Genomic DNA, 55,843 nt, shown 5'->3' with positions numbered 1-55,843 from the left:
TCGGAGAGTCTGACAGGCAGATCCGGGATGCCGAAACAGGGCACGGTCAGTGGCGGCGGAGTAAATTCGCCATCCTCTTCAAACAGGACGGCGGCGGCTCCCTGAGCCACCGCCTGTTCGATGAAACGTCTGCCATCCACCTGGTGGCCACGAATGGCTATGAAGAGGCAACCAGGTCCGACTCGCCGACTGTCCAGCTGGATGTCGGTGAGGGGAAGCGCCGGGGCAGAGAGGCCGAGGGGCTGCAGCAATGAATCAAGTGCGCGGTGCAACATGGGAGGCCTCCGTATGGGCAGAAATGCAGGCGTTCACACCGCGACACAACATGGGATGCGCCCCGAAACAGATGAAAGCCAGAGGCTGATTAAGTGCGCGGTGCAAGAGGTGCCTCCGTACGGGCAAGCTTGGGTGGAACGGCCGTGGGGATGGCATCGGGACGAATGTTGAACAGCTGCAGCACGCCCCCCATGGCCTCGGCGAACGGCGGTGTCGCGACGGCGCCACCGTAGTAGGCGCTGCCCTTGGGCTCGTTGATCACCACCACCATGACGAAACGGGGGTTGCTGGCCGGGGCGAAACCGGCAAACCAGGCCATGTAGTCCTTGCCGTAGCCACCCGCGACCGCGACCTTGGCGGTACCGCTCTTGCCGCCGACCCGGTAACCCGGGATCTGCGCCTTCGGAATGGCGTTGCTGACCACGTACTCCAGCGCCTGCAACATGGCGGTGGCATTGTTGTGGTCGATGACCTGCTCACCCTTGGGCGGGGTGGTCACCTTGATGATGGAGAGCGGCACCCGCTTGCCCTTGTTGGCCAAAGTGGCGTAGGCGGAAGCCAGCTGCAGCGGGGTGACCCGCAGGCCGTAGCCGAACGACAGGGTCGCCCGCTCGATGTCGGACCAGCGGCGACGCTGGGGCAGCATGCCGCTGCTCTCGCCCATCAGGCCACTGCCGGTGTCCATGCCAAAGCCGACCATGCTGAGGGTGTTGATCATCTCCTGCGCCGGCATCCGCAGCGCGATGCGCGACATGCCGATGTTGGAGGAGTAGCGCAGGATGTCGTACAGGTTGGTCGCCTTGTGAATACTCACATCGCGGATCTGCTTGGCCCCGATAAACAGCGGTCCGCCCTGGATGGTGTCCTTCCAGCTGGTCACGCCCGCCTGCAGGGCACTGAGCAGGATCAAAGGTTTGACGGTCGAACCCGGCTCGTAGGTATCGGTCACCACCCTGTTGCGTACCCGGAAACTCTGGTACTGACCGCGGTTGTTCGGGTTGTAGGAGGGGGTATTGACCATGGCGAGCACTTCGCCGGTCTTCACGTCCAGCATCACCATGGAGCCGGAGGTGGCCTTGTTCTCGTCGGTGGCCCGCTTGAGCGCGCGATAGGCCAGTGCCTGCACCCGCTGATCGATGCTCAGTTGCAGATCGTTGGCGTTCTTGCCTTCCTTGACCAGTCCGAGCCGTTCGATGACCCGGCCCTGCCTGTCCTTGCGCACCCGCATCTCGCCGGGGGTCGCGGTCAGCCACTCGTTGTAGCTGCGCTCTATCCCCTCGATCCCGCTGCCGTCGATGTTGGTCACCCCCACCAGGTGGGAGCTGATCTCGCCGGTCGGATAGAAACGACGCGCCTCCGGCCGCAGGTAGATGCCGCCGAGCTTGAGACCCTTGATGTATTCCGCCACCGCCGGGGTCACCTGGCGTTGCAGATAGACGAAGCGCTTGCTCGGATTGGAAATACGGTGCTTGAGAGTGTTGATGTCGAGTTTGAGCACCGCAGAGAGCGCCAGCCAGGCGCGCTCGTTATGGATGGCACCGGACTCGTGCACCGTCTTGGGATCGGCCCAGACCGCCTCCACCGGCACCGACACCGCCAGCTGTTCGCCGTTGCGATCGGTGATCATGCCGCGCACGGCCTGGGTGGAGGTGGTGCGCAGGGAACGCATGTCCCCTTCCTGACGCAGGCGATCGGGATCGATCACCTGGATCCAGGCCAGCCGCAGGATCAGGCCCGCGAAGGCGATACCGATAAAAAATATCAGCGTGCGAAAACGCCACGGGTAGAGTGACGGGGCTTTAGCCTTGGCTTTGTCCTTTGTCGATGCCTTGGGGGCGACCTTGCGTGTCATGGTTGGGTTATTACCTTCTCGGTGGTCACCAGCGGGCGAGCCATCTGCAATTTATCCATGGCCAGACTCGCTACCCGGGAGTGCTCTGCCAGGGTACCTTGCTCCAGCAGCAGGTGCCGCCACTCGATGTTGAGCCGATCCTCTTCCGCCATCAGATCGTTCTGCTTGGCGGTCAAACCGCGGGTCATGTTGGTCACCAGGATCACCGCAAAGGCGGTGATCAGCACAGCGACGACCAACACAATCTGCAGCTTGTGACGCCAGAGATCGCCGACGATCTCTTTGGACAGATGGACGCGCACCTCGCTCATGATCAGTCCGCCAGACGCTGGGCGACCCGCAGCACCGAGCTGCGGGAACGACTGTTTTCGGTGACTTCATGCTCGGAAGGCTTGAGGGCCTTGCCGATCGATTTCAATTTGCGGCCGCCGGCGAGCTGGGCTTCGGTCAACGGGATGCCACGCGGCACCTCGGGTCCCTTCTCGTGCTTGCGGATGAAGTGTTTGACCAGGCGGTCTTCCAGCGAGTGGAAGCTGATGACGGAGAGCCGTCCTTCGGGGGCCAGCGCCTGCAGGGCTCCGTCCAGCGCGGTTTCGATCTCGTCCAGCTCGCTGTTGATGTAGATGCGGATGGCCTGGAAACTGCGGGTGGCGGCGTGCTTGCCCTTCTCCTTGCTCGGGTTGACCCGGGCAATCATCTCCGCCAGCTGGCGGGTGCGAACATAGGGCTCGGTGACGCGATCGTGGACGATGGCGCGGGCGATCTTCTTGGCGAAACGCTCTTCACCGAAGGTCTTCAAGACCCAGGCGATATCGTCCACATCGGCCTTGGCCAGCCACTGGGCGGCACTCTGACCGCTGGTCGGATCCATCCGCATGTCGAGCGGACCGTCCTTCATGAAGCTGAAGCCACGCTCGGCATCGTCGAGCTGGGGGGAGGAAACCCCGAGATCCAGCAGGAAGCCATCAACCTTGCCCAGCAAGCCACGCGCATCCAGATAGGAGGTGATGCCGGAGAAAGGGCCGTGCACGATTTCGAAACGGGGATCCTGGATCTTGGCGGCTTCGGCGATGGCCTGCGGATCCCGGTCGATGGCGATCAGCCGGCCGTTCGGGCCAAGGTGCTGGAGAATGAGACGAGAGTGACCACCCCGGCCAAAGGTACCGTCGACGTAGATGCCGTCCGGCTTGATGGCCAGCCCTTCAACGGCTTCGTGCAACAGCACTGTGATGTGTTCAGCGGCTTGGGTCATTTATAGAGAAAAATCCTGTAGTCGTGGTGAGCTTGCCCAGTCATCCTCGGGCAGGCCCTGAATGTCGTCATTGATCTGTTGTTGCCAGCGGGCTTCATCCCACAGCTCAAACTTGTTGAGCTGGCCCACCAGCATGATTTTCTTGTCCAATCCGGCATGGCTGCGCAGCGGCTGGCTGAGCAGCAGACGGCCATTGCCGTCCAGTTCACACTCCACGGCATTACCGAGCAACAGGCGCTGCAGGCGGCGTTCTGCCGGCTGGGTGCTGGAAAGCGTCTTGAGCTTGCGCTCTATCTCTTCCCATTCGTTCAGGGGATAAAGCAGCAGACAGGGGTGAGCGATGTCGATGGTGCAGACCAGCTGGCCGTCGCATTCGTCGCGCAGCCAATCTCGATATTTGGTCGGAATCGCCAATCGCCCTTTGCTGTCCAGGCTGATGGCGTGAGCGCCACGCAACAAATTGCAGTCCCCGAAGGTGAGTTAAGGGGGCAGATTGCCCCATAAAACCACTTTGATCCACTTTTCCCCACCTTGAAGTTTAAGGACGTGCTGAGGGCTTTTCAAGCAAGGATCTCGGGCATGGGGAACATATTGACGCAGCGTTGGGACACTACCGATTAAATGAGTTGATTTTCCACGAGTTATTTCTGATAGCCACAGAGCGATTAATTGAAATCAATTAAAAAATAAACAAGGTGGAAGGACCATCGAATACTCCCGGACGCCTCAATACGACCATTTCTGATGCCGAAACTATGCACGCTTCGGCCGTAATATCATGATTTTAAAAGCAACCTGGTTGCATCATCCTCAGAGTACCCAGATATCTTGCACTCACATGCAGCATATTTTTCCGGTAATAAAAAAGAGCCTCGCGATAAATCGCAAGGCTCTTCAGGAATAGGTCGGAGTCGGCCTGTAAGCCGGGTTCTGTTCCGGGTTGCCCCGGTAGCAATCATTCCTCTAGGCCAGCAATCGCTCACTGGCTCAAGCAACCTACCCGCCCCCCAACGCGGGCCGCGCCAATAGGGGCCTATTTGGTCTTGCTTCGGGTGGAGTTTACCGTGCCACGAACTGTTGCCAGTCGCGCGGTGCGCTCTTACCGCACCCTTTCACCCTTACCTGATCCCTTGCGGGCCATCGGCGGTTTGCTCTCTGTTGCACTGGTCGTAGGCTCACGCCTCCCAGGCGTTACCTGGCACCCTGCCCTATGAAGCCCGGACTTTCCTCCCCTCCGCCCGTCTGTCCCGAGGGACACAACGACGAAGCAGCGATTGCCCAGCCGACTCCGGGCGCGGATTATAGCCTTGTCCACAGCCCCGGGTAAACCGACAATTGCCGTTTACGTCCATTCAGGGTGCTGACGGCTACATTTCGATAGAGAGTTACACCAGTTTTTATACATCCAGCAGCCTATCTCACTGCTACAACGTCGATTCTCCGCGCCTTTATACGACTCAGTAATGCTCGAGGCCATATTTGTAGAGCGCATTCTTCTTCGCCCCGTGGATCTCGGCGGTGAGGGCGGCGGCTTTCTTCAGCGGCAGCTCGGCCACCAGCAGCCCCAGGGTGCGCAGCGCCTCGGCAGGCAGCTCTTCATCGATCTTGCTGGCTCCGGCCACCACCAGCACGATTTCGCCACGGCAGCGGTTATCGTCCTCGCCGAGCCAGATCAGCATCTCGGAGGCGGGCAGACCGTGAATGGACTCGAAGGTCTTGGTCAGCTCACGGCACACCACCACCTGGCGCTCTCCCAGGATGCGGGCGATTGCTTCCACCGTGTCCTGCACCCGACGCGGGGATTCGTAGAACACCAGGGAACGGGTGTCTTCGATGACGGCCTGCAGCCTGTCGTCGCGCCCCTTGGCCTTCGCCGGCAAGAATCCCTCGAAGGCGAAACGGTCGGTGGGCAGGCCGGCGGCGGAGAGTGCGGTAATGGCGGCGCAAGGGCCCGGCAACGGCACCACCTTGACCCCGGCTTCGCGACAGCGGGTGACCAAGTGATAACCGGGGTCGCTGATGAGGGGGGTGCCCGCATCCGACACCAGGGCCACGCTCTTGCCTTCCTTGATCCGGCCTATCAACACATCGGCCTTCTGCTGCTCGTTGTGATCGTGCAAGGCGAAGGTCGGTACCGAGATCTGGTAGTGGCTGAGCAGGATACCGGTATGACGCGTATCCTCGGCGGCCACCAGATCGACGCTGCGTAAAATGTTCAATGCACGCTGGGTGATATCCGCCAGATTACCGATGGGAGTGGGGACTATATACAGGGTTGGGATGTCACTCATGGGATCTCCGAGTGTCCCGACAATTGTGTCGCCATATTGGCCCGTTTACACTATGGGGAACTTCAACACTGGTCGGGGAATGAACTTGAACCGGGTTACAAAGCAGCTAAGTGTATCACGACTCTTCGGCATCCTACTCGCGGCAGTACTGCTCGCCGCCTGTGCGTCGGAGCCCAATCCATCTTCCGGGCAGCCGGGCATGCCATCGGCGTTCTCGGATCTGACCAAGAATGCCCAGTGGTATCTGGAGCAGGTCGACCCTGCCAAACCGGCCGAAGCCTTCACCTGGCAGGTGATGGCGGCGCGCAGCTACCTGGCGCTCGGCCAGGCCAAACCGGCCGCGGCACTCTATCAGCAACTGCAGAAGCAGGGTCAGAGCCCGGTACAGCAGGCGCAGTTGCAACTGTTGCAAGCACACCTGTTGCTGGCCCAGGGCAATGCCAATCAGGCGCTGATCCTGCTGGAGGGCAAGCCCGAGGTGGCACTCGATGCCGATACCCAGAAGGACTGGTATCGCCAGCGCGTGGTGCTGCAGCTCAATATCAATAACCAGTTCGGGGCTGCCAAGTCGCTGATCCTGCTGGAACCCTACCTGGCCCAGAATGAGCTGTCGACCAACCACCAGCAGATCTGGTCGCTGCTCAAAAGCATGACACCGTCCACCCTGCAGGCACTGGAAGAGGCCCCGGCCCCCGACGTGACCACCGGCTGGCTGCGACTGGCCGCGCTGGTGAACGAATTTGGCGCCCAGCCCAGCCAACTCGCGCGCCAACTCGCGGGTTGGAAGCAAACCTTCCCGAACCACCCCGCCCAGACCGACATGCCAGCCGGTCTGGGTGACTTGGCCGCCAGCGACGCAGGCTCGCTGCAGCAGGTGGCCGTCTTCCTGCCCCTCTCCGGTAACCTGGAGGCGCAGGGCGCGGCCATTCGCAACGGCATGCTGATGTCCTACAAGGAGAATCAGGGGCAATTCACCCTGAACTTCTACGACACCCAGAGCAAGGCGATGGGGGAGCTCTACAAACAGGCGATCCAGGAGGGGGCCAACATGATCATCGGCCCGCTGCTCAAGGACAGGGTCGAGGAGCTGCTCAAGTCCAATCCGACCGTGCCGGTGCTGGCCCTCAATGAGCTGGACAAGCCCATCGTCAACGACAACACCTACTACTTCTCCCTCTCCGCCGCCGCCGACGCGAGCCAGGCCGCCCAGTACCTCTATGGTCAGGGCTATCGCAAGCCGCTACTGATCGCGGCGCAAGGCCGCATTGGTTACAGCAGCATCAAGGCGTTCGAACAAGCCTGGGCTGGCGTCAGCCAGGAGAAACCCGTGGTCGCCACCTTCGGGGCACGCAACGAGGTGCAGGGCATGGTCAAGAACGCCCTGAGCGGTCGTTCCACCGCCCGGGCAGGAGAAATCGTCCAGCTCTCCGAAGCCGCCCCTCGCAGCATCGACGCCGTCTATGTGGTCGCCAACAGCCTGGAGACCCGGATGATCAAGCCCTACGTGGACATCTCGGTCAATCCCATGGGCAGCCTGCCCATCTACAGCAGCTCGCGAGGCTATGACAGCGGGGCCACCGAAGTTGCCGCCGAGCTCAACGGCATGCATATTGCCGACATGCCGCTGCTGCTGGGTGGCTACGAGAAAGAGCGGGAGCAGATAGCCCTGCTCTGGCCACAGACCCAGGGTGACCTGCTGCGTCTGTTTGCCCTCGGCTACGATGCGGTCAGCCTGGCCGGCAACCTGCAGCAGATGCGCAAGGTCAACGCCATGCAGCAACCGGGCATGAGCGGGCAGCTGAGCGTGGATCCCCATGGCAACATAGTGCGCATGCTGGATTGGGCCGTCTACCAGGATGGCAAGCTGGTCAGCGACAGCGCCCTGCCCCAGCCAGAGAGCAGCCCTCATGAAGAAGCTACTGACCAGACTGCACCAGCAGTGGTTGAACCTGTTGCCATCGGCAACGATGAGCAAGGGACAGCACTTTGAGCAAGTAGCTGAACGCTGGTTGCAGGCCCGTGGCCTGCAACCCGTGCTTCGCAACTATCGCTGCCGGGGGGGGGAAATCGATCTCATCATGCGCCAGGGGGAGACTCTGGTGTTTGTCGAAGTCCGATATCGTGCCCACACCAGCCATGGTGGGGCCGCCGCCTCGGTCACCCGGCGCAAACAGCACAAGATCGTGCTGGCCGCCCGCCACTATTTCAAGCAACATGCCATCAACGAGGCCAGTCAGGCCTGCCGATTCGATGTGATCGCGTTCGAGGGCGACCAGCCAGACTGGATCCAGAACGCATTTTAAGAGGACTCCATGACTGATCCCATCAAAGAGAATTACACCGAAAGCATCCAGACCAAGATAGCCGCTGCCGAGGCGCTGCCGGAGGCCATCCACACCGCGGCCCAGATGCTGACCATCTGCCTGCTCAATGGCCACAAGGTGATGGCCTGCGGCAACGGTCCTTCCTCGGCCTTGGCTCAGCTGTTCATTTCCGAACTGGTGAACTGCTACGAGACGCCGCGCCCCTCCCTGCCGGGGCTGGCACTCACCCCCGATATGGCAACCATCAGTGCCATCGCCACCGATCACGGCTTCGAAGAGGTGTATTCCAAACAGATCAGAGCTCTTGGTCAGCCCGGCGACATCCTGGTCGTCATCACCACCACCGGCAACAGCCGCAGCCTGATCAAGGCCGCCGAAGCCGCACTCTCCCGTGACATGACCATCATAGTGCTCGGCGGTGGTGATGGCGGCGAGATCGCCGGCCTGCTCGGTCCCAATGATGTGGAAGTCCGGGTGCCGTCGGCCCGTCGCCCTCGCATTCTGGAGGTGAACTTGTTGACCCTGCACTGCCTCTGTGATCTCATCGACCAGACACTTTTCCCGCAACAGGAAGATTGAAACCATGAACAAGCATATTCTCGTACTTGGCCTGCTCGCCGGTTCTCTGCTGCTGCAAGGCTGCGCCGCCGTCGTGGTCGGTGGTGCCGCCGGTACCGCCAAGGCGACCGGCGATCGCCGCACCCTGGGCGCCCAATGGGACGATCAGGCCATCGAGCTGAAGGCGGCCAATCTGCTGGCGGACAACAAGCAGCTGAATGCGGCCAGCAAGGTCAGTGTCTACAGTAACAACGGCCGCGTCCTGCTGGTCGGTCAGACGCCGTCCGATGCTTACAAGCAGGAGGCGGGCAAGATCGTGGGCCGCATCGAAGGGGTGCGTCATGTCTACAATGAGCTGCGGATCGGCAAACCGGTGAGCATTGGCGTGCGCAGCAACGACTCCTGGATCACCTCCAAGGTACGGGCCGACATGCTGGGCACCAAAGACTTCGACAGCACCAAGGTCAAGGTGGTGACCGAGAATGGCGAGGTGTTCCTCATCGGTCTGGTCACTCGCAAGGAAGGGGATCAGGCGGTCGAAATCGCCCGCCACGTCAGCGGCGTGAAGCAGGTGATCAAGGCCTTCGAGTTTGCCCAAAACTAAGCCGGCGAGGATCAAATAAAAAACGCAGCCAGTTGGCTGCGTTTTTTATTTGATGACTTTCAGGGTCGGCCGACCGCTTGGGCGCGGTGGTTCCGGCTCTGGCTCGGCGGGCGCCTCGGCCTGCTCCAGCCAGAGATCATAACCCGGCTCGGGCGGGAACAGGGTTCCCACACCATTCTCCCGGGCATGGATGGCCAGAATGGCCGCCATGGGGATATAGACCTGCTGCGACACACCACCGAAACGGGCGCTGAAGCTGACAGCCTCATTGTCCATGTGAAACTGGCCTACGGCCCGGGGTGCTATGTTCAGGACGATCTGGCCATCCTGCACGAACTGCATCGGCACCATCACATGGGGAATATTGACGTTGACCACCAGATGGGGGGTCAGTTCGTTATCCAGCAGCCAGTCGAAGAACGCCCGCAACAGATACGGGCGACTGGGTGTCATGGTCGGTTCCATACTCATACGCTGGCACGGATCTCGCGCTCGGCTTCGGTCAGGGAAGCCTGGAAAGATTCACGCTCGAACAGACGTACCATGTAAGCCTTCAGCTCCTTGGCACCACGACCGGTGAAGTCGATGCCGAGGCTCGGCAGACGCCACAGCAGCGGGGCCATGTAACAGTCGACCAGACCGAACTCTTCGCTCATGAAGTACGGCATCTCGCCGAAGATCGGCGCAATGGCCAGCAGGTTGTCACGCAGCTCGCTACGAGCGGCCTCGACGTCAGTGCCCGCCATGATCTTGTCGGCCAGGGAGTACCAGTCCAGCTCGATGCGATGCATCATCAGACGGCTGTTGCCGCGAGCCACCGGATAGACCGGCATCAGGGGCGGGTGCGGGAAGCGCTCGTCCAGATATTCCATGATGATGCGCGAGGTGTACAGCGCCAGCTCGCGATCCACCAGGGTCGGTACAGTGTTGTACGGGTTCAGCTCGGCCAGCTCATCCGGCAGGTTGCTCGGATCAACCTGGCAGATATCTACGCTAACACCCTTCTCCGCCAGGACAATACGCACCTGATGGCTGAACATATCGTTGGCACCGGAAAACAGCGTCATTACCGAACGCTTATTGGCAGCTACAGCCATTGAACCCTCCCGTCATTAAAAAGCAGAAACGGCAATGAAGCATTTCGAACCTCATTGCCGTGCGTCATATTACCCTGATCTGGTCGCTTAGTGAACGTCGCGCCAGAATTCCTTCTTCAACAGCACAGTGAAGATGAAGAAGATAACGATGAATCCGAGTACCCAGAAGCCCATGCGTTCGCGCTCCTGCTGTACCGGCTCAGCCGAGTAGACCAAGAAGTTTACCAGATCCAGTACCGTCTGATCATACTCTTCGTTGTTCATTTCACCGTTGCCGTCAGATTTGATGCCGACAACCTGCTGCACCGACTGCCCATCGACCTCGTGAGTTGCAAACTCGGCGCGGGGCGTTCCCTGCAGCGGCTCCAGCACATGGGGCATGCCCACGGACGGGAATACCGCATTGTTCACTCCGAACGGACGGGTCTCATCCACGTAGAAGGAACGCAGATAGGTGTAGATCCAGTTCGCACCACGCACCCGTGCCACCAGAGTCAGATCCGGCGGCGGTGCACCGAACCAGCGCGCCGCGTCTTTCTCGGACATGGCGCTCTTCATCAGATCGCCGATCTTGGCGCCGGTGAAGACCAGGTTCTCCCGCATCAGCTCCTCCGGGATGCCGATATCGGCGGCGACCCGGTTGTAGCGCTGGTACTGGGTGGAGTGGCAACCCGCACAGTAGTTCATAAAGGTGGTGGCGCCACGCTGCAAGGAGACCTTGTCGTTCAGATCGTACTCCGCCTTGTCGAGCGGAAAAGCATTGCCGGAGGCGAAGGCCAGGCTGGGCAACAGGGCCAGCACTGCAAATATTATTCTTTTCATTTGAATGTCACCCTCTCCGGCAGCGGCTTGGTATTTTCATTCTTGCTGTAGAAGAACAGCAGGACGAAGAACCCGAAATACCCCAGTGAACAGATCTGCGCGAGCAGGGTCAGCGTCGGGGTCGATGGCAGCACGCCCAGCACACCCAAGATGACGAAGCAGACCACGAACTGAGCGATGTTCAGCTTGTGCAGGGTGCTGCGATAGCGCACGGAGCGTACCTTGCAGCGATCCAGCCAGGGCAACAGGAACAACACTACGATGGACAGGCCCATCATGATGACGCCAAGCAGCTTGTCCGGCACCGCCCGCAAGATGGCGTAGAAAGGAGTGAAGTACCAGACCGGGGCAATGTGCTCCGGGGTCTTCAGGCCGTTCGCCACCTCGAAGTTCGGCTTCTCGAGGAAGTAGCCCCACATGTCCGGCTTGAAGAAGATGATGGCGCAGAACAGGAACAGGAAGCCCGCCACCCCAATCATGTCCTTGACCGTGAAGTAAGGGTGGAACGCCACCGCATCCAGCGGCCAGCCTTTCTCGTCCTTGTGCTTCTTGATGTCGATGCCGTCCGGGTTGTTGGAACCCACCTCGTGCAACGCCAGGATGTGCATGGCCACCAGCATCACCAGCACCAGCGGCAGCGCGATGACATGCAGCGCGAAGAAGCGGTTCAGGGTAGCGCCGGAGATGACATAGTCACCCCGGATCCACAGGGTCAGATCGTCACCGATGACCGGGATGGCGCCAAACAGCGAGATGATGACCTGGGCACCCCAGAACGACATCTGTCCCCAGGGCAGCAGGTAGCCCATGAAGGCTTCCGCCATCAGCACCAGGAAGATCAGCATGCCGAAGATCCACAGCAACTCACGCGGCTTCTGGTAAGAGCCGTAGATCATGCCGCGGAACATGTGCAGATAGACCACGACAAAGAAGGCGGAGGCACCGGTGGAGTGCATGTAGCGTAGCAGCCAGCCGTAATCCACATCCCGCATGATGTATTCCACGGAAGCAAAAGCACCCTCCGCCGACGGGTTGTAGTTCATGGTCAGCCAGATGCCGGTGATGATCTGGTTGACCAGCACCAGCATGGCGAGGGAACCAAAAAAGTACCAGAAATTCAGATTCTTGGGGGCCGGATACTTGGCCATGTGGTCGTTGTACATGGCCGTGAGCGGGAAACGATCATCAACCCAGCCCAGCAGTTTGGTAAACATGGTCAGGCCTCCTTGCCATCGGCACCGACCAGAATGGTGGTGTCGCTAAGAAATTGATATGGCGGAATGACCAGATTCAGCGGTGCAGGTACACCCTGGAACACTCGACCAGCCATGTCGAACTTGGAGCCATGACACGGGCAGAAGAAGCCGGACGTGACTCCCTGCACCTGCTCACCGAAGCTGTCTGGCAGATAAGAAGGAGAACAACCCAGATGAGTACAAATACCGACGGCGACGAAGATCTCCGGCTTGATGGATCTGTAACCGTTGTGGGCGTAATCCGGCTGCTGTGGCTCATCGGAGGCAGGATCGCGCAACTTGGCATCGTGTGTTGCCAGGGCATCCAGCGTCTGCTTGGTGCGTTTCACCACCCAGACCGGCTTGCCGCGCCACTCGACGCGAATGAGCTGACCCGGCTCCAACTTGCTGATGTCCACTTCTACCGGAGCCCCTGCCGCTTTGGCTTTGGCACTCGGGTTCCATGACTTTATAAACGGCACTGCGGTAAAAGCAGCTCCTACTCCGCCAACGGCAACCGTTGACCAGGTAAGAAATCTGCGGCGACCGGTATCAACTGGCGCATTGCTCATCCAAAAACTCTCCCATGTGGACTCCGCTCATTCTTATAGTGTCCCCGTTTCCTATCTCCTCTCCCCATGACAACTGCTGCGGAAGCGGAGTGGCAATTGACACAGAAAGACCATGGAAATTTTAAAGAAAAGATAACAATTTGACAAGAAAGAGAAGCGAGGGGCAAAAACAATAAATACACAATTTTTTGTCTTTTGTGACGCGTGGTTAGCATTGGGGTATGTAATGTTACCAATAAAAAAAGCCTGGCAGTTGCCAGGCTTTTTTGACACTCGTGAGAGTGCGTACCAAAAGCGAATTAACGCTTGGAGTACTGCGGACGCTTACGTGCTTTGTGCAGACCGACTTTCTTACGCTCAACCTTACGGGCATCGCGAGTAACAAAGCCAGCTTTACGCAGTTCGCCACGCAGGGTCTCGTCGTACTGCATCAGAGCACGAGTGATACCGTGACGGATCGCACCAGCTTGACCGGAGATGCCGCCACCGTTAACGGTGATGTACAGATCCAGTTTCTCGGTCATCTCAACCAGTTCCAGCGGCTGACGAACTACCATGCGGGCAGTCGGACGGCCGAAGTATTGCTCCAGGGAGCGCTGGTTGATTACGATTTTACCGCTACCCGCTTTGATAAAGACGCGAGCAGTGGAGCTTTTGCGACGGCCGGTACCGTAGTATTGATTTTCTGCCATGTTGCCAGTTCCCGTTAGATATCCAGTACTTGAGGTTGCTGAGCAGCATGAGCGTGCTCTGCGCCTGCGTAAACTTTCAGCTTACGGAACATGGCACGGCCCAGCGGACCCTTCGGCAGCATGCCCTTGACGGCAGCTTCGATTACCATTTCCGGCTTACGCTGAATCAGCTTGTCAAAGCTGATGGACTTGATACCACCCGGGAAACCGGAGTGAGCGTGGTACATTTTGTCGGTAAATTTCTTACCGGTTACGTGTACCTTCTCAGCGTTTACAACGATGATGTAATCACCGGTGTCAACGTGCGGAGTGTATTCAGCTTTGTGCTTACCACGCAGACGAGCAGCGATCTCGGTTGCGATACGACCCAGAGTTTTACCTTCTGCGTCCACAATGTACCAGTCACGTTTTACGGTTTCTGGCTTGGCAACGAAAGTTTTCATTAAGTTAAACCCAATTACCTGTTACAGACCCAATTGCTTATGGGGGCTCTCCCACAAACAACAAACGATGGCCTACCTGTACCCCTTCGAATACAAGTAAAGCTTAAAGTGTTGCTGTCTTATCGACAGCTGTAACGTGGGCCGGGCGATTATAAGTGAAGTTGCCTTAAATATCACCTGCTAATTTCACTGCCATGAAGCTAGCAAATGTCGCCCGGCCCTACCTGCCGCAGATGCCCATCCGACTGGCAGGCTCGGGTATTGTGACTAAGGAAGGTGTACTCTGGCAAGGTATTCGTGCGATTGCATCTCCTGGAGCCGCGAAAGACAGCGCTTGAATTCGAAATTCAGCAGGCCGTTTCCGTAGAGCTCGACCATGGGCACCGCCGCCGACAGGATGAGTTTGACGTGCCGCTCGTAAAACTCATCCACCATGGCGATGAAACGGCGAGCGGCATCATCCGTCCCCGTCCCCATCGGCTGCACATTGGCCAGCAACACGGTATGAAACTCCCGGGCCAGCTCGATGTAGTCGCTTTGCGAACGCGGGGTACAGCAGAGTTGATCGAACTCCATATAAAGTACCCCCTCGCCCATCCCCAGCACGCTCAACTGGCGATGATTGACCTCCAGCATGGCCGCATTGATCTGTGCCGAGCCGCTCAACTGTCCGAAATAACGATCGAGATTGCACCTGGCCTGCTCATCCAGCGGGAAGTGGTAGATCTCCGCCTGCTCCAGGGTGCGCAGCCGGTAGTCAACGCCACCGTCCACGTTCAGTATCTCGCAGTGGCGCTCGATCAATTCGATGGCCGGCAGGAACCGTGCTCGTTGCAGACCGTTGCGATAAAGCTCCTTGGGCGGGATGTTGGAGGTCGCCACCAGCACCACGCCGTGACCAAACAGTGCCTGGAACAGGGTACCCAGCAACATGGCATCGGTGATGTCGGAGACGAAAAATTCGTCGAAACAGATCACATCGGTTTCGCCGGCCAGCTTGCTGGCGATGAGTTTGAGCGGGTCGGGCTGACCGGTCAGCGCCTGTAGTTCTGCATGGATCCGGTGCATGAAGCGGTGGAAATGGATGCGCAACTTTCGCGTCCCCGGCAGACTCTCGAAAAAAGTATCCATCAGCCAGGTCTTGCCTCTGCCCACTCCGCCCCACATATAGAGACCGAGGACGGGAGCGGCGGGCTTGGGCTTTTGCAACCAGCCGAGCAAGCCACGGGATCTGGTCGGAGTCGGGCTGGCGCACAAATCCTGATAGAGTCTCTCCAGGCGGGCCACGGCCATCGCCTGAGCCGGGTCGGCCAAAAAGCCGGGACGCTGCAAATCCTGCTGATATTTTTGCTGCGGGGTCATCCTGTAAACCGCCTCCAAGTCCCTGAATGAAGGACAAAATAGTATCACGCTCTCGGGGTGCACGGTATAGTGCCCACGAGGCATCGCGGCCAATTCGGCCGTCTCAACACTCATCGAATTAGCTGTAACAAGGAGCATCTATGACTCTGTTAAACGGGATCCTGCTGGCGGTCGTCGCCCTCATCATCGGCGTTGTGGTCGGTCGTTTCACTGTCCGCAGCCGGGATGCCGGGCGCCTGGAACAGGAGCTGAAGAAGGCTCACAAGGAGCTGGAAAGCTATCAGGGCCAGATCACCACCCACTTTGCCGACAGCGCCGCCTTGATGGAGCAGTTGGCCGATCAATATCAGACCCTGTACCGCCACATGGCCGAGCAGAGCAAGTTCCTGGCCAAAGTACAGGAGCCGTTGTTCCGCGAGCCCCAGCCTGACGAGGTCAACGATGCCTCCGCCAACGAAGAACCGGGTCTGCCACCCCGTGACTACGCCGGGGCTTCCGGGCTGCTCAAGCAACCCAGCTAGTCCCTGGTGGAACTAATTACGCCTTATCGTGGTCAGACCTTGACGATTGCAATGCAACTTTTTCTGGGAGCTGTTTCTCATATGCGTAAATCTCTTTCTGTGTTCAGTGTATTAGCCCTCAGTGTCGGTATCGCCCTGTCCGCAGCGCCAGCACAAGCTGCCCTGCCGCTGTTGGCGAACAACCAGGAGATGCCGAGCCTGGCCCCCGTCCTCGAGCAGGTCACCCCTGCCGTGGTCAATATCTCCGTCTCTGGCAAGAAGATCACCCGCCAGCGTCTGCCGGAACAATTCCGCTTCTTCTTCGGCCCCAACATGCCTGACGAGCAGGTGAGCGAGCAGCCCTTCCAGGCGCTGGGCTCCGGCGTCATCATCGATGCCAAGAAGGGCTATGTGATCACCAATGCCCACGTGGTCCACGAGGCGGACGAGATCAAGGTCAATCTGAAGGACGGTCGTGAGTACGCAGCCAAGAAGATCGGCGAAGACAAGCAGTCCGATATCGCCCTGCTGCAGATCAAGGCCGAGGACCTGGTGCAAATCAAGTTCGCCGACTCCGACGACCTGAGAGTCGGTGACTACGCCCTGGCCATCGGCAACCCCTTCGGTCTGGGTCAGACCGTGACCTCGGGTATCGTCAGTGCTCTGGGTCGCAGCGGCCTCAACATCGAGAACCTGGAGAACTTCATCCAGACCGATGCGGCCATCAACTCGGGCAACTCCGGCGGCGCCCTGCTCAATCTGCGCGGTGAGCTGATCGGCATCAACACCGCCATCCTGGGTCCGAACGGTGGCAACATCGGCATCGGCTTCGCCATTCCGTCCAACATGGTGCGAGACCTGTCCGATCAGATCGTCAAGTACGGCGAGGTACGCCGTGGCCAGTTGGGGATCACCGGCACCGAGCTGACCACCGACATCGCCAAGTCCTTCGGCTACAACAAGAAGGACGGTGCCTTCGTCAACCAGGTCATGCCTGATTCCGCCGCCGACAAGGCCGGCATCAAGGCGGGCGACATCATCATCAGCATCGATGGCAAGCCCATCCGCTCGTTCGGTGAGTTGCGCGCCAAGATTGCGACCATGGGTGCCGACAAGCAGGTTGCCCTTGGCCTCATCCGTGATGGCAAGGAGCAGACCGTCAAGGTCACTCTGAAGAAGGCCGATGACAGCGAGATCCTCGCCAGCGCCCTGCATCCGGCACTGGAAGGGGCCAAGCTCAGCACCACCACAGAGCCGGTGACCGGCGTGGCCGTGTCCGATATCGATCCGCGCTCCCCTGCCGCCGCCTCCGGCCTGCAGAAGGGTGACATCATCATCGGGGTCAACCGCCTGCGCATCAACTCTCTGGGAGAGCTGACCAAGGCATTGAAAGACAAGCCGGAGGTGCTGGCGCTGAACATCCAGCGTGGCGACTCCTCGCTCTATTTGGTGATACGTTAAGTCCCTCACACCCGCGGCAACCGCCGCGGGTGATTTTTATCCACCGATAATGTTATTCTCTGCGCGCAGCATGTACGGATGAGAATGACATGAAAATCCCACCTTTGATCAGTTACTTGGGCAAGTCTGTCGGCTTTGGCCTCACCGTCGCCGCGCTCCTGTTGCTGCTGTTCCCCAATTTTCGGGGTGGCGCCCCCCTGCCGGGCCTCATCACCAATGCCCGTGAGCTGAGTTTCTCCTACGCCGCCCATCGCGCCGGCCCCGCCGTCGTCAATATCTACACCCGCAGCTTCGCCGGCAATCGCGGCGAGAAGGCCGAACTCAGGCCGCAAGGGCTGGGCTCCGGGGTCATCATGAACCAGCGCGGCCACGTGCTGACCAACTACCACGTCATTGCCGACGCGGATCAGATCATCGTCGCACTGCAAGATGGCCGGGTTTTCAGCGCCGAGCTGGTCGGCACCGACAAGCTGACCGATCTCGCGGTGCTCTACATCGAATCGGACAACCTGCCGGTGATCCCGCAGGATCCTGACCGCTTGCCGGACGTGGGGGACGTGGTGCTCGCCATCGGCAACCCCTACAACGTCGGCCAGACCATCACCCAGGGCATCATCAGCGCCACCGGACGCATCGGTCTCTCCAGCATGGGACCGGACAGCAACGGCCGGCAGGATCTGCTGCAGACCGATGCCGCCATCAACGAGGGCAACTCGGGCGGCGCCCTGGTCAACGGCCGCGGCGATCTGGTGGGCATCAACACCGCCGCCTATCACCTCAACGGCAATCAGGAGAGCTACGGCATCAGCTTCGCCATCCCCTACAAGCTGGCCAAACGCATCATGGACGAGCTGATCGCCAACGGCCGGGTCATTCGCGGCTACCTCGGCATCTCCAGCGTCGAGATCAACCCCATAGTCGCGCGCATGATGAACTTAGGCGATCTGCAGGGCCTGGTGGTGGAGAGTCTGGATCCCGACGGACCGGCCAGCAAGGCGGGCCTCAAGCGCGGAGATGTGCTGCTCAAGGTCAATGGCGAAGCCATCAGCGGCGTGCGCTCCGTCATGGACAAGATCGTCGAGAGCCGCCCCGGCACCAAGCTGCGCATCTCGGTGATCCGCAACGGCAAACCGCTGGAGGTCGAGGTCGTCATCGAGGAAGACGTGCGCTATCAGAACCTGCCAGCCAGCAGCTCGGCCTCCCCCAGCTAACCATATTTCCCGTTTCACAACGAGGGGCACCAGGGTGTCCCTCGTTGCTATTTACCTTTCCGTTATCGCCCCGTCCGTGAGCTGATTCACAGTTTCGCCCCTCAAACCAAGCCTCACTCTGCCCACCAAAATATGGCCCCGATCACACTCGATCAGCCTCTAGCAGCCCTCTTTGGACCTCCGCCCCCCCAAAATGGCGGGATTAAACAGGTCTTTGCCTGGAATTTCCGCTTCGAATCGGAAAAAGGCTGCCTCCTCCACACCGCGCCATCGCCTTAGGGTAGTCACATCCCTTCTGCCAGCCTTGGAGAGCAGACCTTGAATACCGACACTCATGACAGTGCCCTGACCCCGGACAGCCCCGCCTTGCAACGCAAGACGGAGCTCACCCTGGCACGGATCTACCACCTGCTGGCTGATCAGGGCATCCGTCCCAACGAGGTGCAGCAACAGATGCTGGCCTCCCACGTCAAAGCCATGGTGTGGCGCTCCCATAGCGGTGAATCCCTGCCGGAGGTCGATCTCAGCCTGTTCGATGAGATCTCCCCCCTCTCCCTGCGACTGGCCGAACAGGTCGTCGCCTGGCTGGACAAGCTGGCCCACGAAGAGGCCCACCTGTTGTCGGTCCATTTCGAAGTGGCCAAAGAAAATGAACTCAGCTCGGTGCTGGGCCTTTAACCCAAGGAGATACCCCAATGTCAGTTATCAAACTCGTGATCGGAGACAGGCTCGGCAAGGGCCAGAAAGTGGGTGCCGGGGCAGAAGCCGCCGGCGCCAGCGTGACCGTGATCCCCGGCATGGCCGCCGACATGAAGCTCGGTGATGTGATGAACAAGGAGCAGGCGGATCTCGGCATCTCCTTCTGCGGCAGCGGCGGCGCCGGCGCCATCACCGCCCAGACCAAGTACGGCTACAAGTGCCGCTACGGCATGCGCTCCGTCGAAGAGGGCGTGACCGCCATCAACGACGGCTGCGTGGTGCTCGGCTTTGGCTTCATGGACAAGGAAGAGCTCGGCCAGAAGCTGGTCGAAGCCTTCGCCAAGAAGCACGGTCGCGCCTGATGAACGAACACTTCACCACCCAGGTCATCGTCAACGGCAAGGGGGCGACTCGCCAGCAGGCGTTCGCTGCCGCCCTCAGCCAGGTGCAACCCAGCCTGCTCAAGGACAACCCGCGCGTGATGCTGCGGATCGAACCGGTCGAGGTCGCGGTGCTCAAGGCCGAGGAGTCGGTCCGGGTGGAGAAGTTCCTGTTCTTCTTCCTGCCGCGCCAACGCCGCGAATTCCGCGTCCAGCTGGAAATCACGGTCAAAGTCACCAGCCTGGATGCCGACAAAGTGGCTTTCAGCCTTGTCTAACACCACAAAAGGACATGTTGGATGTTTCTAATCATATTTCTCAAGTCACTCATCATCGGCGGCCTGGTCGGCGTCGGAGTGGGGGTCGGGGCGGCACGGATGTTCCACGCCCCGACCGTGCAGGGCATGGGGGCTTTCCGCACCCTGGGGGAGCTCAACTCCTGCGAGGGGGATCCCGCCTCCCACTTCTCCTTCGGTCTTGGCTTCTTCTTCAATGCCTGGGCCTCCACCGTGGCGGCAGGCGCCTTCACTCAGGATGTGGATCACCGCATCATCCCCCACTGGGCCACGGCTGCGCTGCTGGTCAAGAACCGGGACATCACCAGTACCCTGCATGACCCCAAGAAGATGGCCATCGCCGGCGGCATCATAGGCGCCATCGTGGTTGCCTTCTTGAACAGCACGGCCGCCGCCGTCCCCGCCGCCCTGCAGGTCACCGCCGTCAAGGTGCTGGTGCCTGCCGCCAACCTCTTGGTCAACACCGTCATGCCGGTGATCTTCTGGCTGGCCGCCATCGAGGCGGGCAAGAAGTCCGGCTTCTGGGCCACCATCTTCGGCGGTCTGGCGCAGCTCATCATGGGCAACGCCGTACCGGGTCTGGTGCTCGGCATCCTGATCGGCAAGGGCGTGGAAGAGAGCGGCTGGAACCATGTCACCAAGGTGATGATGGCGGCCATCGTCCTGCTGTTCGTGCTGAGCGGATTCTTCCGCGGCTTCGACATGAAACTGATCGAGTCCTTCCACCTGGGGATCCCCCTGTGGCTGGAAAATGTCCATAACCTGATGAGCGGCAAATAAAGGACCCCGACATGGATGAGAAACTGAAAAACAACTTCTGGTACGCGGACTGGTCCTTCCCCATCTTCGTCGGCCTGCTGTCGGCCGGGGTCTTTGCCGGAACCCATATGTTTTACCTGTACGGCGTCGGAGCCTTCAACGAGGTGGCCTTCGTCGCCATGCTGAAAGCCGGCATGGACACCGGTGCCTACGGTGCGGTCGCGGCCTTCGGTGCCAGCTTCCTGTTTGCCCGCATCATCGAGGGCTCCCTGGTGGGGATCCTGGACATCGGCGGCGCCATCCAGACCGGCGTCGGCCTGGGCGTGCCTGCCCTGCTGCTGGGTGCCGGCATCATCTATCCGGTAGAGAACTTTGGCGCCTCCCTGGTCACCGGCATGGGGATTGGTCTGGCCATCGGCTATGTGATCATCCTGGCGCGCAAGTTCACCATCAACCAGAGCAATTCCACCTACGGGGCGGACGTGATGATGGGCGCTGGCAACAGCTCGGGCCGCTTCCTCGGCCCCTTGATCATCCTCTCCGCCATGGGGGCCTCCATCCCCATCGGGCTGGGTTCCCTGCTGGGTGCGCTGCTGTTCTACATCTGGAACAAGCCCATCACCGGTGGCGCCATCCTGGGTGCCATGCTGCTCGGCACCTTCTTCCCGGTCGCCCTGGCTTAACCAAATGCCGCCCCGCGGGGCGGCATTTAAGAACCTGTTTGCGATCTGTCGCGAGAGGTCGTCAGCAAGGTGAAGAGCAGCACAGGAACCGGAGTTTATAGACATAAATGAGGATTCCGAGCAGCACATGAGCCTTGATCACGGCCTCGCAGTAAGAACGCAAGCAGGTTCCAAGAGGGATATCAGCATGTACGACATCATCATCAGAGCGGGGCGCCAGGGAAATGGCGAGCTCATCGACATCGCCATTCTGGACGGCAAGATAGCGGCCCTCGGCCAACTGCCAGCAGCATCAGCGGCGAAGCAAACCCTTACTCTAGCGGGTGAGATCGGGGTGAGTGCCGGCTGGATTGACAGCCACACCCACTGCTATCCCGCCTCCCCCATTTATAACGATGAACCGGACAAGGTGGGCGTGGAATCCGGCGTCACCACTGTCATCGATGCAGGCAGCACGGGCGCCGACGACGTGGATGCGTTCCAGCGGCTGGCCGCCGACTGCAAGACCCGGGTGCACGCCCTGCTCAACATCTCCCGCATCGGCCTGTTGCGCCAGAATGAGCTGGCCAATCCTGCCGACATCGATCCTGCGCTGGCCCAGGCGGCCATCCGCCGCCATCCCCACTTTATCGTCGGCATCAAGGCACGCATGAGTGGCAGCGTGGTGGGGGAGAACGGTCTGCAACCGCTGCGCATGGCCAAGCAGATCCAGCGCGATAACGGCAAGCTGCCGCTGATGGTGCACGTGGGCAACACCCCACCGGATCTGGATGAGATCGTCGCCCTGCTGGGGGACGGCGATCTGCTGACCCACTGCTTCAACGGCAAACCGAACCGCATCCTGACTCCGGCCGGTGAGCTGCGCGTCGCGGTGCGCGAGGCGCTGCAACGGGGTCTACGGCTCGACATCGGCCACGGCGGGGCCAGCTTCAGCTTCGAGGTGGCAGAACTCGCCATCCGCCAGGGGATCCTGCCCCACACCATCAGCTCGGACATCTACTGCAAGAACCGCATCAAGGGACCGGTCTACAGCCTGGCCCATGTGATGTCCAAGTTTCTCGTCATCGGCATGACGCTGGAGCAGGTGCTCGCCTGCGTCACCCACCAGGCCGCCGATGCGCTGCGCCTGACCGGCAAGGGACGGCTCGAGGTAGGGGCCGACGCCGATCTGACCTTGTTCGAACTGGCCTCTGGCCCGGCCCTGTTTATGGATACCGAAACCCAGTCGCGTCGCGGCGACCGGCAACTGCGTCCCCTCGCCGCCCTGGTGGGCGGCGACCTGGTTCTGACTCACTATGGGAAATCACACCATGTCTTCTGTCTATGAGAAATATCAGCTCAAACCGGTGATCAACGCCTCCGGCCGCATGACCCTGCTCGGCGTCTCCACCCCGGAGCAGGAGGTGGTTGACGCGGTCAACTTCGGCCTCGGTCACTACTTCGAGGTCAAGGATCTGATCAACAAGACCGGCGCCTACTTGGCCAACTTGCTTGAGGTAGAAGATGCGGTAGTGGTCTCCTGCGCCAGCGCCGGGATCGCCCAGTCGGTGGCCGCCGTGATAGTGCGCGGCGACCCCTACCGGCTGGAGCAATTGCACGCCCACGGTCACGCGGTGCCGACCGAAGTCGTGCTGCCCAAGGGCCACAACGTGAACTTCGGCGCCCCGGTCGGCACCATGGTCAACCTGGGGGGCGGCAAGGTGGTGGAAGCTGGCTATGCCAACGAGTGCTCCCCCGCCCAGTTGGCCGCCGCCATCACCCCCAATACCGCCGCCATCCTCTACATCAAGTCCCACCACTGCGTGCAGAAGAGCATTCTGTCGGTGGCCCAGGCCGCCGAGGTCGCCAGGGCTCATCAGTTGCCGCTGATCGTCGATGCGGCCGCGGAAGAAGACTTGCGCCTCTACTACCAGATGGGGGCGGATCTGGTCATCTACAGCGGTGCCAAGGCCATCGAAGGGCCCACCAGCGGGCTGGTGCTCGGCAAGCGCCAATATGTGGAGTGGGTCAAGCAGCAGTCAGGCGGTATCGGCCGCGCCATGAAGGTGGGCAAGGAGGGGATCCTCGGCCTGACCCATGCCATCGAGCGTTACCTGGAGAAAGAGAAGGAGAGCGGCGCCGCCATGGTGGCCAAGATGACCCCCTTCATCGAGCGGCTCAACCAGTTGCCGGGTGTCAGCGCCAGGGTGGTGTGGGACAGCGCCGGCCGTGACATCGCCCGTACCGACATCGCCTTCGACCACCAGCAGCTCGGCATCAGCACAGTACAGGTAGTGGCTCGGTTGCAACAGGGCAACCCCGCCATCTACTGCCGTGGCTACAAGGCCAACGAAGGCCACATCGAGATCGACGTGCGCAGCGTCAGTCCGGCCCAGCTCGATCAGATCCATGCCGCCATTGCCCAGATCATTCAGGAGAACCGTTGATGTCCCTTACTCCCAACTACTATCGCAACCGTGTCTGTCTCAACGTGCTGGCTGGGTCCAGGCAAAACGCCGTCGACATTTATGAGGCGGCCGAAGGCCACGTGCTGGTCGGCGTACTCTCCAAGAACTACCCGGACGTACCCTCCGCCGTCGCCGACATGCGCGAATACGCCGCCTTGATCGACAATGCCCTCTCCATCGGCTTGGGTGCCGGCGATCCCAGACAGTCCGCCATGGTGGCCGAGCTGGCCCGCCAACTGCAGCCCCAGCATGTCAATCAGGTGTTCACCGGGGTCGGTGCCAGCCGGGCGCTGCTCGGCCAGCCAGAGACGCTGGTCAATGGCCTGATCTCGCCGACCGGCACTCCCGGCATGGTGAAGATCTCCACCGGCCCGCTTAGCGCCGGGCAAACGGATGGCATAGTGCCCATCGATACCGCCATCGCCCTGCTGAAAGACATGGGCGGCAGCTCGGTCAAGTTCTTCCCCATGGGAGGCCTCGCCTGCCGTGACGAGTATCAGGCGGTGGCCGAGGCCTGTGCCCGTCACGGCTTCTGGCTGGAGCCCACCGGCGGCATCGACCTCGACAACGTCGAAGAGATTGTCCGCATCGCGCTGGCGGCCGGCGTCGAGAAGGTGATTCCCCACGTCTACAGCTCCATCATCGACAGTGGCAGCGGCCTGACCCGCCCCGCGGATGTGCGAACCCTGCTCAATGTGGTGAAACGGCTGCTGGCATAACATCAAGCGCGGCACCGGTCCGATCACTGACCGGTGCCTGGCTTGTTGATGATCAGCTTGTTAACATCGGTCCCTTCTCTCGCGACAGGAGTCACGTTTCGTCCATGCTCAAGCTGCCCCACCCCAGACTCCATCAACTGCTGACCCAGCTCCATGCCGAGCCCCTGCCACAGGAGGAGCTGGCCCGTCGCCTCAACGTCTCCACCCGCACGGTGCGCACCGATGTGGCGACCCTGAACGAGCTGATTGCCACCCATGGCGGCCACCTGATCCATCAGCGTGGCAGCGGCTACCAGCTCAAGATCTACAATCAGGGGCTGTTCGACGCGTTGCTGGCGGCTCAGGAGCAGGAGAGCAGCCTGCCGCGCACCAGCCGTGAGCGGGTGCTGCACCTGCAGCTCCTGCTGCTCAGCGCCGAACAGGGGATCAAGCTCGAAGCGCTGGCGGATACCTGGTATCTGAGCCGGGCGGCGCTGCAGGGGGACATGGCACAGGTACGGGAGCGGCTCGCCCACTTCGGGCTCAATATCGACAGCAAGCCACGCCTCGGCATGCGCATCCAGGGCGAGGAGACCGCCATCCGCGCCTGCCTCACCCATCTGCTCTATCGGGAGCAGACACGCAACAACCCGTTGCAGGGCCTGCTGCCGAACCTCTGCCCCAGCAAGACGCTGGAGGTTGTCGGCAATCGCATCCATGCCCAACTCGGTCGCCACCAGTTGCGGCTGGCCGACGAGAGCCTGCAGCAGCTCACCCTCTACTGCGCCGTCACCCTGTTGAGGCAGGCGGCCGGTCATGAGTTGCTGCAGTTCAGCGATGAGGATCTCACCGCGCCCTTGGCTGCGGTGGCGCGCGACGTCTATGCCGAGCTGCCGACCCTGACCGCTCCGAGCGAGCAGGAGGTAGCTTGTCTCGCTATCCAGATCCAGGCGCGCCTCATCGCCGACACCCCGCACCTCAGCGCGACCATGACCGCCGAGAGCGCCCAGCTGGTCGAGCACCTGCTGGATTACATCCACCAGCACTATCCCTACGATCTGCGCCACGACGGCCAGCTGCGCGCCGATCTGCTGACCCATATCAGCGCCATGCTGCTGCGGATCAAATACCAGGTCGGCAGCCACAATCCGCTGGCGGATCACATCAAGCAGTACTACCCCCTCGCCTACGACATCACCCTGGCCGCCCTCTCGGAGTGGATCAAACAGACCCCCTACCACCTGACCCACCACGAGATCGGCTACCTGGTGATCCATATCGGGGTCGGGCTGGAGCGCCACCATGACATCGGCTACAGTCGCCGGCCCCAGGCGCTGCTGTTGTGCGATGCCGGCAATGCCACCTTCCGGGTGCTGGAGGCGCGCATCAGGCGCGAATATCCCCAGCTGCAGCTGACCAGCCTGGAGTCGGTGCGGGATTACGAGGGTCTGGTGCGGATCGTGCAGGACTTCGTCATCAGCACGGTCAAGGTCAGCGAGAAGAACGTCCCCGTGGTGCAGATGGCCCCCTTCCCGACCCAGTACCAGCTGGAACAGCTCGGCAAACTGGTGCTGATCGACCGCACCCGTCCCTATCTGCTGGACAAGTATTTCGACGCCGACCACTTCATGGTGGTCAAGGAACCGCTCAGTCAGGCACAGCTGTTTACCCGCATCTGCGATCAGCTGGAGGCCGAGGATCTGGTGGAGAGCGGATTCAGGAGCTCATTGCATGAGCGGGAACGCATCGTCTCCACCATGCTGGGGGACGGCATCGCCCTGCCCCACGCCCTCGGTCTGCTGGCGCGCCGTACCCTGGTCTATACGGTGCTGGCGCCACAGGGCATCGACTGGGGCAACGGCGAGACCGCCACCCTCATCTTCGTGCTGGCCATCGCCAAGGCCGACTACGAGGAGGCGATGGGGCTCTACGATCTGTTCCTGGCGTTGATGAACGAAAAAGCCAGCAGAAATCTGCTGGCTTGTCGGGATTTTGCCACTTTCAAGGGGCTGGCACGCACCGGATCATGAGGGTAGCCGGAGCGGGGCTCACTCCTCGTTGAAGCCCGAGGTGAACAGCGCCACCACGGCGGCCAGGGCCTCTGCTTCTTCCGGCCCCTCCACCTGGACTTCCACCTGCTTGCCCTGGGCGGAGTCCAGCATCAGCAGGCCGATCACGCTGTCCGCGTCGGCCTCCACCCCGTCCTCGTTGCGCAGCAGCACATGGGCGTCGAAGCCCTGTACCAGCTCGAACAGCATCATGGCCGGTCTGGCATGAATACCCAGCTTGTTTTTGACTTCTACCGAGGCGGAAACTGTCATCTGAGCATCCTGTTGGTCTATCAGACTTGCGGTGAACGTTTGTCCAGCGTGCGGTGACGGATCTGCACGTTCTTGCCAAGCAGACGGAACGCGCTGGCCAGCCGCTCGGCGACAAACACCGAGCGGTGCTGGCCACCGGTACAACCGATGCCAACGGTCACATAGCTGCGATTGTTGCGCTCCAACTGGGGCAACCAGGTCGCCAGCATGTTCTCGATCTGCTGGGTGAACAGCATCACATCCGGCTGGTTGGACAGGTAGTTGGCGACCGGCTCATCCTGGCCGGTGAACGGCTTGAGTTCGGGGATCCAGTGCGGGTTCGGCAGGAAGCGGGCATCGAACACGAAGTCGGCATCTTTGGGAATGCCGTACTTGAAGCCAAACGACTCGAACACCAGCACCAGCTCGTTCTCTTTCTTGCCGAGCACCCGGGTCTTGATGAGCTCGCTCAGGTCGTGAATGCTGAGACTGGTGGTGTCAATACGCAGATCGGCGGTGGAGGAGAGCGGTGCCAGCAGATGGGTCTCCTCACGGATCGCCTCATCCAGTGACAGCTTGTTGCGCGACAAGGGGTGCAACCGGCGGCTCTCCCCATAGCGCTTGAGCAGGGTCGTGTTGTCGGCATCGAAGAAGAAGCTGGAGAACTCCACCCGCCCCTCGTTGCGTACTTGAGCCAGCAGGTTGTCCAGTCTGTCAGGCTGGCTGGGCAAGTTGCGTACGTCTATGCTGACCGCCAGCTTGTCATACTGACTCTCGACCGAGACGATCAGCTGGGGTAGCAGATTCACCGGCAGGTTGTCCACGCAGTAATACCCCAGATCCTCCAGCACCCTCAGGGCGACGGTCTTGCCGGAGCCCGAGCGGCCGCTTACCACTATTAACTGCATCTTGTCCCCTCACGCCAACTTGGCTATGTCGTGCCCGGCATCAGGCCGAGGTCATGATCTGATAGAGCTCTTCATCGCTGGTCGCCTGGCGCAACTGGCGGCAGACCGCCTTGTCGCCCAGCTTGGATGCCATCAGGGAAAGGGTCTTGAGGTGCTGCTTGCACTCGCTTTCCGGCACCAGCAATGCAAACAGCAGGTCAACCGGTTGATTGTCGATGGAATCGAAAGGGATGGATTCGGAGAAGGTCATCAACACGGCAGTCGGCGCAAAGGCGTCGTCGATCCGGCCGTGGGGAATGGCAATACCGGCACCGATCCCGGTACTGCCCATTTTTTCCCGCGCCAGCAGGCTCTCGAACAACACCTGACGGGAGGTGCCGAGGCGCTCTGCGGCCAATTCGCTGATGATCTCGAGGGCGCGTTTCTTGCTGGTACAGGGGACCGCACTCTTGGTGCAGTCCCGACTCAGTATGTGTTCAAGTTGCATAGTTATTTTTGATTTAACTTATCTTTGTGCTTGATGATCTGCCGATCCAGTTTATCCAGCAGGGTATCAATCGCCGCATACATGTCGGCATGCTGCGAATTGGCGAACACCTCCCCCCCGCTGACATGCAGCTTGGCTTCGGCAATCTGGTTCAGTTTTTCGACGCTCAACACCACGTGTACGTTGTTGATATGGTCAAAGTGACGCTCGAGTTTGGCAAATTTGTTGTTCACATAATCACGCAGAGCTTCGGTAATCTCGACATGGTGTCCGGTCAGGTTAATTTGCATAACGTCTTCCTTTTGTTTGCCTAAACCAGGCGTTTGCGCTGATTGGATGGCGGGATCAACAAGGATTCACGGTACTTTGCTATCGTGCGTCTCGCCACCATAATACCCTGTTCGGCCAGCAAATCCGCGATCTTGCTATCACTAAGCGGTTTGGCTGGATTCTCAGCCGTCACCAGCTTCTTGATCAGAGCGCGAATAGCGGTCGATGAGCACTCTCCTCCCCCCTCCGTACTGACATGACTGGAGAAGAAAAACTTCAGTTCAAAAATGCCGCGGGGCGTATGCATGTACTTCTGGGTCGTCACCCGTGAAATCGTCGACTCATGCATCTCCACCGCCTCGGCGATGTCGTTGAGCACCATGGGTTTCATGGCCTCCTCACCGTATTCGAAAAAGCCCTGCTGCTGCTCGACGATGCAGCTGGCCACCTTGAGCAGGGTGTCGTTGCGGCTTTCCAGACTCTTGATGAACCACTTCGCTTCCTGCAGATGGGAGCGAATGAACTGGGTGTCCGTGCTGCTGCGCGCGTTGCGAGCCATCGCAGCATAGGCCTCATTGACGCGAATACGCGGTGCCGAATCCGGATTGAGCTCCACCACCCACTTGTTGCCCTTCTTGATCACGGAGACATCCGGGATCACGTATTGAGATTCGCCTTGGATGATGCCATTGCCGGGCCTTGGCTCCAGTTGCTGGATGAGATCCAGCACCTCCTTGAGGTCGCTTTCCTTGAGACGGGTCTTGCGGGCCAGGGTGCGGTAATCGCGATTGCCAAGCAAGTCCATGTGCTCGCTGATCACCTCCCTCGCCTCATTGAGCCAGGGCAGATCGGGCGAATACTGGCCAAGCTGGATCAGCAGACACTCCTGGACCGAGCGGGCAGCGATGCCGATCGGATCGAAATGCTGCACCCGCTTGAGCACGGCCTCAACCTCATCCAGTTCGACTTCTACCTCATCACTGCTGACTGCAACCTGAATATCCTCGAGGGAGACGGTCAAATAACCGGAATCGTCGATGGCGTCGATGATGGCGAGGGCGATGGCGGCATCCAGATCGCTGAACGGCGTCAACCGCATCTGCCACAACAGATAGTCTTGCAGGTTCTCGGTGGTTTCCCCCTGATAGACGCTGTCTTCCCCATCGTGGATGGGGCCTGCGCTCTGGGCCGTACCGGCCGAATAGACCTCGTCCCAGGTGGTATCCACCGGCAGCTCATCGGGCATCTTGTCCTGGGCCATGGCATCACTGGAGTCCAGCTGACTGGCGTCGACTGCCTCTGTCGGGTTGGTTTCCTGTGCCTCGCTCTCCTCTTGCTCCAGCAAGGGGTTGCTGTCGAGCGCTTGCTGAATTTCCTGCTGGAGTTCCAGCGTGGAGAGCTGGAGCAGACGAATCGCTTGTTGTAATTGTGGCGTCATGGTCAGTGACTGACCGAGACGCAACTGTAATGTCGGCTTCATCTACGTCGGGATATCCTTATGTTCAGCGAGGCAGTCACCTAACAAAAATGAGGGATGCACCCTTACTATAGACTGAATTGATCGCCCAAATAGACGCGCTTGACCTGCTCATCGGCGAGGATATCGGCCGGTGCGCCTTCGGCAATCATCTTGCCGTGGCTGACGATATAGGCCTTCTCGCACACATCCAGCGTCTCTCTGACGTTATGATCGGTGATCAGGACACCCAGCCCCCGTTCTTTCAGATGCTGGATGATCTTCTTGATATCTATTACAGAAATAGGATCAACACCTGCAAAAGGCTCATCAAGCAGGATAAATCTCGGCTCTGCCGCCAGGGCGCGCGCGATCTCGACCCGTCGCCGCTCTCCGCCCGAGAGGCTCTGCCCCAGACTGTCGCGGATATGAGTGATGTTGAACTCTTCCAGCAGCTGCTCGACCTTGTCTTCCCGCTCCTCACTGCTCAAGCCCTTGCGAGTCTGCATGACCCCCATCAGGTTGTCGAACACCGACAGACGACGGAAGATCGAGGCCTCCTGCGGTAGATAGCCGATGCCGTTGCGGGCCCTGATATGCATGGGTTGCAGACTGATGTCCTGATCGTCGATGGTGATGAGACCGGCATCCCGCTGCACCAGGCCCACGATCATGTAGAAGGAGGTGGTCTTGCCCGCCCCGTTCGGGCCAAGCAGCCCCACGATCTGACCGGTACCCACTTCCAGGCTTACGTCACTGACGACCATGCGGCGCTTGTAGCTCTTCTGCAGGCCAACTGCTTTTAACACTGCCATGGCTCGTTTCCTACTTCTTCTGATCGGCGGGCTTGTCGAAATTTTCAACCTGATCCGGCAAGAACACCGTCTTGACGCGCTGGGCCGGGCCCTTGCTCTCGGCAATCATCTTCTGGGTGACGATGTCATAGCGAATGAGATCGCCGTTGACCTGGCTGTCTTCCTGCTTGAGCTGGCCGTTGCCGGTGATGGTGACCTGCCGGTTCTTCAGCTCGTAACGGATGCTGTTGCCATGGGCATTGACCGGCTTACCGTTGTCCAGCACCTGGAAAAAGGTCGCGGGGTTGCCATAGGCGGTCATCACCTCGGCACCCTTCTCGCCGGAGCGGATCACCACCACCTTGTCGGCCTTAATCTTGATGGAGCCCTGAGTGATGATCACATCCTCACTGAAGGTGATGCGGTTATCCTGCATCTCGGCCACCTGCTTGACCGCATCCACGTAGACTTTCTGGGCGAAGTCGGACTCTTTGGCGTTCGCCACGCCGCACAACAGCAGGGCGGTGAGGGCCAGATTAACGTTTTTCATTGAAATAAGTGGCATGGCCTTTATCCAGTAATTCGAAATATTTACGACCAAGGTGACCTCTCAGGCCAACCCCTTCGGTCTGGAATTCCTGACCCAGGATACTGATATGCTGGTTGCTTCTCACATCCTGAGTCACCAGATCCAGTTCCAGATATGGGGTATCCAATGTGGAGATGAAAGAGGCTGGCAACAAGCCATCCAGATGCACCTGGTCACGCAGGATCACGTTGTCATCGGTGTTGAGGACACCGGTCTGCGCCGTCACCTTCCATTCGGCCTCACCCTTCTCATCGAACATGTAGATCACCGGCTTGTCGAAGGTCGCCTGTTCGAGGATCTGGAAATACTCGGCAAACTCCGACTCCAGCCGTTCTGTCCGCTTGCCCTGCTCGTTGAAGCGGGTGGTAACCAGATTCTTGGCGGTGAAGTCCGGCTGATAGTTCTCGACCTTGTTGGTCGGCTCGGGTGCCAGCTCGATATCGCCGATCTGCCACGCCGCCAGCGCCACCAGAAACAGCAGGCCGAACAACAGTGTCTGCTTGTTCATACGGACGCCTCAGGCTGATAGTCGCCGAGCCCCTGCGCCTGCAAGATGAGATCGCACACCTCGCGCACCGCCCCGACGCCGCCCCCCAGGCGGGTGATCATATCGGCGCGGGCCAGCACCAGCGGATGGGCATCCGCTACCGCGATGCCGAGGCCGCAGGCCGCCATCACCGGCAAATCGATGGTGTCATCCCCCATATAGGCCGCCTGTGAGGCATCCAGACCCAGCTTGGTCAGCAGGGCCTCGAAGTGGGGCAGCTTATGATCCGCCCCCTGCACCAGGTGTTGCACTCCCAGACTCCTCATCCGATCGCTGACGATGCGGGAATTGCGTCCGGTGATGATGGCGATCTCGATACCCGCATTGAGCAGGGCACGCATGCCCGCCCCATCGCGGGTACAGAAGGTCTTCAGCTCCTCGCCGTTATTGCCCATATAGATGAAGCCATTGGAGAGCACCCCATCCACATCGCACACCAGCAGACGGATCTGCGCCGCCTTGTCATACTGGCTGCGCGTCACCGGACCATAGAGGGTCGGTACATCTTGCATCAAATCACCCCGGCTTTGAGCAGGTCGTGCATGTTGAAGGCACCCAATGGCCGCCTCGTCTCATCCACCACCAGCAATCCGTTAATCTTTTTGGTTTCCATCAGCTTGACGGCCTCGGCGGCCATCATCTCTGGCCCTACGGTAACACAGTTGGTCGTCATTACCTTGGCGATCGAGGTGTGATGGATATCCACCTGCAGATCCAGGATCCGGCGCAAGTCACCATCGGTAAAGAGCCCGGCCAGCCGGCCATCTGCGTCGACGACCGCCGTCATCCCCAGCCCCTTGCGGCTCACTTCCAGCAGCGCCTGGCTGATGGTGGCATCGATCCCCACCCGGGGCAACAGCTCGCCTTGGTGCATCAAGTCCCCCACCCGCAGCAGCAGGCGCTTGCCGAGCGAGCCGCCAGGATGAGACAGCGCGAAGTCGTCGGCGGTGAAGCCGCGGGCCTCCAGCAGGGCTACCGCCAGTGCATCTCCCATCACCAGCGTCGCGGTGGTACTGGAAGTGGGCGCCAGCCCGAGCGGGCAGGCCTCCTTGTCGACCTTGATGCAGAGATGGACGTTGGCCTCCTTGGCCATGGTCGAGGCCGGGTTGCCGGTCATGCAGATGAGCGGAATACCGCGGCGCTTGAGTACAGGCAACAGAGCCAGGATCTCGTCACTCTCGCCAGAGTTGGAGATGGCAATGATGAGATCCCCGGCGGAGATCATCCCGAGATCGCCGTGGCTGGCTTCGCCGGGGTGCAGGAAGAAGGCGGGCGTGCCGGTGCTGGCCAGGGTGGCGGCGATCTTGTTGCCCACATGGCCAGACTTACCCATGCCGGTGACCACTATCTTGCCGGCGCAGCGCAGCACCATCTCGCAGGCCCGATCGAAGGTCTCGTCGAGGTACTGGTAGAGTCCATCAATCGCTTGCTTTTCAATGTCCAGCACCGCGCGGGCACTGCGACGAAAATCGAACAGTTCAGACACTTTCTCAGGCGTTACAGACATAAATGCACAGCTCCGGGCCGAAATTTGCTGCGGGATTATAAAAAAGTCTGTCGAGATAAGCGAATCGGATGCGGGGTCATCATCCCCTGATGCAAGTTGTTACATAAAACTGTCGTGTATTTGGGGGGGATAGGCGCCCAATAGTTGTTCCTTGCTGTTGCTTAGACCTAGACTAGCCCATAAAATTCGCTCTTCTTTTATACCGGATGGACAATTGTTTGAACGATGACCTGATCACCATCGCCGATCTGAGCTTCAGTCACGGCGATAGGTTGCTGTACGACAGGATCAACCTGACCATTCCCCGTGGCAAGGTCACCGCCGTCATGGGGCCAAGTGGCATCGGCAAGACCACCTTGCTGCGGCTGATCGGGGGCCAGCTGAAACCAGAGTCGGGTCATATTCTGTTCGACGGGGAAGACATTCCCAGCCTCTCCCGCAACCGTCTGTACGAGGTGCGCAAGCGGATGAGTATGCTGTTCCAGAGCGGCGCCCTGTTCACCGGCATGACGGTATTCGACAACGTGGCCTTCCCGCTGCGGGAGCACTCCGGCCTGCCGGAGGAGCTGATCCACACCATCGTCATGATGAAGCTGGAAGCCGTGGGATTGCGCGGGGCCGCCAGACTGATGCCGTCCGAACTCTCAGGCGGCATGGCTCGCCGCGCCGCACTGGCCAGATCCATCGCGCTGGATCCGGACCTCATCATGTATGACGAGCCCTTCGTCGGTCAGGATCCCATCACCATGGCGGTGCTGGTCAAGCTCATCAAGGCACTGAACGATGCCCTCGGCATCACCTCCGTCATCGTCACCCACGATGTGAAAGAGGTGTTGAGTATCGCCGACTACGCCTACATCATCGCCAATCGCAAGGTGGTGGCTCATGGCACCCCGGATCAGCTGCGCGAGGAACACAATCCCGAGGTCGAGCAGTTCCTGAAAGGACTGCCCGACGGTCCTGTTCCGTTTCATTTTCCGGCAGGCGACCTGCTACAGGATCTGTGATGTTGACAAGCCAAGTAAGCAAACTGGGCCGGGGCGGGGTGCGCTTCATCAGCGCCGTCGGCCGCGCCACCATCATGCTGTTTCATGCGCTGGCGGGCCGCCCCCAGCCACGCAAGCACTTTCCCCTGCTGGTACAACAGCTCTATGTGGTGGGTGTGCAGTCGGTCGCCATCATTCTGGTGTCGGGTCTGTTCATCGGCATGGTGCTCTCCTTGCAGGGCTACAACGTCTTGAAAGACTTCGGCGCCGAGCAGAGCCTGGGGCCGCTGGTGTCACTCTCCCTGCTACGGGAGCTGGGGCCCGTGGTCACCGCCCTGCTGTTTGCCGGCCGGGCCGGTTCGGCTCTGACCGCCGAGATCGGCTTGATGAAGGCCACCGAGCAACTCTCCAGCCTGGAGATGATGGCGGTGGATCCGCTGCGCCGGGTGGTGGCACCCCGCTTCTGGGCCGGGGTCATCAGCATGCCGCTGCTGGCCTTCATGTTCAGCCTGATCGGCATCTTCGGCGGCAAGCTGGTCGGTGTCGACTGGCTGGGAGTGGACGAGGGCAGCTTCTGGTCCGCCATGCAGGCCGCCGTCGACTGGCAGGATGACATCATGCAAGGGGCCATCAAGAGCATGATCTTCGCCCTGGTGGTCACCTGGATTGCACTCTTCAATGGCTATGATGCCAAGCCGACATCGGCCGGGATCAGTCAGGCGACGACCCGTACCGTGGTCCACTCATCCCTGGCCGTGCTCGGTCTGGATTTTATACTCACCGCAGTCATGTTTGGATAAGGTAAAGATGAAGTTCAGCAAAGTAGAATTCCTGGTTGGCGCCTTCATGCTGGCTGGTATCGCGGCCATTCTGGCATTGGCACTGCAAGTGGCGGGGATGAGTTTCAAACCGGAAGGAGAAACCTATACCCTGCGCGCCCATTTCGATAATATCGGCGGCCTGAAAGTGCGCTCACCGGTCAAGGTCGGCGGCGTGGTCGTCGGTCGGGTCAGTGACATCAGCCTGGACGCCAAGAGCCAGGTGCCGATCGTCTCCCTGCAGATGCAGAAGGCCGCTGGCGAGTTTTCCGAGACCAGCACCCTCTCCATCCTGACGTCTGGCCTGCTTGGCGAGCAATATGTCGGCCTGGCGCCAGGTTTCACCGATGAGGAGATGGGCACCAACATGCTCAAGGATGGTGACATGATCGAAGACACCAAATCAGCCATAGTGCTGGAAGACCTGATTGGCAAATTCCTCTACAGCCAGTCTGCTCCGGCCACCAATCCGCCAGCAACCAAGGAGTAACCATGTTCAAGAAGATCGCCCTGCTGCTGGGCCTGATGACCAGCATGTTGTTTTCCGTGACCGCCCTGGCAGAAGTCAACGCCTCGGATCCCTATGCCCTGGTGGATCAAGCCGCCCAGCAGACCTTCGCCCGTCTCAAGTCGGATCACGCCCAGGTCAAGAGCAACCCGGATCACCTGCGAGTCATCATTCGCGAAGAACTGCTGCCCTATGTGGACAACCGCTTCGCCGCCTACAAGGTGCTCGGCAACCAGATCAAGGAGACCACCCCGGCTCAGCGTGACGCCTTCGTCGAGGTGTTCACCGAGTACATGGTGAGCTCCTACGCCGATGCTCTCGCCCACTTCGATCAGCAGACCGTCAAGGTCCAGCCTGGCAAGACCCCGGCCGACAGCAACATCACCGCCGTCAGCGTCAGCGTGAAAGAGACCGGCAAACCGGACATCTTCCTCGAGTTCAAGCTGCGCAAGAACAACAAGACTGGCGAGTGGAAGGCCTTCGACATGGTCGCCGAAGGCATCAGCCTGCTCTCCGCCAAGCAGAGCGAGCTCGGTGGCCTCATCCGCCAGAACGGCATAGACGCGGTGATCGCCCAGTTGCGCGAACACAATGCCAAGCCGTTGGTCATCAAGTCATGACATTGAGTGGCGAACTACAGGCGCCACAGGTTGTCGAACTGTGGCAACGCCGGGCGGAGTGGTGGCAAGACGACGAGCTCGAGCTCGGCGACGTCACCACTCTGGATTCCGCCGGGCTGGCCCTGTTGGTAAAGTGGGCCAAAGCCACCCTGGCACGGGGAGGCTCACCACGACTGGTGGGTGCCTCCACCGATTTTTATACCTTGGCCAACCTGTACGGGGTGGCCGATTTGTTTCAATCAACCCCGCCCAACACTGAGGACGCATAATGCAAGTCTCTGAAATTGAAGCGATACTCCTTGAGGCCTTGCCATTGTCCGAAGTCCATGTCAAAGGCGACGGTAGTCACTTTCAGGTGATTGCCGTCGGTGACATGTTTGACGGTATGAGCCGGGTCAAGAAACAGCAGGCCATCTATGCCCCGCTGATGGACAAGATCGCCAGCAACGCCATCCACGCCCTCTCCATCAAGGCCTTTACCGATGCCGAGTGGAAGCGCGAACGCAAATTCCTCTTACCCTCCTGATTTGGTACCCAAGCAAAATGGATAAATTCAAGATCGATGGTCGTTGTACTCTCAACGGCGAAGTGACCATCTCTGGCGCCAAGAACGCCGCTCTGCCGATCCTGTTCGCTACCCTGCTGTGTGATGAAGAGATCCAGCTCTCCAACGTGCCGCGCCTCAAAGACGTGGGCACCACCCTCAAGCTGCTGGAGATGCTGGGGGCCAGCACCAAGGTCAACGGCAACGTAACTGTGCTGACCGGCGCGGTGAACAACCACGTCGCCCCCTACGAGCTGGTGAAGACCATGCGCGCCTCCATCCTGGCGCTGGGCCCGCTGGCGGCCCGTTTCGGGGCGGCTGACGTCTCCCTGCCCGGCGGCTGCGCCATCGGTGCCCGTCCGGTCAACCTGCACGTCCACGGCCTGGAGCTGATGGGTGCCAAGATCACCATCGAAGATGGTTACATCAAGGCCCGTGTCGACGGTCGCCTCAAGGGTGCTCACATCCTGATGGACATGATCTCCGTCACCGGCACCGAGAACCTGATGATGGCTGCCACCCTGGCGGACGGCCGCACCGTGATCGAGAACGCCGCCCGCGAGCCGGAAGTGGTGGATCTCGCCCATTTCCTCAACGCCCTTGGCGCCAAGATCCAGGGTGCCGGCACCGACACTCTGACCATCGACGGTGTCGAGCGTCTGCACGGCGGCAGCTACAGCGTCCAACCTGACCGTATCGAGACCGGTACCTTCCTGGTCGGCGCCGCGGTCACCGGTGGCAAGATCACCTGCCGCAAGACAGATCCTGCCCTGCTGGAGGCGGTGCTGGTCAAGCTGGAAGAGGCAGGCGCACTGATCGAGAAGGGAGCTGACTGGATCAGCCTCGACATGACCGGCCGTACCCTCAAACCGGTCACCATCAAGACCGCCCCCTACCCGGCCTTCCCGACCGACATGCAGGCACAGTTCACCGTGCTGAACGCGGTCGCCAAGGGTACCGGCATGGTTACCGAGACCATCTTCGAGAACCGCTTCATGCACGTGCCTGAGCTGGTACGGATGGGCGCGGACATCGAGCTGCAGGGCAACGTCGCCATCTGCCGTGACACCGAGCAACTCAAGGGTGCCCAAGTGATGGCAACCGATTTGCGTGCCTCCGCCAGCCTGGTACTGGCCGGCTTCGTGGCCGAAGGCACCACCATAGTCGAGCGCATCTACCACATCGACCGTGGCTATGAAGACATCGAGCACAAGCTGCAAGGTCTGGGCGGTCGCATCGAGCGCGTCAAAGAAACCCACTGATGCCACGTTTGATGCAGTGCTAGCCCCTGCTCATGACGAAAAAGGCCCCCGCATTGCGGGGGCCTTTTCTTTTTCAGCAAATGGTCCTGAGCCTTACTCGGGCCGTTATGTCAGCCCACGGATCAGGGCATCGCTGTGCAGTATATGTTGGCGAGCACTGCCGACATCCTGCTGCACCATGGCGATGAAGAGCAGATCAATCAGTGCCAGCTGGGTTGTTCTCGCCGTGATCGCTGTACTGCGGATCGCCGATTCATCCCCCGCATTGAACAGGCAGTGGCTGGCGATCTCCTGCAACGGGCTCGGTGTCACACCCGTGATTGCCAAGATGGGGCAGCCAGAAGCTGTCGCCTCCTTGGCTACCATGTTCATCTCCCGGCGCCGACCGGAGAAAGAAACGGCCAACAGCAGATCTTCCGGTCCCAGGGTCCGCGCCATGGTCAGCAAGACGTGCAGATCGCTCTCGGTATGCGCCTGATGACCGATCTTCAGCAGCTTGAACACCAGATCCCGCGCGACCAGCCCCGATGAGCCCATACCGATGACGATCACACGCTTTGCCTGTGCCAGCATAGTCACCGCACGCTGCAAACGTTCCTCATCGTTGAGTTGCAGGGTTGCCTCCAGCGCCCGCACGTTGTCGGCCATCAGCTTCTCGGCCACCATCAGCAGCGAATCCTCGCTGTTGATCTGGTTGTGCAAACAAACCTGATCGCGCCCCCTCTGCGTGCCGTTCGCCGCCAGATCCAGCCGTAATTCGGTGAACCCCTTGTAGCCCAGCTTCTGCGCAAACTTCACCACACTCGACTGGCTCACTTCGGCCAAGAGCGCCAACTCCAGCGAGGAGAGGTGCTGCACTCTTTCCGGATCCTGGGTGATCACCGTTGCCAGCTTCTGCTCGCTCGGGGAGAGGGAGGGAAAGAGTTGTGTCAGCTTGACTAGACAGCTCATAGGAAAAACGCATCGCTAAAGAAGAGGGACCATTGTCGCATTTTAGCGGAGCCAACGGGGCACTCATTTTCCTGGTATGCGACATTTTTTGTGACTACGAGCTCAATATTCCAACTATTCCATTCCAATTGGAATAAATTATTCCATACTGAGTATATCGTTAATGACTCAATAGTTTGGAGCCTCTCATGAATCTCGACCGCCTGGTCTCAGAAACCCGCAACCCCCTCACCATGAACCTCGATCAGGCCTCTACCCTGGAAATGGTGCGCCTCTTCAATCAGGAGGATCGCAAGGTGCCTGAGGCTATAGAGCGCGAGTTGCCAGTCATTGCCGAGGCCATCGACCGGATCACCGAAACCCTGGCACAAGGGGGCCGCCTGATCTACATGGGTGCCGGCACCAGCGGCCGCTTGGGCATCCTGGATGCCTCCGAGTGCCCTCCTACCTATGGTGTTCCCCATGACATGGTGATCGGCCTGATCGCTGGGGGCAAAGAGGCCATTCTCAAGGCGGTGGAAGGGGCGGAAGACAACGAGCAGCTCGGAGCCCAGGATCTCCTGCACCTGCGACTGAACTCCCGTGACCTGGTCGTCGGCATCGCGGCCTCCGGCCGGACCCCCTATGTGATCGGTGGACTGCGCTATGCCAAGAGCCTCGGCTGCTGCACCGTCGCCCTCTCCTGCAACCCTGGATCCCGGATTGCCCAAGAGGCCGATCTGGCCATCTCCCCTGTCGTCGGCCCGGAAGTGCTGACGGGTTCAACCCGGATGAAGGCCGGTACGGCCCAGAAGCTGGTGCTCAACATGCTGACCACGGGCGCCATGGTCAAGCTGGGCAAGGTCTATCAGAACCTGATGGTAGATGTGCAAGCCACCAACGAGAAACTCGTGGATCGTCAGCAGCGTATCGTCATGGAGGCCACCGACTGCGACCGCGCCACGGCCGAGCAGGCATTGGCCGAGACCGATAATCACTGCAAAACCGCCATCGTCATGCTGCTGGCAGGATTGAGTGTCGATGAAGCCTGCCTCCGACTGAAACAGAACCGTGGTTTTGTCAGCCTGAGCTGCCACGCCCTGGCTGAATAAGTGAATGGTTCAGAAATTCTAAATTAATTTTATTGCCAATCTATTTAGTGATGAGTCAGGGATACCGGGCTCTACCCATTATTTAATGCAGTGATGTCACCAAGTGAATCACTCTTTTAAATAACTGCGCCCGCTCGAATGCGTTATGCCATCAATGGTGTCACCACCGACCTGGCGCTGAATTAATACAATGAAACACTCAATTACGTTAACCAAACAAGTCATCAATATTTACAACAAAGACCGACTGGATTTTATATGGCAAAAATAACCAAGAGTACTATCGAGCAAATTATCCATGCGATAGGCGGCAGCAGTAACGTGGCCAATTGCGGGCACTGCATGACTCGTCTACGACTGGGACTCACCGATAGCCAGCGCGCCGATCGCGACACCATCAAGCGCATCGCTGGCGTCATGGGCGTTATCGAGAGCGACAACCAGTTCCAAATCGTTCTGGGGCCAGGCAAGGCTCAAACCGCCTGTGAAATGATGACGACCATGCTGGGCGAGGGAGTCGGCACCATCAGTGCACCGCTCGATACCGATCTCAAGGATGTGGCGGCTGCCAAGAAGCAGGAACTCAAGCAGAAGCAGAGCAGCGCGGCCCATCGCTTCCTTGCTAAATTTGCGACCATCTTCACCCCGCTGATCCCGGGCTTCATCGCCGCTGGCATGCTGCTCGGCTTTGCTACCCTGTTCGAGCAGACCCTGATACAGGAAGGGCAACAGGCCAGCGGCATACTCGCCGGCGTGATCAGCTACATGAAGCTATTTAGTAAAGGGCTGTTCAGCTTCCTTAGTATCCTCATCGGCTACAACGCCCAGAAGGCCTTCGGGGGTTCTGGCGTCAACGGTGCCATCATCGCCTCCCTGTTCGTCATGGGCTATGACCCGCAGGCCACCGCCGGGATTTACTCCGGGATCAGTGACTTCTTCGGTCATCATATCGACCCCCGCGGCAACATCATCGGCGTGCTGATCGCGAGTATCATCGGGGCCTCGGTGGAACGGCAGGTGCGTCGATTCATGCCCGATAACCTGGACATGATCCTCACCTCTTTCATCACCTTGCTGATCATGGGGGCCGTCACCTTCACCCTCATCATGCCGGTCGGGGTGCAGCTGTTCAACGGCATGTCCTGGCTGTTCATCAACCTCAACGGTAATCCGTTTGGCACGGCCATTCTCGCCGGCCTGTTCCTCATTTCGGTGATGTTCGGTATCCACCAGGGATTTGTGCCCGTTTACTTTGCCTTGATGGATGCCCAGGGCTTCAACTCCCTGTTCCCCATCCTGGCGCTGGCCGGTGGTGGTCAAGTGGGTGCGGCATTGGCGCTCTATACCAAGGCGGCGAAAGATTCACTCCTGCGTACCCAGATAAAAGGCTCCATCATTCCAGGCATTCTCGGTGTCGGTGAGCCGCTCATCTATGGTGTGACGCTGCCACGGGTGAAACCTTTCATCACCGCTTGCTGTGGTGGCGCCATCGGTGGTTTCGTCGTCGGTCTGATCTCCTGGATGGGTCTACCAGTTGGCTTGAATACCGTCTTTGGTCCTTCCGGCATCATAGCGCTGCCGCTCATGACCTCAGACATGGGTATCTTTGCCGGTATGGCCGTCTATGCCCTGGGCTTGGTTGTCTCCTATGGAGCAGGCTTCCTCATCACCCTGATGTTCGGCTGCAAGGACATCGACCTGAGCTGATAGTGATTGCTCAGCCCAACATGAAGATATTCGGTACCACCGAACCCAACTGATGGTTATTTAATACCATCAATATTATGACCGAAATCAGCGGCATTAATTAATGCCGTAGTACCTCTGTGCTTCACAATCAGTAATTGGAGTTTTTATATAATGAAAAAAACAATTATCAGCCTGGCCGTATTATTGGTCACTTCCAGCGCCAATGCCGCCGTTATTTACCAGGCAGAAGATGGTTCCTTTGTCGACCTCTATGCGCGCTTGGGTTTCAACATCAATAACAAGAATGGCGGTGGAGACGAAAATACCTATGGCAAATTTGATGGTCGTATCGGTTTTGATGCCCGTCAGGCGATCAACGACAAATTCGCCGTCATCGGCAAGACTCAATATCAGGTCAATGCCGCCGAATACTCCAATAACCTGAACAACGTCAAATGTGATGGCACCGATCAGATCACCGATGGCAACAACGAAGGGGTCGATGTGTGCAGCAAGTGGTCGGCCAACAGCGACTTCACCGCCCGTTATGTCTGGACCGGGGTTGATATGGCCGAATACGGAAAAATAACCGGTGGACGTGTCACTTCTGGCCTGATCAACTTCACCGATATCGGCGATATCTTTGCTTCCTCCGACGTCGCCATGGCTCGTCAGGCGAACAAGGTCGACCCCACCGCGACCCAGGTCTTCCGTCAGGATGGCACCCTGCAATACGCCAATACCTGGGGAGGCTTGAGCTTCACCACCGCCTATATTCTCGGCAATAGCACCTCCAATCTCGATTATGGCTATAACGCTACCCTCAGCTATGCCATCGAGCTCGGTGAAGGCAGCAAGCTGTTGCCGATAGTGGCATACCAGAATACCAAGTCTGACGAGCAGGATGGCAACGACGAATACTCCTTCTGGGGGGTGGGTGCCCGTTACTACGTGAATAATTTTGTCTTCGGCGCCCTCTACTCCGAAGATGAGGTAAGCAACTACAACGATACCGGCGACAACAGTACCGATGTGGAGTGGGAAGTCACCGCCATTTATAACATCAATGAAAAGTGGGTCGCCAAGATGGGCTATCGTGACCTGGAAAACACCGGCGGTGATGAGCTGCGCCTGCAAGACACCACCCTGGAGCTGCAATACAAGCTGACCCCACGCTCCTCCATCTTCACCGACTATGTCAGCCGCAATGGTGAGAATGGCACCAACAATGCGACCTTCGGTGGCACTTACGCGGATCAGGACTTCTTCCACGTCGGCCTGCGCTACGAGCTGTAATGCAGATATCAGTTAGCTGATACCAAATAATACCGGCGTGGGCGCTAACTTACGCCGGTATTCAGATAAACCATGACATTGTTGATATAACCCGGAGATCGGTGAAGATGAGAAAATGGCTACTCTTGATATCCGGCCTGTTGATGGCTCCCAGCCTCCTTGCCGCGGTCACTCTGACGGTTCCCATGAATTACCAGCTGTTGGCCGTGCAGGGCAAACATCTACCCAGTGCACTGAATAATATCGCGCTCTCTGCCGGTCAACAGAGCGTACTGGTGCAGTTCATCAGTCAAGAGAACCCATACAACGTCAATGAGTTGTCTGCACTGATCCGTTCAAAACCTATCAGGATTGATTTCGTCGCGCCCGAGCAAGGGGAGATCAAACTCAAGCCTCCTATCCTCACCACACCGGACGACATCAAGCGATATGCGAAACAGCCCTCGTTTTCACTGATCAACGAGAAGAGCATCGAAGTTGCCTACCAAGCACAGATGCTCACTGTGCAGGGCTCGCCGCTGAACGCCGATTACAACGAATTGCTGGCGAAGAGCCTCGGCCTCTCCTCTGTGAAAAAGATAGAGATGACACAACTCCCCGGCTCCTCACTTCAGGCAAGTCCATCCACGGCACCACAATCTCAGCCAAACAGTGGATCCACCACTCCCGCTGTCGGGGACGCAGCTCAGGAGCGGATGCAGCAATTGAAGGTGCAATTCATGGCGGCCTCGCCAGCAGAGCGCAAGGCCTTCTTGAGCTGGGCCGTCAGCCAATAACAGCTTGATGAATGGATATCCATTATTCCATGTGACCTCACGCTCACCGAATACCCTTTACCATGCCATTTCATTTGGAGTTCATAATGAAAAAAATGCTCGCCGTCGCATCTACCCTGTTAGTCGCGCTATCCGCCAATGCGGCGCAATATCCCACCCTAAGCGAACGCACCCCGGAAGCGGCGGGATTCAATACCACCAAGTTAAAAGCCATGGATACTTGGATCAATCAGCAGATAGATGCCGGCTACCCCAGCTTTAATCTGTTGATCATCAAGGATGATGCCGTCGTCTATCGCAAGGCCTACGGCTGGTCGAAGAAATATGATCAGCACACTTTAGTGGCCAAACCGTTGAAGGCAACGACGGATACCATGTATGACTTCGCCTCCAACTCGAAGATGTATGCCACGAACTTCGCACTGCAGAAGCTCATCTATGAGAACAAGCTGTCTATCGATGATCTCGTCTCGAAACACATCCCGGGTTTTGGCGACAAGGCCGGTGATGTCATCAAGGGCAAAGACGCCCTGAAGATAAAGGATCTGCTGCATCATACCGGCGGCTTCCCCGCAGACCCCCAGTATCCCAACCAGGCGATCGCCAAGGAACTCTATTCCCAGGACAAAGCTACCACCCTCGAGGCGATCAAGCACACGCCGCTGGAATATCAGCCGGGGACCAAGCACATCTATAGCGATGTCGACTATATGCTGCTCGGGTTTATCGTCGAGGCGGTCACCAAGCTCCCCCTCGATCGCTATGTCGAGGAGACGATTTATCGCCCGCTGGGACTGACCCACACCGTTTTTAACCCCCTGAAGAAGGGTTTCAAAGAGGAGCAGATCGCGGCCACCGAGCTGAACGGCAACACCCGTGATGGTGTCATCAACTTCCCGAACATCCGCACCAAGACACTCTGGGGTGAGGTGCACGACGAGAAGGCCTACTACGCCATGGGAGGTGTCTCCGGACATGCGGGTCTGTTCACCAACACGGGGGACGCCGCGGTGCTGATGCAGCTTATGCTCAACGGCGGGGGCTATGGGGATGTCAAACTGTTCGATGCGAACACCATCAAGCAGTTCACCAGCAGCTCCAAAGAGGATCCGACCTTTGGCCTCGGATGGCGAGTGAATGGTCACTCCTCCATGACCCCGACCTTCGGCACCCAGGCCAGCCCCCAGACCTATGGCCACACCGGCTGGACCGGGACGCTGACCTCCATTGACCCGGCCAACAAGATGGCCATCGTCATCCTGGGCAACAGACCACATTCACCCGTGGTGGATCCCAAGCTGAACCCGAACGTCTTCGTGAGCGGCATGCTGCCCATCTCCACCTATGGCTGGGTCGTCGACCAGGTGTATGGCGCGCTGAAATAATAGGTCGCCACACCTTCGTTCAATCAATGTGGCTGCGTTGTGCCGTGAACCCATTTGGTTCACAAGAGGGTCGTCATCTTTTTGGTGTCGACTTAGGTACGAGGCAGCCACGCTTGCCACCCCGGCTGAATGACAAGATCAGCCAGCTCCCATGCCGCCATGGCCTACTCGATAAAATTCAATTACTACAGCGTGGTCTTATGCCAATTAATTACGATTTGATCTATTCAGACTTAACTGGATTACTCGGAAAAGGCGCCGTATCGAACGATCCTGTGCATCGCTTCGCCTGGTCCACCGATGCCAGCTATTTTCGGATAGTGCCAGAAATCGTTGTCCACGCAGACACCCTCCTCCAGGTAAAACAGACCCTCGCGATTAGCCGACATCATCAAGCACCGGTGACGTTCCGCGCGGCGGGCACCAGCCTGTCGGGTCAGGCGATCGGCGAAGGTATCTTGTTGATCCTGGGTCACGATGGATTTAGAAATATCGTCGTCAGCCCGGGCAGCGATAAAATAACCCTGGGCACCGCGGTGATCGGTGCGGATGCCAATGCGGCGCTCAAGCCATTCAATAAAAAGATTGGCCCGGATCCCGCGACATTGGCCTCGGCCATGATAGGCGGTATTGTCTCCAACAACTCCTCGGGTATGTGTTGCGGCACCGCACAGAACAGCTACCAAACCATCTCTTCGGCCAGACTCCTCTTTGCCGATGGCGCCGAGCTGGACACCGGCTGCGACAAATCCAAAGCCGCCTTCAAACAGTCGCACGGTCAATTACTGGATTCAGTCACCGCATTGGCCCAACTCGTTCGCACCGATGAGGTGCTGGCCCAACGGATCCGTAAAAAATACAGCATCAAAAATACGACGGGCTATAGCCTCAATGCGCTCATCGATTTTGAGGACCCCTTCGACATCATCAATCACCTGATAGTGGGGGCAGAGGGTACCTTGGCCTTTGTCGAGGAAGTCACTTACCACACGGTGGATGAGGCCAGATTCAAGGCCTCCGCCTTGGCGGTCTTCTTCAACATGGTCGATGCCGCCAGCGCTATCCCGCCCATGATTGGGGACAGCGTTGCCGCGGCTGAATTATTGGACTGGGCGTCCATCAAAGCGGTGATGGGTAAGAAAGGTATGCCGGATTGGCTCAGCGAGCTGCCCGAAGGGGCCGCCATTCTGCTGATTGAGTCCAGGGCCAATGATGCCCAGACGCTAGCACTCTACACCCGGGATGTGATCGCCAAACTGGCGCATATCAGGACAGAACGCCCGATCGTCTTCAGCGACGATGCTCATGTTTACAATCAATATTGGGCCATGCGTTCGGGCCTGTTCCCCATCATTGGTGGCGAGCGACCGAAGGGCACCTCGGTCATCATCGAAGACGTCGCCTTCCATGTTGAGCATCTGGCCGCCGCCGCCGCGGATCTGACCGGGCTGTTCATCAAGCATGGCTATCCCGAAGGGGTCATTTACGGCCATGCATTGGCAGGGAATTTCCACTTCATCATCACACCAAACTTTGCATCCCAGGCCGATATCCTGCGTTTCCAGCACTTCATGCAAGATGTAGCCGAGCTGGTGATCCACAAGTACGACGGCTCGATGAAGGCAGAACACGGTACGGGTCGCGCCGTGGCTCCCTTCGTCGAGATGGAGTGGGGAACCGATGCTTATACAATCATGAAGCGCATCAAGCATATTTTCGATCCCGCGGCCCTGCTCAACCCCGGTGTGATCTTGAACGATGACAGCCTGGTACATGTAAAAAACATCAAGCCTTGCTCCGCCGTCGATGACCTGGTCGACAAGTGCATCGAATGCGGCTTCTGTGAGAAAACGTGCCCAACCTCTGCGCTTAACTTCTCACCGCGCCAGCGTATCGCTACCTTGCGTGAAATTGAGCGTCTGGAGCAATCCGGTAATAAACAAGCGGCGACTGACATGCGGGCCGCGGCCAAATACGATGTAATCGATACCTGTACCGCTTGCCAGCTTTGCACCATTGCCTGCCCGGTGGATAACAGCATGGGGCAACTCGTGCGAAAATTACGCACGCCCTATATCAGTACGACCGAACAAAAGGTACTCGATTTCCAGGCCAGGCACCTTGGGGCGGTCAACCGGGTGATTAGTTCGGGTTTCGATATCCTGAGGATGGTCCACAAGATCGGTGGCAAGGAGATGACTCATGCGCTGATGAAAGTTGGCCGCTTTATATCCAGGGAGGTGCCTTACTGGAATCCTGATTTCCCGAAAGGTGGCAAGTTGCCGAAGCCATCCCCCGCCAAGGCGGGCCAGGAAACCGTGATTTATTTCCCGGCTTGTGGTGGAAGGATGTTTGGCCCAACCCCCAAAGATCCTGATAATCGCAGCCTGCCAGAGGTGGTTATTACCCTGCTAGAACGCGCCGGTTACAACGTGATCACGCCGGCAAAGGCCCAGGGTTTATGCTGTGGCCAGCAGTGGGAGTCCAAGGGGGATTTCAAAAATGCCGATGCAAAACGCCAGGAACTGATCGATGCCGTCGGCAAGATGACTCAGGGCGGCAAGCCGCCTGTCCTTGTCGATGCCCTGTCTTGTACCTATCGCACCTTAACCGGCGACCCGGCAGTACAGATCATGGATCTGGTTGAATTTATGCACGATAAGTTGCTGCCCAGACTCAACATCAGCAAAAAGATCGACGTAGCCCTGCATTTGGGTTGCAGCGCACGCAAGATGAAACTCGAGCCCAAGATGCAGGCAATAGCGGCGGCCTGTTCTGCCCAGGTATTCATACCGGCGGGGATCGACTGTTGTGGTTATGCCGGGGAGAAAGGTCTCTATCATCCCGAGATCAACGCCAGCGCACTGCGGAACCTCAAAAAAGATATTCCGGTTTCCATTAAAGAGGGGTATTACGCGAACCGTACCTGTGAAGTCGGTTTGACCCAGCACAGCGCTATCTCTTACCGCCATCTGGCCTATCTGCTTGAGGAGTGCAGTCGCTAAATCATTGGCAGGGCGACAATCAGCCCTGCCGATATTGACTGGTTAATGGGTCTCCAATTCGCCCTGTATTGCCTGCGGCTTGCAGTCCCGGCCTAACGGCGGTGGCTCAGTGCCCCGCCAGCTTCATCTGCTCGACCAGCACGGATCCGGTCTTGAGGCTGGAGCGCTCGTCTTCATCCGTGCCCACCGCGACCAGAGAGCGGAACATATCGGCCAGATTGCCTGCGATAGTGATTTCCTCCACCGGATAGGCGATTTCGCCATTCTCCACCCAGAAGCCGGCAGCGCCACGAGAGTAATCCCCGTTGACGATGTTGACCCCCTGCCCCATCAGCTCGGTCACCAGCAGGCCGGTGCCCATCTCTTTGAGCATGCCCTGGAAGTCCTGACCGGTATTCGAGACCTGCCAGTTGTGGATGCCACCGGCGTGACCCGTGGTGGTCAGCCCCAGCTTGCGCGCCGAGTAGGAGGTGAGCAGCCAGCTCATCAGGCGGCCATCGCGGATGATGTCCATGTCGCGGGTACGCACCCCCTCGCCATCGAATGGAGTACTCGCCAACCCGCCCAGCAGGTGGGGGAACTCCCGGATGCTGAGCCAGTCGGGCAGTATCTGTTCATTCAACTTGTCCAGCAGGAAGCTCGACTTGCGATACAAGCTGCCGCCGCTGATGGCCGTCACCAGATGGCCCCAGAGGCCGGCCGCGGTGTCGGGGTGGAACAGCACGGGGGCATGGCGAGTGGAGATCTTGCGGGCGCCGAGCCGGGAGAGGGTGCGTTCCACCGCCTCGTCGGCGATGCGCTGCGGGCTCCAGAGCCCGGCCAGATCCCGGCTGGAGGAGTAGCCATAGTCCCGCTGCATGTCGCCATCTTGCTCACCGATCAGCACACAGCTCAGGGAGTTGCGTGATGCCGCATAGCCTTTGACGAAGCCGTAGCTGTTGCCATACACCTTGACCCCCAGATGGCTGGAGAAGCTGCCACCATCGGAGTGCTTGATACGGGCATCGCGCCCCAGCGCCAGCCGCTCACACTCGATGGCCAGCTCTATGCCCCGTTGGGGATCCAGCAGGGTGGGATGATACAGCTGCAGATCCGGGGCATCCCAGGCCAGCAATTCGGCATCGGCCAGGCCGGCGCACACATCCGGCGAGGTGTGGCGGGCTATCTCCATCGCAGCCTCGACGGCGGCACGGATCGCCGATGGGCTCAGGTCGGTGGTCGAGGAAGAGCCCTTGCAACCGTCGCGATAGACGGCGATGCCGAGCGCCCCATCCTTGTTGAATTCGATGCTTTCCAGCTCACAACCCCGGGTATTCACCGACAACCCGGTCTGCTTGCTGATAGAGACTTCGGCAAGCCCGGCGCCCAGCCCCTTGGCTATCTCCAGTGCCTCGGCGACGACGGCCTCGAGATGGGCTTGATCCTGGCGGATTTGGTCTTGCTGGTCCATAACTCACATCTGTATGAAGGAAGGAAAGGGGCTAAGCATATCAGACCCCTGCGCCCAGCGGGAGAAGCTGGTAACATATCCCCCAACGTGAATGACAGGAATCAAAGACCGATGAGTCAGTATCAAGACGACAACGAAATGGACGATTGGGGTCCCAGCAAGAGCCAGCTCAAGCGCGACGCCGAAGCACTGCAAAAGCTGGGGGCAGAGATCGTTTCCCTGAGCCATAGCGAGCTGGAAAAAATCCCGTTGGATGAAGAGCTGGCCGAGGCCATCGAGCTGGGCCGCAAGCTCAAGCCCAAGAAGGACGAATCCTTCCGCCGTCACCTGCAGTTCATCGGTCGCCTGATGCGTAGCCGGGATATTGAGCCGATCGAAGAGGCGCTCTCCATCTTCAAGAACCGCCACTCCACCGTGAATGCCCGTCTGCATCGGCTGGAGCAGTGGCGTGAGCGCCTGATCACCGAAGGTGACAGCGCCCTCAATGAACTGATGGCCCAGTTCCATGAGCTGGATCGCCAGAAACTGCGCCAGTTGATCCGCAGCGCCAACAAGGAGCGGGAGCTGAACAAGCCGCCGGTGGCCTTCCGCGAGATCTACCAGTATCTGCGCGGCGAGATCGAAGACCTGCTGTAACGGGTGACGCTGCCGCCAGTGTGAGCAATACCGAGACATAAAAACGGGGCCAATTTGGCCCCGTTTTTATAGTGTCCCTCTGGGCATCAGCTGCCCGCCATGCACTGGGTGTGGGTCCCTGGCTGCAGATAGGGCATCAGCAAGGGCGCCATCCCCTTGAGCACCTGCACCGGCAGCGCCGAGGTGAAACGGAACTTGTCGGACTGGCTGCCCGGCACATAGGCCGTCAGGGTGCCGAAGTGATCGTCCCCGATGTAGAAGACGAAGGTCGCAGTCCGGTTGCGGGCCAGCGAGCTGGTCACATTGCCGTAGCGACCCACCGTCTCGATCCGGTTATCCCCGGTCCCCGTCTTGCCCCCCATAGACAGCACAGTGCCATCCGGCAAGGCAAAGGCACCGGCGATACGTCGCGCCGTCCCCCCTTCCACCACCTTTGACAGGGCATTGCGCAAGGCATTGGTCACCTCGACGGGCAGCACCCTGGTGCCTTGGGTATTGGCCGGTTCAAACACGGTGGCAAAGGGCGTGTCCTTGGCAAAGGAGAGATGCTCAATGCGCAGGGTCGGTGCACGTACTCCGCCGTTCTGGATGATCCCCATCAACTCGGCCAGGGCGGCAGGTCTGTCACCCGAGCTGCCGAGGGCGGTTGCGAGGGAGGGCACCAGATGGTCGAACGGATAGCCCAGCCGCGCCCAGCGCTGATGGATGTCGAGGAAAGCCTCGACCTCCAGCATGGTGCGAATGCGGCTATCCCGGGCGCTGCGATGGCGGGTCTTGAACAACCAGCTGTAGACCTCCTGACGCTCATCCCGGCTGGCTGCGACCGCATCGGTGAAGGTCGCCTTGTCGAACTCCTTGAGGTAGGAGAGCAGCCACAGCTCCAGCGGGTGCACCCGCGCGATATAGCCCTGATCCGGCAGTGAATACTTACCCGGGCCATAGCTGGTGTAGAGCTGCTCGATCCGTTTGTCGGTCAGCTTTTCCCGCGGCAACCGCTTGGCCAGGAAGGCCGCAAAGTCAGCCTGCGACGCCTCCGGCATCAGGTAGCGATGCACGGCAGCGAGTCGCACCGCGCTGGGCTTGAGGCCATCCAGGAAGGTATCGAGCTGCTCCTCCGTAGTCTTGCCGCGATACTTGCGCCAGAAGCGCAGCAGGTAGGTCTGACCCTCCTTGTCGGCGAACTTGGCCAGGTACTCGGTACGACGCGGATCCTTGTCATCCTTGAGCAGTTGGGCGCGGTTGCCTTCCTTGTAGAGACTGTAACGGACGATGTCCCGCATCAGCCGCACGAAGGGCAGGTTGATGGATTCGCGCAGCGCGTCGCGAATGGGTGGAATGCGGCCGTTGTCCTCTTTGCGGAAGTTGTTGAAGGTGTGCATGCCTCCACCGGTGAAGAAGCCCTCATAAGGGCTGGCAGAATACTTGCGATCCAGCGCCGCCTCCAGCATGACCGGCAGGCTCTTGTCCTTGGCGGTCATCAGGTAGGAGATAGCCCAACGACTGATGTTGTCCTGGTTGGACACCTCTACCTTGCGCAGGCTGTCGGCCGGCATGCTCTCATAGCTGTCATGCAGTTCGGTGACGATCTCCAGATAGGTGGTCAGCACCCGCAGCTTGGCCGTGGAGCCCAGCTCCAGCTTGCTGCCCTCGTTGATGTCAAACGGCTGATCCGTGTTATCGGTCTGCACCCGCACCTTGACCCCTTCCGGCGTCTTCTCGAACAGAGTGAAGCTGTACTTCACGTCCCCCGTCTTCTCCGGCGAGAGCAGGCGCTCACCAAACAGACCGACCTGGGAGGCGAACGTCGGATCTGCCAGCTGTTGCAGATAACGGGAGATATCGTTTTGCAGCGGCATGTTGAGGGTGGTGTCTGCGGTCAGGTCCATACGGTCCAGATCGTAGAGCTGTACTCCGAGCTGGCGGCTGAGGCGGGTACGTGCCACCTGCAGTCCCTTGTTGTTGTTGACCCGAGTGATCGCCGGCGCCTGCAGGAAATCGCGGAAACCGAGCTTGACCTTGAGCGCAGATTCCATCAGTGCCGGGGAAATCATGCCCTCCTGCACGAACAGACGCAGATAGCTGTCGGTCAGGGTCGACAACGCCTCCCGCCCCTGTGCCAGGTAGTAGGAGGGTCGACGGTGGGCAATCATCAGGGAGACGACCTGACGCAGCGCAAGCCCCTGCTCGGCCAGGGTGGCATCCTGATTGCGGGCGGGATCCAGCAGACGATTGACCTCGTCCACATTGGCCCCGAACCAGACCCAGAGGCCATCGCCCAGTCCATGCACTTCCCCATAACCCGGAGCCGCAGAGAGCGGTACCGAGTTGAGGTAGGCCCAGGCAACCAGCTTACGCGCCGCCAACGTCTCCGGCCCCAGCCGGTAAGCCCGCACACTGGCCGAGACCATCTGGCGGATCTTCTCGGTCGGAGACAGCGTCAGGCCGTCGGGAGAGTGACGATACTTCTCGACCTGGGTGGCAAGGGTACTGCCGCCAGCGGATTGATCCTGCATGTCCAGCGCCTTGCCCACCTGAGACAATGCCGCCTTGCCAAAGCGAGGCCAGTCCACCGCCGGGTTGGCCAACGGCTGCTCATTGCTCAGCAGATCCCGGTTCTCGATAAACAGCAGTGACTGTATCACCAGAGGAGGAATGGAGCTGAAATCCGGATAGTAGTGCGTCGGATACTTGTACTGATAGAAAGGCTCAGCCCGGCAGTCGTGCAGGGTCAGCCCGGCCTGCACCTTCTCGGTATAAGGCACAAAGAAGCCATGGCTGGCGTAGTTATAGAGCGCATCGGAGAAATGCACCTGCTCGCTCACTTGATAACCACGCTGGATGAGCCGCTCCTGGATCATCGGCATCAGCACATAACCGAGCCTCTTGTCGAAGGGACCATCATCCGGGAACGCAATCTGCTTGCTGGGGCCCTGCTCGAGCTGATAGGTCAACTCGGCCGCGTAATGGGAGATCTCCTGCGACTGCAGGCGGGAGGTCTTCATCTCATAGCCCACCAGAACGATCACGGCGGCCAGACAAAGTAAAAAGATGAAGCAGAACAACCAACGCCACCAGGGACGACGCTTGCGCTTCTGTTGCCCGCCCGCGTCCGGGACGGATGAATCCTGAGATGCCACTTTATTCAAATCCGTCTGTTTTGATGCGCCCATATCAGCCCCACAATGGTTACGCAATTTATTGTCTTTCACTCAAGCTTAGTCGTTTCAAGTCAATGGCTTGAAAACTATTGACTGGCTTGATGCGATGGTAACAGGGCAATTATTAAAAAGGGAGTCGATTGTTGCAGTACGGTGAGAGATCCGATCTGATGAGCCGAAATGAAACACCGGCCAGAGGCCGGTGTTTCATGATAGCGAGGCGGCTTTATTTGCTGCTGCTCATGCCTTTCAGCTTGGTGCTCAGTTCCTTGCGCTCCTTGGAGAGCTCGGCATTCTTGATGATGTGATCATCAACCCGCTCCTCATAGTCGGCACGCATGTTGGCGATGATGGCCTGCACTTCATCAATGCTCATGCCTGGTTTGATGTAGTCGCTCAGGTTGTCGAGCAACAGCACCCGCTTCTGGTTATCACGGATCTTCTTCTCGTTGTCGACGATCTCGCGCTTGAGCTTGTTCTGACGACGAGACATACGCACATATTCCAAGACATCGCTGAAAGTAGACTTGTTTACTTGTTCCATATCGATACCACTGACTGAAGGTTAATGAAAACAGGTTGGTCATCCCCATACCAGAGCAGAAACGAATACATGGTACAGGCACACCCAGAATGTCCTTTACTCTACCGAGTTATGATGTAGATACAACCCCAATCGCGGGCCAGCATGAGGTTGGCTGACAGAAAGAGAACAACAAGGTGGTGGAAATGATAATTCAGCAAGCGGGAATTTCAGGCAATAAAAAAGCCCGCTCGATTGAGCGGGCTTCTTCTAATTGGGTGCCTGGCAGTGTCCTACTCTCGCATGGCGAATGCCACACTACCATCGGCGCTACCGCGTTTCACTTCTGAGTTCGGCATGGGATCAGGTGGTTCCACGGCGCTATGGCCGCCAGGCAAAAAACTTCATCTGGAAAGCTGACGTGAGTAACGACTGTCACCTGGTGAGGTGGTCGCTATCACTGAATTAGGTAAGTAGTTCATGCACTTGCTACAAGGCCCAGAACACTTCTTGGGTGTTGTATGGTTAAGCCTCACGGGTAATTAGTATGGGTTAGCTCAACACGTCGCCGCGCTTACACACCCCACCTATCAACGTTGTGGTCTCCAACGGCCCTTTAGGACCCTCAAGGGGTCAGGGATGACTCATCTCAGGGCTCGCTTCCCGCTTAGATGCTTTCAGCGGTTATCGATTCCGAACTTAGCTACCGGGCAGTGCCACTGGCGTGACAACCCGAACACCAGAGGTTCGTTCACTCCGGTCCTCTCGTACTAGGAGCAACTCCCTTCAATCATCCAACGCCCACGGCAGATAGGGACCGAACTGTCTCACGACGTTCTGAACCCAGCTCGCGTACCACTTTAAATGGCGAACAGCCATACCCTTGGGACCGACTTCAGCCCCAGGATGTGATGAGCCGACATCGAGGTGCCAAACACCGCCGTCGATATGAACTCTTGGGCGGTATCAGCCTGTTATCCCCGGAGTACCTTTTATCCGTTGAGCGATGGCCCTTCCATTCAGAACCACCGGATCACTATGACCTACTTTCGTACCTGCTCGACCTGTCCGTCTCGCAGTTAAGCTGGCTTATGCCATTGCACTAACCTCCTGATGTCCGACCAGGATTAGCCAACCTTCGTGCTCCTCCGTTACTCTTTGGGAGGAGACCGCCCCAGTCAAACTACCCACCAGGCACTGTCCGCGAGCCCGATTCAGGGCCCTGCGTTAGAACATCAAACATACAAGGGTGGTATTTCAAGGACGGCTCCAGCGCAACTAGCGTCACGCCTTCAAAGCCTCCCACCTATCCTACACATGTAGGTTCAATGTTCAGTGCCAAGCTGTAGTAAAGGTTCACGGGGTCTTTCCGTCTAGCCGCGGGTACACCGCATCTTCACGGCGAATTCGATTTCACTGAGTCTCGGGTGGAGACAGCATGGCCATGGTTACACCATTCGTGCAGGTCGGAACTTACCCGACAAGGAATTTCGCTACCTTAGGACCGTTATAGTTACGGCCGCCGTTTACCGGGGCTTCGATCAAGAGCTTCGCTTGCGCTAACCCCATCAATTAACCTTCCGGCACCGGGCAGGTGTCACACCCTATACGTCCACTTTCGTGTTTGCAGAGTGCTGTGTTTTTGATAAACAGTCCCAGCCATCTGGTCACTGCGACTCCCAACTGCTCCATCCGCAAGGGACTTCACTGTCAAGAGCGAACCTTCTCCCGAAGTTACGGTTCTATTTTGCCTAGTTCCTTCACCCGAGTTCT

Annotated in this window: 58 protein-coding genes, 2 rRNA genes and 1 other RNA gene (2 of these 61 cut by a window edge); 30 read left to right on the top strand and 31 right to left on the bottom strand. The window is 59.0% G+C overall.

Translation table 11 applies throughout. The features are described 5' to 3' along the window. The 7 genes from murE to rsmI all read right to left on the bottom strand — a co-directional run. Nucleotides 1–275: the 5' portion of a UDP-N-acetylmuramoyl-L-alanyl-D-glutamate--2,6-diaminopimelate ligase gene (murE, locus tag ACZ9IL_RS20110; RefSeq protein ID WP_476005030.1), read on the bottom strand. Its footprint begins 1,210 nt before the window's first position; 275 of the gene's 1,485 nt are visible here — the first part of the coding sequence; it begins with the start codon at nt 273–275; the stop codon falls past the left edge of the window. 89 nt (nt 276–364) lie between these two features. Then, nucleotides 365–2,128 (bottom strand): penicillin-binding transpeptidase domain-containing protein, encoded by a 1,764-nt coding sequence (locus ACZ9IL_RS20105; RefSeq protein WP_476005029.1) that lies wholly within the window; start codon nt 2,126–2,128, stop codon nt 365–367. Beyond that, the gene (gene ftsL / locus ACZ9IL_RS20100) at nt 2,125–2,439 is read right to left on the bottom strand and encodes a cell division protein FtsL (protein ID WP_476005028.1); all 315 of its coding nucleotides are present in this window, start codon (nt 2,437–2,439) and stop codon (nt 2,125–2,127) included. The genes ACZ9IL_RS20105 and ftsL overlap by 4 nt, the downstream gene beginning before the upstream one ends. A gap of 2 nt (nt 2,440–2,441) precedes the next feature. Continuing rightward, complete coding sequence (gene rsmH / locus ACZ9IL_RS20095) at nt 2,442–3,380, bottom strand: 16S rRNA (cytosine(1402)-N(4))-methyltransferase RsmH (protein ID WP_476005027.1); 939 nt, start codon at nt 3,378–3,380, stop codon at nt 2,442–2,444. Then, nucleotides 3,381–3,839: a division/cell wall cluster transcriptional repressor MraZ gene (mraZ, locus tag ACZ9IL_RS20090; protein ID WP_033132318.1), complete on the bottom strand. Its 459-nt coding sequence runs from the start codon at nt 3,837–3,839 to the stop codon at nt 3,381–3,383. It lies immediately after the preceding gene. A gap of 444 nt (nt 3,840–4,283) precedes the next feature. Then, an RNA gene (gene rnpB / locus ACZ9IL_RS20085) (RNase P RNA component class A) lies at nt 4,284–4,670 on the bottom strand. Between the two features lie 167 nt (nt 4,671–4,837). Beyond that, on the bottom strand, nt 4,838–5,671 hold the full coding sequence (rsmI, locus tag ACZ9IL_RS20080) for a 16S rRNA (cytidine(1402)-2'-O)-methyltransferase (RefSeq protein ID WP_476005026.1): 834 nt from the start codon (nt 5,669–5,671) through the stop codon (nt 4,838–4,840). Between the two features lie 199 nt (nt 5,672–5,870). Here rsmI and ACZ9IL_RS20075 point away from each other — a divergent pair, with 199 nt between their 5' ends. From ACZ9IL_RS20075 to dolP, 4 genes are read left to right on the top strand one after another with little or no spacing between them, the layout of a single operon-like run. Further along, nucleotides 5,871–7,661 (top strand): penicillin-binding protein activator, encoded by a 1,791-nt coding sequence (locus ACZ9IL_RS20075; protein ID WP_476005025.1) that lies wholly within the window; start codon nt 5,871–5,873, stop codon nt 7,659–7,661. Beyond that, nucleotides 7,579–7,974: a YraN family protein gene (locus tag ACZ9IL_RS20070; protein WP_476005024.1), complete on the top strand. Its 396-nt coding sequence runs from the start codon at nt 7,579–7,581 to the stop codon at nt 7,972–7,974. The genes ACZ9IL_RS20075 and ACZ9IL_RS20070 overlap by 83 nt, the downstream gene beginning before the upstream one ends. 9 nt (nt 7,975–7,983) lie before the next feature. Further along, nucleotides 7,984–8,574, top strand: a complete 591-nt coding sequence (locus ACZ9IL_RS20065) for a D-sedoheptulose-7-phosphate isomerase (protein ID WP_033132315.1) — start codon at nt 7,984–7,986, stop codon at nt 8,572–8,574. Between the two features lie 4 nt (nt 8,575–8,578). Next, complete coding sequence (dolP, locus tag ACZ9IL_RS20060; RefSeq protein WP_476005023.1) at nt 8,579–9,157, top strand: division/outer membrane stress-associated lipid-binding lipoprotein; 579 nt, start codon at nt 8,579–8,581, stop codon at nt 9,155–9,157. A 45-nt stretch (nt 9,158–9,202) separates the two neighbouring features. Here the strand turns inward: dolP and ACZ9IL_RS20055 are convergent, their stop codons facing one another. From ACZ9IL_RS20055 to zapE, 8 genes are all read right to left on the bottom strand, one after another. Beyond that, complete coding sequence (locus tag ACZ9IL_RS20055) at nt 9,203–9,628, bottom strand: ClpXP protease specificity-enhancing factor (RefSeq protein WP_050718812.1); 426 nt, start codon at nt 9,626–9,628, stop codon at nt 9,203–9,205. Next, nucleotides 9,625–10,254, bottom strand: a complete 630-nt coding sequence (gene sspA, locus ACZ9IL_RS20050) for a stringent starvation protein SspA (protein WP_476005022.1) — start codon at nt 10,252–10,254, stop codon at nt 9,625–9,627. The genes ACZ9IL_RS20055 and sspA overlap by 4 nt, the downstream gene beginning before the upstream one ends. An 87-nt stretch (nt 10,255–10,341) precedes the next feature. After that, on the bottom strand, nt 10,342–11,076 hold the full coding sequence (locus tag ACZ9IL_RS20045; RefSeq protein WP_476005021.1) for a cytochrome c1: 735 nt from the start codon (nt 11,074–11,076) through the stop codon (nt 10,342–10,344). Next, nucleotides 11,073–12,290 carry a cytochrome b gene (locus ACZ9IL_RS20040; protein ID WP_476005020.1) on the bottom strand — a complete coding sequence of 406 codons (1,218 nt, stop codon included), beginning with the start codon at nt 12,288–12,290 and terminating at the stop codon, nt 11,073–11,075. The genes ACZ9IL_RS20045 and ACZ9IL_RS20040 overlap by 4 nt, the downstream gene beginning before the upstream one ends. 2 nt (nt 12,291–12,292) lie before the next feature. Further along, on the bottom strand, nt 12,293–12,883 hold the full coding sequence (petA, locus tag ACZ9IL_RS20035; RefSeq protein WP_476005019.1) for a ubiquinol-cytochrome c reductase iron-sulfur subunit: 591 nt from the start codon (nt 12,881–12,883) through the stop codon (nt 12,293–12,295). Between the two features lie 299 nt (nt 12,884–13,182). Next, on the bottom strand, nt 13,183–13,575 hold the full coding sequence (rpsI, locus tag ACZ9IL_RS20030; protein ID WP_005891084.1) for a 30S ribosomal protein S9: 393 nt from the start codon (nt 13,573–13,575) through the stop codon (nt 13,183–13,185). Between the two features lie 14 nt (nt 13,576–13,589). Continuing rightward, the gene (gene rplM, locus ACZ9IL_RS20025) at nt 13,590–14,018 is read right to left on the bottom strand and encodes a 50S ribosomal protein L13 (RefSeq protein WP_005336289.1); all 429 of its coding nucleotides are present in this window, start codon (nt 14,016–14,018) and stop codon (nt 13,590–13,592) included. Between the two features lie 267 nt (nt 14,019–14,285). After that, complete coding sequence (gene zapE / locus ACZ9IL_RS20020) at nt 14,286–15,380, bottom strand: cell division protein ZapE (RefSeq protein ID WP_476005018.1); 1,095 nt, start codon at nt 15,378–15,380, stop codon at nt 14,286–14,288. Between the two features lie 140 nt (nt 15,381–15,520). Between zapE and ACZ9IL_RS20015 the strand changes: the two genes are divergently transcribed. The 12 genes from ACZ9IL_RS20015 (at nt 15,521) to ACZ9IL_RS19960 (ending at nt 26,544) form a co-directional block, all read left to right on the top strand. Further along, nucleotides 15,521–15,901: a Z-ring associated ZapG family protein gene (locus ACZ9IL_RS20015; RefSeq protein WP_476005017.1), complete on the top strand. Its 381-nt coding sequence runs from the start codon at nt 15,521–15,523 to the stop codon at nt 15,899–15,901. Nucleotides 15,902–15,982: 81 nt separating this feature from the next. Further along, nucleotides 15,983–17,341, top strand: coding sequence for a Do family serine endopeptidase (locus tag ACZ9IL_RS20010; RefSeq protein ID WP_476005016.1), 1,359 nt, complete (start codon nt 15,983–15,985; stop codon nt 17,339–17,341). An 89-nt stretch (nt 17,342–17,430) separates the two neighbouring features. After that, entirely contained in the window at nt 17,431–18,552 is a 1,122-nt protein-coding gene (gene degS / locus ACZ9IL_RS20005) for an outer membrane-stress sensor serine endopeptidase DegS (RefSeq protein WP_476005015.1), read from the top strand. Between the two features lie 318 nt (nt 18,553–18,870). After that, complete coding sequence (locus ACZ9IL_RS20000; RefSeq protein WP_476005014.1) at nt 18,871–19,230, top strand: transcriptional regulator; 360 nt, start codon at nt 18,871–18,873, stop codon at nt 19,228–19,230. Between the two features lie 17 nt (nt 19,231–19,247). Further along, entirely contained in the window at nt 19,248–19,613 is a 366-nt protein-coding gene (locus tag ACZ9IL_RS19995) for an SFCGS family glycine-rich protein (protein WP_476005013.1), read from the top strand. Continuing rightward, the gene (locus ACZ9IL_RS19990) at nt 19,613–19,909 is read left to right on the top strand and encodes a DUF4312 family protein (RefSeq protein WP_476005012.1); all 297 of its coding nucleotides are present in this window, start codon (nt 19,613–19,615) and stop codon (nt 19,907–19,909) included. The genes ACZ9IL_RS19995 and ACZ9IL_RS19990 overlap by 1 nt, the downstream gene beginning before the upstream one ends. Before the next feature lie 21 nt (nt 19,910–19,930). Further along, a complete protein-coding gene (locus tag ACZ9IL_RS19985) occupies nt 19,931–20,707 on the top strand; it encodes a DUF4311 domain-containing protein (RefSeq protein ID WP_476005011.1) in 777 nt (258 codons plus the stop codon). Between the two features lie 11 nt (nt 20,708–20,718). Beyond that, nucleotides 20,719–21,369 carry a DUF4310 family protein gene (locus ACZ9IL_RS19980; RefSeq protein WP_476005010.1) on the top strand — a complete coding sequence of 217 codons (651 nt, stop codon included), beginning with the start codon at nt 20,719–20,721 and terminating at the stop codon, nt 21,367–21,369. 187 nt (nt 21,370–21,556) lie between these two features. Further along, on the top strand, nt 21,557–22,696 hold the full coding sequence (locus ACZ9IL_RS19975; protein ID WP_476005009.1) for an amidohydrolase/deacetylase family metallohydrolase: 1,140 nt from the start codon (nt 21,557–21,559) through the stop codon (nt 22,694–22,696). Beyond that, complete coding sequence (locus ACZ9IL_RS19970; protein WP_476005008.1) at nt 22,680–23,795, top strand: DgaE family pyridoxal phosphate-dependent ammonia lyase; 1,116 nt, start codon at nt 22,680–22,682, stop codon at nt 23,793–23,795. The genes ACZ9IL_RS19975 and ACZ9IL_RS19970 overlap by 17 nt, the downstream gene beginning before the upstream one ends. After that, the gene (gene dagF / locus ACZ9IL_RS19965; protein ID WP_476005007.1) at nt 23,795–24,535 is read left to right on the top strand and encodes a 2-dehydro-3-deoxy-phosphogluconate aldolase; all 741 of its coding nucleotides are present in this window, start codon (nt 23,795–23,797) and stop codon (nt 24,533–24,535) included. Before ACZ9IL_RS19970 ends, dagF begins: the two co-directional genes overlap by 1 nt. A 104-nt stretch (nt 24,536–24,639) precedes the next feature. After that, complete coding sequence (locus ACZ9IL_RS19960) at nt 24,640–26,544, top strand: BglG family transcription antiterminator (protein ID WP_476005006.1); 1,905 nt, start codon at nt 24,640–24,642, stop codon at nt 26,542–26,544. 18 nt (nt 26,545–26,562) lie between these two features. On the opposite strand, the gene npr is transcribed toward ACZ9IL_RS19960, so the two are convergent. The 10 genes from npr to ACZ9IL_RS19910 all read right to left on the bottom strand — a co-directional run bounded on the left by npr (nt 26,563) and on the right by ACZ9IL_RS19910 (nt 33,372). Then, entirely contained in the window at nt 26,563–26,835 is a 273-nt protein-coding gene (gene npr / locus ACZ9IL_RS19955; RefSeq protein WP_438550812.1) for a PTS phosphocarrier protein NPr, read from the bottom strand. Nucleotides 26,836–26,855: 20 nt separating this feature from the next. Continuing rightward, on the bottom strand, nt 26,856–27,722 hold the full coding sequence (rapZ, locus tag ACZ9IL_RS19950) for an RNase adapter RapZ (RefSeq protein WP_476005005.1): 867 nt from the start codon (nt 27,720–27,722) through the stop codon (nt 26,856–26,858). A 40-nt stretch (nt 27,723–27,762) separates the two neighbouring features. Further along, nucleotides 27,763–28,209, bottom strand: coding sequence for a PTS IIA-like nitrogen regulatory protein PtsN (gene ptsN, locus ACZ9IL_RS19945; protein WP_033132292.1), 447 nt, complete (start codon nt 28,207–28,209; stop codon nt 27,763–27,765). 2 nt (nt 28,210–28,211) lie between these two features. Further along, the gene (gene hpf, locus ACZ9IL_RS19940) at nt 28,212–28,499 is read right to left on the bottom strand and encodes a ribosome hibernation promoting factor (RefSeq protein WP_005305957.1); all 288 of its coding nucleotides are present in this window, start codon (nt 28,497–28,499) and stop codon (nt 28,212–28,214) included. 20 nt (nt 28,500–28,519) lie between these two features. After that, nucleotides 28,520–29,959, bottom strand: a complete 1,440-nt coding sequence (locus ACZ9IL_RS19935) for an RNA polymerase factor sigma-54 (protein ID WP_476005004.1) — start codon at nt 29,957–29,959, stop codon at nt 28,520–28,522. A 65-nt stretch (nt 29,960–30,024) separates the two neighbouring features. After that, entirely contained in the window at nt 30,025–30,750 is a 726-nt protein-coding gene (lptB, locus tag ACZ9IL_RS19930) for an LPS export ABC transporter ATP-binding protein (RefSeq protein WP_438550815.1), read from the bottom strand. A gap of 10 nt (nt 30,751–30,760) precedes the next feature. After that, nucleotides 30,761–31,279 (bottom strand): lipopolysaccharide transport periplasmic protein LptA, encoded by a 519-nt coding sequence (gene lptA / locus ACZ9IL_RS19925; protein ID WP_476005003.1) that lies wholly within the window; start codon nt 31,277–31,279, stop codon nt 30,761–30,763. After that, nucleotides 31,266–31,826 carry an LPS export ABC transporter periplasmic protein LptC gene (gene lptC, locus ACZ9IL_RS19920; RefSeq protein WP_476005002.1) on the bottom strand — a complete coding sequence of 187 codons (561 nt, stop codon included), beginning with the start codon at nt 31,824–31,826 and terminating at the stop codon, nt 31,266–31,268. The genes lptA and lptC overlap by 14 nt, the downstream gene beginning before the upstream one ends. Beyond that, a complete protein-coding gene (gene kdsC / locus ACZ9IL_RS19915) occupies nt 31,823–32,377 on the bottom strand; it encodes a 3-deoxy-manno-octulosonate-8-phosphatase KdsC (RefSeq protein ID WP_476005001.1) in 555 nt (184 codons plus the stop codon). The genes lptC and kdsC overlap by 4 nt, the downstream gene beginning before the upstream one ends. Further along, nucleotides 32,377–33,372, bottom strand: a complete 996-nt coding sequence (locus tag ACZ9IL_RS19910; RefSeq protein WP_476005000.1) for a KpsF/GutQ family sugar-phosphate isomerase — start codon at nt 33,370–33,372, stop codon at nt 32,377–32,379. Before ACZ9IL_RS19910 ends, kdsC begins: the two co-directional genes overlap by 1 nt. Nucleotides 33,373–33,578: 206 nt before the next feature. Between ACZ9IL_RS19910 and mlaF the strand changes: the two genes are divergently transcribed. Genes mlaF through murA form a run of 7 tightly spaced genes read left to right on the top strand, consistent with a single transcriptional unit; the run spans nt 33,579 to nt 38,110 of the window. Then, entirely contained in the window at nt 33,579–34,379 is an 801-nt protein-coding gene (mlaF, locus tag ACZ9IL_RS19905) for a phospholipid ABC transporter ATP-binding protein MlaF (protein WP_476004999.1), read from the top strand. Continuing rightward, nucleotides 34,379–35,158 (top strand): lipid asymmetry maintenance ABC transporter permease subunit MlaE, encoded by a 780-nt coding sequence (gene mlaE / locus ACZ9IL_RS19900; protein ID WP_476004998.1) that lies wholly within the window; start codon nt 34,379–34,381, stop codon nt 35,156–35,158. The genes mlaF and mlaE overlap by 1 nt, the downstream gene beginning before the upstream one ends. A gap of 7 nt (nt 35,159–35,165) precedes the next feature. Then, nucleotides 35,166–35,666 carry an outer membrane lipid asymmetry maintenance protein MlaD gene (mlaD, locus tag ACZ9IL_RS19895; RefSeq protein ID WP_476004997.1) on the top strand — a complete coding sequence of 167 codons (501 nt, stop codon included), beginning with the start codon at nt 35,166–35,168 and terminating at the stop codon, nt 35,664–35,666. Between the two features lie 2 nt (nt 35,667–35,668). Further along, nucleotides 35,669–36,304: a phospholipid-binding protein MlaC gene (mlaC, locus tag ACZ9IL_RS19890; protein WP_476004996.1), complete on the top strand. Its 636-nt coding sequence runs from the start codon at nt 35,669–35,671 to the stop codon at nt 36,302–36,304. Next, nucleotides 36,301–36,573 (top strand): STAS domain-containing protein, encoded by a 273-nt coding sequence (locus ACZ9IL_RS19885; protein ID WP_476004995.1) that lies wholly within the window; start codon nt 36,301–36,303, stop codon nt 36,571–36,573. Before mlaC ends, ACZ9IL_RS19885 begins: the two co-directional genes overlap by 4 nt. After that, complete coding sequence (gene ibaG, locus ACZ9IL_RS19880) at nt 36,573–36,830, top strand: BolA family iron metabolism protein IbaG (protein WP_033132280.1); 258 nt, start codon at nt 36,573–36,575, stop codon at nt 36,828–36,830. The genes ACZ9IL_RS19885 and ibaG overlap by 1 nt, the downstream gene beginning before the upstream one ends. Nucleotides 36,831–36,847: 17 nt before the next feature. Further along, nucleotides 36,848–38,110 (top strand): UDP-N-acetylglucosamine 1-carboxyvinyltransferase, encoded by a 1,263-nt coding sequence (gene murA / locus ACZ9IL_RS19875; protein ID WP_476004994.1) that lies wholly within the window; start codon nt 36,848–36,850, stop codon nt 38,108–38,110. A gap of 105 nt (nt 38,111–38,215) precedes the next feature. Here murA and ACZ9IL_RS19870 read toward each other — a convergent pair whose 3' ends face one another. After that, nucleotides 38,216–39,061 (bottom strand): SIS domain-containing protein, encoded by an 846-nt coding sequence (locus ACZ9IL_RS19870; protein ID WP_476004993.1) that lies wholly within the window; start codon nt 39,059–39,061, stop codon nt 38,216–38,218. 188 nt (nt 39,062–39,249) lie between these two features. On the opposite strand from ACZ9IL_RS19870, the gene murQ reads away from it, so the two are divergent. The 6 genes from murQ to ACZ9IL_RS19840 all read left to right on the top strand — a co-directional run bounded on the left by murQ (nt 39,250) and on the right by ACZ9IL_RS19840 (nt 48,303). Then, nucleotides 39,250–40,152, top strand: a complete 903-nt coding sequence (gene murQ / locus ACZ9IL_RS19865) for an N-acetylmuramic acid 6-phosphate etherase (protein WP_476004992.1) — start codon at nt 39,250–39,252, stop codon at nt 40,150–40,152. A 258-nt stretch (nt 40,153–40,410) separates the two neighbouring features. Next, nucleotides 40,411–41,859 carry a PTS N-acetylmuramic acid transporter subunit IIBC gene (gene murP / locus ACZ9IL_RS19860; RefSeq protein ID WP_476004991.1) on the top strand — a complete coding sequence of 483 codons (1,449 nt, stop codon included), beginning with the start codon at nt 40,411–40,413 and terminating at the stop codon, nt 41,857–41,859. Nucleotides 41,860–42,012: 153 nt separating this feature from the next. After that, nucleotides 42,013–43,137, top strand: coding sequence for a porin (locus ACZ9IL_RS19855; protein WP_476004990.1), 1,125 nt, complete (start codon nt 42,013–42,015; stop codon nt 43,135–43,137). Between the two features lie 107 nt (nt 43,138–43,244). Beyond that, entirely contained in the window at nt 43,245–43,913 is a 669-nt protein-coding gene (locus ACZ9IL_RS19850) for a DUF2057 family protein (protein WP_476004989.1), read from the top strand. A gap of 86 nt (nt 43,914–43,999) precedes the next feature. Beyond that, a complete protein-coding gene (gene pbp4b, locus ACZ9IL_RS19845; protein WP_476004988.1) occupies nt 44,000–45,298 on the top strand; it encodes a penicillin binding protein PBP4B in 1,299 nt (432 codons plus the stop codon). A 200-nt stretch (nt 45,299–45,498) separates the two neighbouring features. Further along, a complete protein-coding gene (locus ACZ9IL_RS19840) occupies nt 45,499–48,303 on the top strand; it encodes an FAD-binding and (Fe-S)-binding domain-containing protein (protein WP_476004987.1) in 2,805 nt (934 codons plus the stop codon). Nucleotides 48,304–48,409: 106 nt separating this feature from the next. On the opposite strand, the gene pmbA is transcribed toward ACZ9IL_RS19840, so the two are convergent. Next, nucleotides 48,410–49,753, bottom strand: a complete 1,344-nt coding sequence (gene pmbA, locus ACZ9IL_RS19835; protein ID WP_476004986.1) for a metalloprotease PmbA — start codon at nt 49,751–49,753, stop codon at nt 48,410–48,412. A gap of 111 nt (nt 49,754–49,864) precedes the next feature. Here pmbA and yjgA point away from each other — a divergent pair, with 111 nt between their 5' ends. Then, nucleotides 49,865–50,389: a ribosome biogenesis factor YjgA gene (gene yjgA, locus ACZ9IL_RS19830; protein WP_042641428.1), complete on the top strand. Its 525-nt coding sequence runs from the start codon at nt 49,865–49,867 to the stop codon at nt 50,387–50,389. 86 nt (nt 50,390–50,475) lie between these two features. Here yjgA and ACZ9IL_RS19825 read toward each other — a convergent pair whose 3' ends face one another. From ACZ9IL_RS19825 to ACZ9IL_RS19810, 4 genes are all read right to left on the bottom strand, one after another. Then, the gene (locus ACZ9IL_RS19825) at nt 50,476–53,559 is read right to left on the bottom strand and encodes a transglycosylase domain-containing protein (RefSeq protein ID WP_476004985.1); all 3,084 of its coding nucleotides are present in this window, start codon (nt 53,557–53,559) and stop codon (nt 50,476–50,478) included. 214 nt (nt 53,560–53,773) lie between these two features. Beyond that, nucleotides 53,774–54,091 carry a PTS system regulator TmaR gene (gene tmaR, locus ACZ9IL_RS19820; RefSeq protein WP_033132275.1) on the bottom strand — a complete coding sequence of 106 codons (318 nt, stop codon included), beginning with the start codon at nt 54,089–54,091 and terminating at the stop codon, nt 53,774–53,776. Nucleotides 54,092–54,350: 259 nt separating this feature from the next. Further along, nucleotides 54,351–54,465: ribosomal RNA gene (rrf, locus tag ACZ9IL_RS19815) — 5S ribosomal RNA — on the bottom strand. Between the two features lie 126 nt (nt 54,466–54,591). Beyond that, a 23S ribosomal RNA gene (locus tag ACZ9IL_RS19810) occupies nt 54,592–55,843 on the bottom strand (it continues 1,639 nt past the right edge of the window).

This window comes from Aeromonas sp. TECH754 (assembly GCF_056279295.1).
The sequence above is the reverse complement of the archived record's forward strand: the minus strand, read 5'-3'. Positions and strand labels throughout refer to the sequence as shown.

Coding starts and splice junctions, on each gene's coding strand:
- ftsL (WP_476005028.1), bottom strand. CDS start 2,439: ATGAGCGAGGTGCGCGTCCATCTGTCCAAAGAGATCGTCGGCGATCTC.
- murA (WP_476004994.1), top strand. CDS start 36,848: ATGGATAAATTCAAGATCGATGGTCGTTGTACTCTCAACGGCGAAGTG.
- petA (WP_476005019.1), bottom strand. CDS start 12,883: ATGAGCAATGCGCCAGTTGATACCGGTCGCCGCAGATTTCTTACCTGG.
- yjgA (WP_042641428.1), top strand. CDS start 49,865: ATGAGTCAGTATCAAGACGACAACGAAATGGACGATTGGGGTCCCAGC.
- ACZ9IL_RS19985 (WP_476005011.1), top strand. CDS start 19,931: ATGTTTCTAATCATATTTCTCAAGTCACTCATCATCGGCGGCCTGGTC.
- mlaF (WP_476004999.1), top strand. CDS start 33,579: ATGGACAATTGTTTGAACGATGACCTGATCACCATCGCCGATCTGAGC.
- ACZ9IL_RS20075 (WP_476005025.1), top strand. CDS start 5,871: ATGCCATCGGCGTTCTCGGATCTGACCAAGAATGCCCAGTGGTATCTG.
- ACZ9IL_RS20055 (WP_050718812.1), bottom strand. CDS start 9,628: ATGAGTATGGAACCGACCATGACACCCAGTCGCCCGTATCTGTTGCGG.
- mlaE (WP_476004998.1), top strand. CDS start 34,379: ATGTTGACAAGCCAAGTAAGCAAACTGGGCCGGGGCGGGGTGCGCTTC.
- tmaR (WP_033132275.1), bottom strand. CDS start 54,091: ATGGAACAAGTAAACAAGTCTACTTTCAGCGATGTCTTGGAATATGTG.
- mlaC (WP_476004996.1), top strand. CDS start 35,669: ATGTTCAAGAAGATCGCCCTGCTGCTGGGCCTGATGACCAGCATGTTG.
- rapZ (WP_476005005.1), bottom strand. CDS start 27,722: ATGCAGTTAATAGTGGTAAGCGGCCGCTCGGGCTCCGGCAAGACCGTC.
- kdsC (WP_476005001.1), bottom strand. CDS start 32,377: ATGCAAGATGTACCGACCCTCTATGGTCCGGTGACGCGCAGCCAGTAT.
- zapE (WP_476005018.1), bottom strand. CDS start 15,380: ATGACCCCGCAGCAAAAATATCAGCAGGATTTGCAGCGTCCCGGCTTT.
- ACZ9IL_RS19840 (WP_476004987.1), top strand. CDS start 45,499: ATGCCAATTAATTACGATTTGATCTATTCAGACTTAACTGGATTACTC.
- ACZ9IL_RS20065 (WP_033132315.1), top strand. CDS start 7,984: ATGACTGATCCCATCAAAGAGAATTACACCGAAAGCATCCAGACCAAG.
- pmbA (WP_476004986.1), bottom strand. CDS start 49,753: ATGGACCAGCAAGACCAAATCCGCCAGGATCAAGCCCATCTCGAGGCC.
- ACZ9IL_RS19850 (WP_476004989.1), top strand. CDS start 43,245: ATGAGAAAATGGCTACTCTTGATATCCGGCCTGTTGATGGCTCCCAGC.
- mlaD (WP_476004997.1), top strand. CDS start 35,166: ATGAAGTTCAGCAAAGTAGAATTCCTGGTTGGCGCCTTCATGCTGGCT.
- ACZ9IL_RS19970 (WP_476005008.1), top strand. CDS start 22,680: ATGTCTTCTGTCTATGAGAAATATCAGCTCAAACCGGTGATCAACGCC.
- pbp4b (WP_476004988.1), top strand. CDS start 44,000: ATGAAAAAAATGCTCGCCGTCGCATCTACCCTGTTAGTCGCGCTATCC.
- ACZ9IL_RS20105 (WP_476005029.1), bottom strand. CDS start 2,128: ATGACACGCAAGGTCGCCCCCAAGGCATCGACAAAGGACAAAGCCAAG.
- ACZ9IL_RS19825 (WP_476004985.1), bottom strand. CDS start 53,559: ATGGGCGCATCAAAACAGACGGATTTGAATAAAGTGGCATCTCAGGAT.
- rsmH (WP_476005027.1), bottom strand. CDS start 3,380: ATGACCCAAGCCGCTGAACACATCACAGTGCTGTTGCACGAAGCCGTT.
- ACZ9IL_RS19975 (WP_476005009.1), top strand. CDS start 21,557: ATGTACGACATCATCATCAGAGCGGGGCGCCAGGGAAATGGCGAGCTC.
- rplM (WP_005336289.1), bottom strand. CDS start 14,018: ATGAAAACTTTCGTTGCCAAGCCAGAAACCGTAAAACGTGACTGGTAC.
- ACZ9IL_RS19980 (WP_476005010.1), top strand. CDS start 20,719: ATGGATGAGAAACTGAAAAACAACTTCTGGTACGCGGACTGGTCCTTC.
- murQ (WP_476004992.1), top strand. CDS start 39,250: ATGAATCTCGACCGCCTGGTCTCAGAAACCCGCAACCCCCTCACCATG.
- degS (WP_476005015.1), top strand. CDS start 17,431: ATGAAAATCCCACCTTTGATCAGTTACTTGGGCAAGTCTGTCGGCTTT.
- dagF (WP_476005007.1), top strand. CDS start 23,795: ATGTCCCTTACTCCCAACTACTATCGCAACCGTGTCTGTCTCAACGTG.
- ACZ9IL_RS19995 (WP_476005013.1), top strand. CDS start 19,248: ATGTCAGTTATCAAACTCGTGATCGGAGACAGGCTCGGCAAGGGCCAG.
- lptA (WP_476005003.1), bottom strand. CDS start 31,279: ATGAAAAACGTTAATCTGGCCCTCACCGCCCTGCTGTTGTGCGGCGTG.
- ACZ9IL_RS19910 (WP_476005000.1), bottom strand. CDS start 33,372: ATGTCTGTAACGCCTGAGAAAGTGTCTGAACTGTTCGATTTTCGTCGC.
- ACZ9IL_RS19885 (WP_476004995.1), top strand. CDS start 36,301: ATGACATTGAGTGGCGAACTACAGGCGCCACAGGTTGTCGAACTGTGG.
- ibaG (WP_033132280.1), top strand. CDS start 36,573: ATGCAAGTCTCTGAAATTGAAGCGATACTCCTTGAGGCCTTGCCATTG.
- ACZ9IL_RS20015 (WP_476005017.1), top strand. CDS start 15,521: ATGACTCTGTTAAACGGGATCCTGCTGGCGGTCGTCGCCCTCATCATC.
- rpsI (WP_005891084.1), bottom strand. CDS start 13,575: ATGGCAGAAAATCAATACTACGGTACCGGCCGTCGCAAAAGCTCCACT.
- ACZ9IL_RS19870 (WP_476004993.1), bottom strand. CDS start 39,061: ATGAGCTGTCTAGTCAAGCTGACACAACTCTTTCCCTCCCTCTCCCCG.
- ACZ9IL_RS20010 (WP_476005016.1), top strand. CDS start 15,983: ATGCGTAAATCTCTTTCTGTGTTCAGTGTATTAGCCCTCAGTGTCGGT.
- ACZ9IL_RS20070 (WP_476005024.1), top strand. CDS start 7,579: ATGAAGAAGCTACTGACCAGACTGCACCAGCAGTGGTTGAACCTGTTG.
- dolP (WP_476005023.1), top strand. CDS start 8,579: ATGAACAAGCATATTCTCGTACTTGGCCTGCTCGCCGGTTCTCTGCTG.
- npr (WP_438550812.1), bottom strand. CDS start 26,835: ATGACAGTTTCCGCCTCGGTAGAAGTCAAAAACAAGCTGGGTATTCAT.
- lptC (WP_476005002.1), bottom strand. CDS start 31,826: ATGAACAAGCAGACACTGTTGTTCGGCCTGCTGTTTCTGGTGGCGCTG.
- ACZ9IL_RS20040 (WP_476005020.1), bottom strand. CDS start 12,290: ATGTTTACCAAACTGCTGGGCTGGGTTGATGATCGTTTCCCGCTCACG.
- rsmI (WP_476005026.1), bottom strand. CDS start 5,671: ATGAGTGACATCCCAACCCTGTATATAGTCCCCACTCCCATCGGTAAT.
- ACZ9IL_RS19960 (WP_476005006.1), top strand. CDS start 24,640: ATGCTCAAGCTGCCCCACCCCAGACTCCATCAACTGCTGACCCAGCTC.
- ACZ9IL_RS19990 (WP_476005012.1), top strand. CDS start 19,613: ATGAACGAACACTTCACCACCCAGGTCATCGTCAACGGCAAGGGGGCG.
- lptB (WP_438550815.1), bottom strand. CDS start 30,750: ATGGCAGTGTTAAAAGCAGTTGGCCTGCAGAAGAGCTACAAGCGCCGC.
- hpf (WP_005305957.1), bottom strand. CDS start 28,499: ATGCAAATTAACCTGACCGGACACCATGTCGAGATTACCGAAGCTCTG.
- ACZ9IL_RS19855 (WP_476004990.1), top strand. CDS start 42,013: ATGAAAAAAACAATTATCAGCCTGGCCGTATTATTGGTCACTTCCAGC.
- ptsN (WP_033132292.1), bottom strand. CDS start 28,209: ATGCAACTTGAACACATACTGAGTCGGGACTGCACCAAGAGTGCGGTC.
- ACZ9IL_RS20045 (WP_476005021.1), bottom strand. CDS start 11,076: ATGAAAAGAATAATATTTGCAGTGCTGGCCCTGTTGCCCAGCCTGGCC.
- ACZ9IL_RS19935 (WP_476005004.1), bottom strand. CDS start 29,959: ATGAAGCCGACATTACAGTTGCGTCTCGGTCAGTCACTGACCATGACG.
- murP (WP_476004991.1), top strand. CDS start 40,411: ATGGCAAAAATAACCAAGAGTACTATCGAGCAAATTATCCATGCGATA.
- sspA (WP_476005022.1), bottom strand. CDS start 10,254: ATGGCTGTAGCTGCCAATAAGCGTTCGGTAATGACGCTGTTTTCCGGT.